We start from the raw sequence: 57,671 nt of genomic DNA on the forward strand, positions 1-57,671 counted from the left end.
AGAGTATTACTTTACATTATATGGAGCATATGATATTTTCTAAAAGAGATATAATTTTTCTATGGGTAGAAGTTTTTAATTTGAGTATAACAGTTTGTGAATCTAAGGATATCAGCAATTATTCAAGTACTTAAGGGAGGAAAAATTTTGAGTAATATAACAATTCGGGAAATGGTAAATGATGAAAGAACACTTGTTTGGAAAATTGGTAAATCTAGTTTTGGATTGGTTGAAGGGATGGCATTTAAAAAGCCTCAAAATGCTTTTCTTGCTATAATAGATGGTCATATTGTTGGTATGGCTTCCTATAAAATTTTTCCAGCAAAAAATGGCAAAAAAATTGGATATGTAGAAACAGCATATGTAAAGATGGGACATGAAGGTAAGGGAATAGGAGGTGAGCTTTACAAAAAAGTAACCATATTTTTAAAAGAACAAGGTTGTGAAACTACGACTGCTACTGTGAAGGACGATAATGTTGCATCATGGAAGTTGTTTGAAAATAATGGATATCATATTATAAGCTTTACACAAATGTTACAAAACTATGGGCTAATTAGTACAATACGATTGTGGTTTAATAGTACACTTGCTATTGCTTCTGGATTTCATTTATGGAGCACATTATCACGAAAAAATAGCTCATCAATTCAACAATTAGGAATCTATATTGTCTTAAACTTACTAATATCATTTCCTATTTTATTTTTTAGCAATAATTTTAATGATTTTGCTGTCAGAGTAGGTGCGTTTTTTTCATTACTGATTGTATCTTTACTTAGTGGATTAATTGCAACCCTGATTTCATCTGAAAAATGGAAGTTTATTGCTACAAGAGGTGGTTTGTTGATATCATTATTAATTACAATTTTGGGTGGTATATGGCCAGTGGTAGGTCGATTTTATCCAACAGAGTATAAGAGGAGTACTACATTTAGACGTAGTATGGGGATTGAAGGATTGTTTGAGTGGTTAGGAGTACTACTTTTTATTTTAGTAGTAGCAGTATTTGACAAACAATCAGAATTTTATGAATATATTATTTCCTTTGGGATAAGTTTTTTACTTTTTCATAGTATACCTTTTTATCCATTTGGATGTTTTGGTGGAAAGCGTATTTGGGATTACAGTAAAGTACTTTCATTGTTGACAATTATAATTTCTGTAGGAATACTATATAATTTTTAAAAGGAACAAGCCTTTGGTTAAACATGAATTTAAAGTTTGAAATAGTAAAATGAAGTTTTATAAGTTTTATTTTTTAATATTCTATATTTTTTTATTTAAAATATAGAATATTTTATTTTTATAAAAAAGAGAGTTTCTATTATGATTTTCAAAAATCAATTAGAAAAACTCTCTTTTTTATAAAATCTAAATAGCTATTATAATATAATAGAAATTTCTATTATTCTAATTTCTTTATTACAATACAATAGTTAAGATTGTAGATAAATAAACATTTTAAACATTAAATCTAAATAATATTACATCTCCATCTTTAACTATGTATTCTTTACCTTCTAATTTAACTAATCCTTTTTCTTTAGCAGCTGCCATAGTACCATGTTCAACTAAATCATTAAAAGCAATTGTTTCAGCTCTGATAAATCCTCTTTCTATGTCAGAATGTATTTTTCCTCCTGCTTGAGGTGCTTTACTTCCAAGCTTTATAGTCCATGCTCTAACCTCTTTTGGACCAGCTGTTAAGAATGAAATTAGACCAAGTAAGGCATAAGATGATTTTATAAGTTTATCAAGCCCTGATTGTTCAAGCCCTAGTGTTTCTAAAAATTCTTTCTTTTCTTCAGCAGAATCAAGTTCAGAAATTTCTGCTTCTATTTGTGCACATACAACAACAACTTCAGCATCTTCTGTTTCTGCAAATACCTTAACTTGTTGAACATACTTATTACTCTCTCCGTCATCTGCTAAATCATCTTCTGATACATTTGCAGCGTATATTACAGGTTTAGATGTAAGTAAATCTAATGAATTTACAAAGATTTGTTCATCTTCTGTAAATTGCATAGTTCTTACACACTTACTATTTTCTAGAGTAGCCATGATTGAATTTAATAAATCAAGTTCAGAACCTAAAGTTTTATCAGCTTTAGCGGCTTTTTGAGTTTTATGAATTCTTCTTTCAAGAATCTCTATGTCAGAGAAAATTAATTCTAAATTTATAGTTTCTATATCGCGAAGTGGTTCAACAGAACCATCTACATGTATAACATTTTCATCTTCAAAACATCTGACAACATGTACGATTGCATCAACTTCTCTTATATGTGATAAAAATTTATTTCCTAAGCCTTCTCCTTTAGAAGCCCCTCTAACTAAACCAGCTATGTCACAAAATTCTATGGCAGTAGGAACTATTTTTTCAGAGTTGTACAATTCTTTTAGTTTATCTAATCTTTCATCTGGAACAGATACAACTCCAACATTTGGGTCTATTGTACAAAAAGGGTAATTTGCAGATTCTGCACCTGCTTGAGTTATTGCGTTAAATAGTGTGCTTTTACCTACATTTGGTAAACCAACTATACCTAATTTCATATTAATCGTCCTCTCTCTTATTCTTTTTATATTCTTTATATAACTTTAAACAATCAATCTATAGGATTGTAAAATTGTTTTAATTATAGACATACATATTGATTATACATCATATATATGAAGCTTGTAAACTAGACTTTAAAGCAGAATGGTCTAAATAATTTTTAAATAAAAATATTACTTTTAGAAAATAATAAAAAGGATATAATTAAATAGAAGGTTTTTATATATAAGTATATACAATCAAAAATGAATAAATTTCAATTTTAAAATTGATGTTTAAATAAAAAATAGGAGGTACATATGGTTAATACTAAGAAAATAATAAATTTGGGTAATAATATTAATCTAACTTTGATAAAAACAGAAAAGTTTAAATCAAATCTTATAAGTTTGTATGTTCAGAGATTGTTGGATAAAAAAGAAACTACAAAAAATGCTTTGATACCATCAATAATAGCAAGCGGAAGTGAAAAATATCCTAGTGCTAGAGCAATATCCAATAAACTAGATGATTTATATGGTTCATCTATGGGAGCTGATGCTGTAAAGCGTGGAGAGCGTCAAGTACTAAGTTTTAAAATAATTAATATAAGTGAAAAGTATTTAGATGAAAACATATTTGAAGAAGTAGTAGAATTTTTTAATGAAGTAATAAATAATACACTTGTTGTGGATGGTGGATTTAAAGAAGAATATTTAAATATTGAAAAAGAAAATTTAAGAGATAAGATACAATCAATAATAAATGATAAAAAAGAATATGCACAAGATAAATGTATAGAAGCTATGTGTGAAAATGAAAAATACAGTATAAGTGAGTTTGGTTATGAAGATGAAATAGATAATATAACATCAAAAGACCTATATGAACATTATAGAAATATACTTAAAACATCTCCAATAGACATAGTTGTAGAAGGTGATTTTGATGAAGATAAGGTTGTAGACATAATAAGCAAGAATTTAAAATTCGAAAGAGAAGATATTATAGATATACCAAAAGAAGATTTCATAAAACATGTAGATGAAGTAAAAGTAGTAGACGAAAAAATGGAAATAACTCAAGGTAAGTTAGTTATGGGGTATAGAGCAAATGTAGATTATGTAGATAATGATAAATACTATGCTCTTGTGGTCGGAAGTAATGTATTAGGTGGTGGGCCACACTCTAAACTATTTGTGAATGTAAGAGAAAAGGAAAGCTTATGCTATTATATTTTCTCTTCAATAGAGAAGTATAAAAGCATTATGCTTATATCATCTGGAATAGAAACTAAAGATTATGATAAAGCTGTAAAATTAATAAAAGAACAATTAGAAAGTCTAAAAGCAGGAGATATATCTGATGAAGAGTTAGAAAATAGTAAGCTTGCTTTAGTTAACTCTATGAAGTCTATAACAGATAATATAGGTGGAATGTCTGATTTTGCTTTTTCTCAGTCTATGGCAAAGACAAATTCTGAAGTAGAAGACATAATATATAGTATAGAAAAAGTTACTAAAAAAGATATAGTCGAAGCTGTAAAAGATATAGAACTTGATACTGTATACTTTTTAAGAAATTAATGGAGGAGATGTCTATGGAAAAAATAGTTAATGATATATTAAGAGAAGAAGTTTATTATGAAAAATTACAAAATGGCTTAGATGTATACTTTATGCCAAAGAGAGGCTTCACAAAAAAATATGCTATTTTAGCTACTAATTATGGTTCAAATGACTTAGAATTTGTTCCAATAGGAGAAGATAAAAAGATTAGAGTAAATGAAGGAATTGCACATTTTCTAGAGCATAAGATGTTTGAACAACCTGATGGAGGAGATGCATTTGAAAAGTTTTCTAAATTGGGTGTAAGTGCAAATGCATTTACTAATTTTACAATGACAGCATACTTATTTTCAGCTACTGAAAATTTTTATGAGAGTTTAGAACACTTAATTGATTATGTTCAAACACCTTATTTTACAGATGAAAATGTTGAAAAGGAAAAAGGTATAATAGCACAAGAGATAAAAATGTACAATGATGACCCAGACTGGAATGTATATTTTAATTGTCTAAAGGCTATGTATGTAAATTATCCTGCTAGAATTGATATAGCTGGTACAGTAGATAGTATATATAAGATAACTAAGGAAGAACTGTATAAATGCTATAATACTTTCTACAATCCAGGAAATATGGCTTTGTTTGTTGTTGGTGATTTAGATGTAGAAAAAGTCATAGATGTAACTAAAAAAGCAAATAATTATGATGTAGATAAGCTTTCTAAGAATATAGAAAGATTTTATCCTGAAGAACCAGCAAATGTAAAGGAAAAAGAAGTTATAGAAAAGTTTCCTATATCTATACCTATGTTTAACATAGGTTTTAAAGATAATAATGTAGGTATAAAAGGAAAAGAACTTTTACGTAAAGAAATTGTAACTGACATACTTGTAGGTATGTTATTTAAAAAGGGTAGCAAACTTTATGAAGATTTGTATATGCAAGGTCTGATAAATGAAAATTTTGGAGCTGGATTTTCATCTCAAGTAGACTATGCTTTTAGTGTAATTGCTGGAGATTCTAAGGAACCTAAAAAAGTAAAAGAGATAATTCTTGAATATATAGAAAAAGCTAAAAAAGAAGGATTATCTAAAGAGGAATTTGAAAGAACTAAAAAGAAAAAAATTGGTTCATTTATTAAGTGTTTTGATTCTATAAACTTTATAGGAAATAGTTTTATATCTTATACATTTAAAGAGATAAATATTTTGGATTATTTAGATATTATTAAAGATGTTACTTTTGAGGAAATTGAAGAAAGATTAAAAGAACACTTTAAAGAAGAGTATTGTGTTATTTCTATTGTAGAACCTAAGTAGAAAATTTGAACATTACAATGAGTAGCTAAATGCCAAATAGTTAATTTTGATACTTATTTTATTTAGATAGCAAGTGAGCTTGTTGAATATACTTATATAAATTAAGTTAGTAAAAATTAAATATTATTAATAAAAACTTATAGAGAGATTGGTGTATATTATACACCAATTTCTTTGATTACAAATAATTTATGAATGATTTTATTGTGATGATGTGTATAATATATTTTGAGTATTTGTAGAATCAACATCAATATGTTTTGTAGAATTAACATTAATATGTTATCATAATTTAGTATAATTACAATTAATTATAAATATGGTGTATTGCTTTGGAAATATTTTAATTAAGATAAAGAGGTGGAGTTATGGATAGAGTTGCATTTACACTGTTTGGGATAGACATAATGTGGTATGGAATACTCATGGCTAGTGGTATGATTTTGGGAACTTTAATAGCAATAAAAGAGTCAAAAAGAGTAGGACTTAAAGAAGATGATGTATTAAATATAGCTATCATAGCAATTCCTGTTGGATTAATATGTGCAAGAATATATTATGTTATATTTAATTGGAGTTATTATGCTCAAAATCTATCTCAAATCCTTAATTTTAGAGGTGGTGGACTTGCTATACATGGAGGATTAATAGGTGGAATCTTAGCTGGTTACATATACACTAAGGTTAAAAATATTAATTTCTTAAAAATGGCTGATACTGTCATACTTGGAATGCCTTTAGCACAAGCTATAGGAAGATGGGGAAACTTTATTAATGGAGAAGCTCATGGAGGTACAACTAATTTACCATGGGGAATAATGGTTGATGGAGTAAAGGTTCATCCAACTTTTCTATATGAGTCTATATGGGATTTTGGAATATTTATAGTTTTATTATTGTTTAGAAAGAATAAAAAATACGAAGGACAGGTTATAGTAACTTATATAACCCTGTATTCAATAGGAAGATTTTTTATAGAAGGATTAAGAACAGATAGTTTAATGTTAGGGCCACTTAGAATGGCTCAAGTGATAAGTTTAGTTGGAGTTGTTGGTGCTATAATAGCACATATTTATTTATCAAAGAGAAATAAAAACAACAGTATTGAAAAATAATTTAAATAGTGAGTTTAAAGGAGGTAGTTATGGAATTTCATCATGTATCAGTTCTTTTAAATGAATGTATAGAAAATTTAAAGATAAAACCAGATGGAGTATATGTTGACTGTACTATGGGGGGTGCAGGACATTCCAAAGAGATAGTAAAAAAATTATCAGATAAAGGATTGTTTATAGGGTTTGACCAAGATAAAAATGCTATAAATACAGCAAGAGAAAGACTAAGTGAATATGAAAACAGAGTAAAATTTGTTCATAGCAATTTTGAAAATATAAAAGAAGAATTGGAAAAAATAGGAGTTTATAAGATAGATGGTGTATTAGCAGATTTAGGAGTTTCCTCTCATCAACTTGATGAAGCTGAGAGAGGATTTTCTTATATGCAAGATGCACCACTTGATATGAGGATGGATGTTAGGTGTGAATTTTCAGCATATGATGTTGTAAACACTTATTCAGAAGATGAACTAGCTAAGATAATTAAAGATTATGGTGAAGATAACTGGGCTAAACGTATAGCTAAATTTATAGTTGAGGAAAGAGTGAATAAACCAATAGAAACCACAGGTGAATTGGTTGATACAATTAAAAAAGCTATTCCTAAAAAAGCTAGAATAGATGGGCCTCATCCAGCTAAAAGGACTTTTCAGGCTATACGAATAGAAGTAAATAATGAACTTGGAGTAATTACAAAGATGATAAATGATGCTTCTTCTATAATGAATGAAGGAGGTAGAATTTGTATAATAACATTTCATTCGTTAGAAGATAGAATAGTAAAGAATGCATTTAAATATCTTGCATCAGATTGTATATGTCCACAACATTTACCAATATGTCAATGTGACAAAGAATCTGAAGTAAAAATAATAACTAGAAAACCAATATTACCTAGTGCTGAAGAAATAGAAGTAAATCCACGTTCAAGAAGTGCTAAATTGAGAGTAGCTGAAAAAATATAATTTATATAGTTTGAGAGTAAGGGCTAGCTATGTAATAAAATAATAAACTTCTTAATGATAGTTAAAACCTATTATAGTTTTTATTAGAATAGAAAACAACTATGATATAATCGACAATATAGAAAAATATTTTCTGTTATAATATAACTAAAATAGATATTAGGAGTGAAGAAAAATAGAGAATAAGCATAAAAAATTATTAATAAAAATTTGTATTATATTGGGGGTACTTGCTATTTACTTTTTTATACCTCCTGTTAAAAAAATGGTAAATCAGATGATATTTTATCTGAGTATGTTAAATTTAGATGCAATTAAGGAGTACATACTATCATTTGGAGTTTGGGCACCAATAATATCATTTGCACTTATGATATTACAATCAATAGCTGCACCTCTTCCTGCATTTTTAATTACTTTTGCAAATGCAGCCTTATTTGGATGGGTAAATGGTGCTATACTGTCATGGGTTAGTGCAATGGCAGGTGCTGCAATCTGTTTTGTAATTGGGAGATTTTTAGGTAGAGATGTAGTTGCAAAACTTACAAGTAAATTTGCACTAGAAAGTATAGATGGTTTTTTTGATAAATATGGAAAACATACAATTTTAATTGCAAGATTGCTTCCTTTTATATCTTTTGACCTTGTGAGTTATGCAGCAGGTCTAACATCTATGAGTTTTATATCTTTCTTTATAGCTACTGGGGTAGGACAATTACCAGCAACCATTGTATATTCTTATGTTGGTGGGATGTTGACTGGTGGAGCTAAAGTCATGATGACAGGACTTTTAATATTATTTGCTTTAAGTGTATTGATTTATATGTTAAAGAAAATATATAGTGATAAAAATAAATAAAAATTAGTGTATAATCTATAGGTTCGATATTCAAGAATTAGTGAATCTATAGATTTTTTGTTGTGTATAGAAAAAATTACAAATAGATTGTGTAATAGTGTATTAATTTAGCGATGAAATTTTAAAGGAAGAGATATGATTAATAACAAATATAGTATAGAGGAAAATCTAAAAATCTATATTATCGGGGTGATAATTTGAAAAAAAATTATAAAATACATAATCTAAATGAATATAAAAATAAAAAAAAGAATAATTATAAAAAGAGAATTAATAAAAAAATAGGGGCTAAATGTATTTTATTGATTACAACTTTCGTAGTAATAATATTGAATCTATGTGGTTATTCAAAAATTTCAGAAATGAAATATGATATTTATTATTTACAAAAAGATTTAAGAAAAAAAGAGATAGTATTAGAGGAACTAAAGGCAAAAGAAACTGAAAAAACATCAATAAAAGAAATTGAGTTAAAAGCAAAGGAATTGCTCAATATGGACTATCCAAAAGATGGACAAATAAAGTATATAAATGTGGATAACTAGGGGGAATAGGTTTGAGAAAAGTAAAAAGGATAAGCAAAAAAAGACTGGTACTTGTTCTTGTTTTAGCATGTGCACTGTTTTTTTGCCTTGTTATTAGGACTGGATACTTACAACTTATGAAAGGTAATTGGTTGAGTACAAAAGCATTAGAACAACAAACAAGAGATATACCTATAGAGCCTAAAAGAGGAACTATATATGATAGAAATATGAAAGAATTGGCAGTAAGTGTAACTAAATATACAGTTTGGTGCAAACCTGTAGAAGTTGAAGATAAAAAAGAAGCGGCTGAAAAAGTTGCTGAAATTTTGGATGAAGACTATAAAGATATTTATTCTCTAATAAGTAAAAAAAATATGGCTCTTGTAAAGGTCAAAAGATGGATAGATGATGATAAGGCAAGTAAAATAAGGGATGCTAAATTAGGTGGAATATGGGTAGCAGAAGACAATCAAAGATATTATCCTTATGGAAATTTTGCACCATATGTAATAGGTCATACTTCTTCAGATGCAACAGGGATATCTGGTATAGAGATGCAATATGATAAAAAATTAAAAGGGAAAGCTGGAAAACTAATAGTAAGTACTGATGCTTCAGGTAGAGAAATTCCACAAGGTATGGAAAAATATTATGAACCTGTTCAAGGGAATGGTCTTGTATTGTCTATAGATGAAGTAATCCAACATTATACTGAAAAAGCAGTACAAAAAGCTTATGAAATAAACAATGCAAAGAAAGTCACTGCAATAGCAATGAATCCTAAAACTGGTGATATACTTGCTCTAGCATCAAAACCAGATTATGACCCTAACGACTCAAGAACACCAATATATCCATATTATCAAGAAGAACTTGAAAAATATAGCGATAAAGACAAAATAAAGGGCTATTATCAAATGTGGAGAAATCCAGCAGTAAGTGATACATATGAACCAGGTTCTACATTTAAACTTATTACATCTTCTAGTGCTCTTGAAGAAGGAGTAATAAAAGATGGTGAGAAATTCACATGTACAGGTAGTGTAACTGTAGGAGGAAGAAAGATTAAATGTTGGAGACACTATAGACCTCATGGAACACAAGAGTTTAAACAAGCAGTACAAAATTCTTGTAACCCTGTGTTTGTTGAATTAGGAAGTAGATTAGGTGTTGGTAAAATGTATGATTATATAGAATCTTTTGGTCTTATGAATAAGACAGGTATAGATTTACCAGGAGAAGCTAAGGGGATATTATATAATGAAAAAAATGTAGGTCCAGTCGAGTTAGCTACAATATCATTTGGTCAATCCATATCAGTAACTCCAATACAACTTATAACAGCTATATCATCAATAGCAAATGGTGGAGATTTAATGCAACCAAGAGTAGTAAAATCTTATACTGACAATAAAGGTAATATAACTGAAACAGTAAAACCAAAAAAAGTAAGAAATGTTATATCTAAAGAAACATCCAAAAAAATGTTAGAAATTGCAGAGTCAGTTGTAACTGATGGTGGAGGAAAAATTGCATATATACCAGGATATAGACTAGGTGGTAAAACAGGTACAGCTCAAAAGGTTATAGATGGGAAATATGCTCAAGGAAAATATATATGTTCATTCGTGGGAATAGCACCTTGTGATGACCCACAAATTGTAGTTCTTGCTATTGTTGATGAGCCAACAGGAGTAAGTGCATTTGGTAGTACTACAGCAGGACCTATAGTAAAAGAAATAATGAATGATTCTCTAAAATATTTAGGGGTTAAACCAGTATATAAAGAAGAAGAAAAAGCTGAATATGAAAAGAAACAAGTCAAAGTACCAGATGTAAGAAATTTAAAAATTGGAGATGCAGTGAAAGCACTAGAAGATGCGAAGTTAAAACCAAATTTAGATACAGATATAGAAATTCCCAAGGATACAAAAGTAAAGGATGTTTTTCCAAAACCTGGAATAAAAGTTAATGAAGATTCAAGTATAACACTATATTTTGAAAACTAAAAAGTAACAGATAATTAACATATATCCATAAACATCTTCAAAAAAACAGAAATATAGTATATAATTATAAAGTTAAGAGTTATCGTAGGCAATGTATATGTAACGGTATACATTGCCTTTTGTTGCTAAGATAATATAGCTAATGTTTTATAAGGAGGAGTTTGAGAATGGAGTGCTTAACAATAAAGGAGTTAGTACTTGCAACTAATGGAAAGTTAATATATGGAGATTATAATGACTGTGTAAGTGATATAGTTATAGATAGCAGGGAAGCAAAGGCACAAAATGCATTTGTAGCCATAGTTGGAGAAAATTTAGATGGGCATACATTTATAAAGTCTGCCTATGATAGTGGATGTAAAACTTTTATAAAAAATGAAAGTAATGGAATAAAATTAGAAAGTTCGGATATAAATTTAATAGAGGTAAAAGATACAACTTTGGCTCTAGGAAATATTTCCAGATATTATAAAGAAAAATTTGACATTCCATTTATAGGTGTTACAGGTAGTGTAGGGAAAACAACTACTAGAGATATGATATATGCAGCTATTTCTGCAAAATTAAACATCTTGAAAAATGAAAAGAACCTAAATAATCATTTTGGGGTTCCTTTGACTTTGTTTAATTTAAATAAAGAACATGAGTGTGCTGTAATAGAAATGGGAATGTCTGGATTTAATGAAATAAAGTATTTGGTGGACATAGTAAACCCTAAAATTGCAGTCATATCAAATATAGGATTATCGCACATAGAAAACCTAGGTTCACAAGAAGGAATTTTAAAAGCAAAGCTGGAGATTGCTTCAAACTTTGATGATACAAATACTTTGATTGTGAATGGTGATGATAAATTTTTATCTACATTAAAAGAAAAAGAGCACATATATAAGTTAAAAACATTTGGATTTAATAAAGATAATGACATTTATTGTGAAGATTATACTATGGAAGAAGATAGTTTGACATTTACATGTGTCATAAATGGAAAAAAAGAGGAAATATTTATACCAACAATAGGAGAGCATAATATATATAATGCTATGTCGGCTATATTAGTTGGCATGAGTTTAAATATTTCTTTGGATTATATAAAAACAGGTTTAAAAAACTTCAAAGGGACAAAAATGAGATTAGACATAATAAAAAATGAAAGATTAACAATAATTAATGACTCATATAATGCCAGTCCAGATTCTATGGAAGCAGCCTTAAAAATACTTGGAAGATATAAAGGTAGAAAAGTAGCAATACTTGGAGATATGCTTGAGATGGGTGAAATTTCAGAGTATGGTCATAGATTAGTTGGAAAATCATCTATGAATAATACTGATATTATAATAACTATAGGTGAAAATTCAGTGTTTATTGGAGACGAAGCAAAACGATTAGGATTCGATTCATCCAATATATATCACTTTAAACATAGAGATGATGTATTTAATCAATTAGATGAATTAATAAAAACAGAAGACACTATTTTAGTGAAAGGCTCAAGAGGCATGAAATTAGAAAAAATAGTTGAATATCTAAATAAATAAGCTTAAACTAATGAGTTGATTGACAAGGGAGAGGAGTTTTATGATGTTAGGAATAACAGAGCTTACGTACACCGCATTGATTGCGTTTTTGATAGTAATTATAATAGGACCAATATTTATACCAATGCTTAGGAAATTTAAATTTGGTCAGACAGTTAGAGATGATGGACCTCAAACACATCTAGCTAAGAATGGAACACCTACTATGGGTGGAATTATAATGATTGTTGCAATTCTAATAACTGGACTTACAAGAGTAAAAGTTAGTCATGACATGGCAGTAGGTCTTATATGTATTGCTGGTTTTGGTTTTATTGGTTTTTTAGATGACTTTATAAAAATAAAGCTAAAAAGGTCACTTGGACTAAAAGCATATCAAAAAATAATCCTTCAAGTTGCATTATCTTTTTATGTTGCTTTTTATCAGTATACGTCATCATCAAGTGCTTCGCAACTTATGATACCATTTACAGATTTTGTAATAAATGTTGGAATACTATATATACCAATAATGATGTTTATAATAGTAGCAATAGTAAATGCTGTAAATTTAACTGATGGTCTAGATGGTCTAGCATCAGGAGTGACTTTAGTTGTTTCTGTATTTTTTATGTTGTTTGCAAGTTCAGTTGCAGGCAATACAGAAGTTGCAGTTTTGGCAGCAGCAACTGTTGGAGCATGTCTAGGCTTTTTAGGATTTAATTCATATCCAGCTAGAGTGTTTATGGGAGATACAGGTTCAATGGCATTAGGAGGTGCGGTTGTAGCATTTTCAGTTTTAACTAATTCTGTGCTTATAATACCTATAATTGGAGGTATTTATTTTGCAGAAGCTCTATCAGTTTTAATTCAAGTTGGATATTTTAAAGCAACTAGAAAGAGATTCTTTAAGATGGCTCCAATACACCATCATTTTGAACAATGTGGCTGGCCAGAAACAAGAGTTGTATTTGTTTTTTGGATTATTACAGTTGTTTTAGCTTGGATAAGTATAATAGCAGTATTTTAGGCCTAGGGGGAATAAAAAATGGACTTAAGTGGAAAAAAAGTTTTATTAGTAGGGCTTGCAAAAACTGGTATATCTACAATTAAACATTTAGATAAATTAGGAGCAAGTATAATTGTAAATGATATTAAAGATGAAAATAAATTAAAAAAAATACTTGATGAATTAAAATCTATAAATGACATAGAATACATATTAGGATGCCATCCAGAGGATGTAGACGATGTAGATATGGTTGTAGTATCTCCAGGGGTACCATTAGACCTGCCATTTATTTTGAAGCTAAAAAATTCAGGCAAGTATATAATTGGTGAGGTAGAATTAGCTTTTAAATTGTCAAATAATCCAACTTTTATAGGGATTACAGGTACAAATGGTAAGACAACTACAACTAGCTTAGTAGGAGAAATTTTTTCAAGTGCCAAAAAAGATACATATGTAGTTGGTAATATAGGGAATCCTGTAATAGATACTATAGAAACTTCAAATGAAGAATCTATACTTGTAACTGAACTGAGTAGTTTCCAACTTGAAAGTGTGGATGAATTTAGACCTAAAGTAAGTGCAATATTAAACATTACAGAAGATCATTTAAATAGACATCATACTATGGAAAAGTACATAGAAGCTAAATCAAAAATATTTATGAATCAAAATGCTGAAGATTTTTGTGTATTAAATTATGATGATGAAATAGTGAGAGGTCTAGCTGATAAATGTAATGCCAAAATAATTTATTTTTCAAGAGCTCATAGAGTAAATGGAGGAGTATATTTAGAAAATAATGACATAATAATAGATATAGAGGATAAGATTAAGTTTCTAAATAAAGATGATGTAAGTTTGCCTGGAGGCCATAACTTAGAAAATTGTATGGCAGCAATAGCAATCGCATATGTTTGTAAAGTAGATTTAGAAGTAATAAAAGATGTATTGATGACATTTAAAGGGGTTGAACACAGACAAGAGTTTGTAAGAAACTTAGATAATGTAATGTATGTAAATGATTCAAAGGGAACTAATCCAGATTCTACTATAAAAGCTGTACAGTCTTATAATAGACCTATAGTGCTTATAGCAGGAGGAATGGATAAGGGAAGCAACTTTGATGAACTTCTTGAAATTGCAAAGTCATATGTTAAATCATTAATTTTATTAGGAGAAACTGCACCAAAGATAGAAAGTTGTGCTAAAAATAAAGGATTTAATGACATACATATAGTAAAAGATATGGAGGAAGCAGTTAAGACTTCTCATGAGATTTCAAAAAATGGAGATATAGTGCTTCTTTCACCAGCTTGTGCAAGTTGGGATATGTATGAAAGTTTTGAAGTAAGAGGAAAAGACTTCAAAGATAATGTAAACAATTTAAAATAATCTCTTACCTCTAAACTTACTTAGATGGAAGAATGGAGGTAGATTAGTTGGATGCCTAAAGAAAATTTGAAAAAACAAATTGACATAAGGATGAAGACTGAATTTGATGGAGTAGTATTTTATACTACTATGCTTTTAGTATTTGTAGGAATAGTTATGGTGTTTAGTGCAAGTTTTATACAATCTTCATTTAAACATAATGATGCATACTATTTTCTAAAGAAAAATGTAATATATGCTATACTGGGATTTATAGTTATGATTATTACATCTAGAATAGACTATAATTTTTGGAAGAAAAATGCTACAGCAATTGGAGCTATAGCAGTAGTACTATTATTGTTGGTTTTAACTCCTTTGGGAATAGAAGCAAATGGAGCAAAAAGATGGTTAGGGATAGGTGCTTTAACATTTCAGCCTGCAGAAATTGCAAAGTTTGCTACAATAATATTAACTGCAAAATTGATTGAGAAAAATTATGATAAAATAAAATCTTTGACAAAAGGTGTTGTACCACTTCTCGTAGTTCCAGGAATATTTTTTGCGTTGATAATACTTCAACCAAATTTGTCAACAGCAGGTACTGTAATTCTAGTTACATTTGTAATGATATTTGTTGCTGGGATGGATATGAAAATTGTATTTGCTATGATAGGAAGTGGGGCTGCTTTATTTGCTGCATTAGTAATTGCTGAACCGTATAGACTTAGTCGTGTTACATCTTTTTTAGACCCATTTCAAGACCCACTTGGTAAGGGGTATCAGGTAATACAAGGTTTATATGCATTAGGCTCAGGAGGACTGTTTGGTTTAGGCTTAGGAAAGAGTAAGCAAAAGTATTTTTATATACCAGAGCCACAAAATGACTTTATATTTGCTATAATAGGAGAAGAGTTAGGATTAATTGGTTGTATAATAGTTATAATGCTATTTGTAGCCTTAGTCTACAGATGTGTAAGAATAGCGCTGAAGACTTCTAATGTATTTGCTTGTATGGTTGTCATAGGTATAGGGGCACAAATTGGAATACAAGCAGCTTTAAATATAGCAGTTGCAACATCATCAATGCCAGCTACAGGTGTAGCACTACCATTTATAAGTTATGGGGGTACCTCACTCACCATCTTTATGGGGGCTGTAGGTATAGTGTTGAACATCTCAAAGCATGTCAAAATTAATTAACAGGAGATGATGATTTGATGAAAGTTTTATTATCGGGCGGTGGAACTGGAGGACACGTATATCCAGCTATAGCTATTGCTAACAAAATAAGAGATGAACATCCAGACGCCGAGATAATGTTTGTTGGGACGGAAAAGGGAATAGAATCAGAAATAGTTCCTAAGTATGGTTTTGAATTGAAAACTGTAACAGTACAAGGATTTAAGAGAAAAATAGACTTAGATAATGTAAAAAGAGTTTTTAAGCTTTTTAAAGGATTGGAACAATCAAGAAAAATTGTTAAAAAATTTAAGCCAGATGTAGTCATAGGAACTGGTGGATATGTCAGTGGACCTGTTTTATTTAATGCGTCTATGGGAAAAATACCAGCTATAATACATGAGCAAAATTCTTTTCCTGGAGTAACTAATAAGATTTTATCCAAAACAGTTACAAAGGTACTTACAAGTTTTGAAGATTCACATAAAAGATTTCCTGAGGCAGCTGAAGAAAAATTAGTTTTTACAGGAAATCCAGTTAGAAAAGAAATTTTGTTATCAAGAAAAAATATCGCAAGAAAAAATTTAGGGATAAGTGAAGAGAAAAAAATGGTACTTTGCTATGGTGGTAGTGGAGGTTCAAGAAAAATAAATGATGCAATGAGACTTGTCATAAAGAATATGGTCAATGAAGATATAGCTTTTATATTTGCAACAGGAAAAAGCTATTATGAAGAATTTATGGAAAGTATCAGTAATATAAATCTTAAACCATACCAAAAAGTAGTACCTTATTTAGAAGATATGGCAAATGCACTTGCAGCAAGTGATTTAGTTATAGGTAGTGCAGGAGCAATTTCACTAGCTGAAATAACAGCTCTTGGCAAACCTTCTATAATAATACCTAAAGCATATACTGCTGAAAATCATCAAGAGTACAATGCTAAGAGTATAGAGAAGCAAGGTGCAGGGGTTGCAATTCTAGAAAAAAACTTAACTCCAGAAAGCCTAAATACAGCCGTATTTAAACTTTTAGGCGATAGAGAGCTTCTAGTTGACATGGCAAATGCAAGTAAAACTATAGGTAGACCTGAGGCGATAGACCTTATATATGATGAGATAATAAAGGTATACAACTCAACACAAAAATCAATAGCTAAAAAACCAAAAAAAGAAAAAGTTGTTGAGGAAGTAAAAAAAGAAGCAGCTCCAAGTATAGAAGGTCAGGCTAAAGTAATAGGAATAAAGAAAAGATAAATAGATATTTACCCCTAATTTATAATATATTAGATTTTCTAAATTATTCTAAATTAGGGGTTTATTTGTGTGTATACAAGTTTTAAGTTATAAAAAATATATAGTATTTTATATTTATTTTGATGAAATATCAATTTAATCCTCTTTTTTAATGTTTTATTAGATTGTTTTGTAAAAAAATGAGAAAATTTGATTTTAAATATTATATTTTTTTTGTAGGAAATATAAACTCGAAAGGTGTATTTATTAACCAAAGGGGTTGATTGTATTTGAAGAGGAGAAAGAAGCTAAATACGAATAATGTTATGATAGTTTTGGTTTTTATACTTATGCTATCTTTTGGGATATGTATTATTGTAGGGAGTGATTTATTTGATGTAAAGAGGATAGATGTGATTGGAAATAAAAGAGTCACCAAGTCAAATATAATGAAAGAGTTAAATGTAAGTTCACATGAAAATATATTTGAATACAATTTTAAAGACATGAAAAGTAAGCTTATGAAAAATCCATATATAGAAGATGTAGAAATAAAAAGGAAACTTCCAAATAAGATAATTATAAGCTTAAAGGAAAAAGAAATTTTTGCAGCATTAAAGGATGAAGATAACTATTGTTATATAGATAAAAAAGGGAACTTATTAGAGGAACTAAAAGGCACTAATGAAAGCAAAAATGATTTGATAGTGGAAGTAGATTATAATATTGATGATACGAAATCAATAAAATTTAAAAATTATAAAACTAAAGAGAATGTATTTAAGACTTTAAATTATTTAAAAGAAGAAGGTATTTATAGAAAAATAAATTATGTAAACTTTAAAAAAGAAGGGAATGTAGATATGCTTACGAGAAGCAATATAAAAATCTTACTTTCTAATGATGATAACTTAGATTATAATATATCTAGGGTAAATAAAATTTTGATTGACCTGCAAAATAAAAATACCAATGGTGGGACTATAAATCTAAATTATGGAAAGCTAGCTGTATATACTCCAGAAGGATAGACAATTGTAAGGAAGTGATATTTTGAAAAAAAGATTTATAAATAAGAGTATAATCATAGGAAGTATTGTATTGGGAGTTCTCGTTAGTTTACAATTAAAAATTATTAATATAGAAAATAGAGGAATGACGACTTTTAAGAGAGGAGAGCAACTTACAGAAGAACTTAAATCTCTAAAAAAAGAAAAAGAAAATCTTCAATCAGAAATTAATAGTGTAAAAAAAGATATAGATACTTATAGAGGTAAAAGTGAAAAAGGAGAGCAAGATATACTTAAATCAGAAATAGAAAAATATGAAACCTTAGCTGGATATACAGATGTAGAAGGAAAAGGTATTGAAGTTGAAATAAATTCTACAAAAACCTTAGGAAGCTTTGATAAAAATGACAGTATACTATATAATTATGATTTATTACTGTCAATGATAAATAAATTAAATTCAGCACAAGCAAGTGCCATATCTATAAATAATCAAAGGTTAGTTTCAAATACATATATGTATTTGAAAGAAGATAAACTTTATATGAATGACACTGTTATAAAGGAGCCAATTACAATAAAGGCAATTGGTGATTCTGATACATTAGCTTCTGCGCTCAATATAAAGTACGGTATTGTCTGGGAAATAGAAACGTATTATAATGCAAAGGTAAAAGTGACTAAAGAAGATAATGTAAAAATAAATGGACACGGTGATACAGAAAAAGTAGAGAGGAAATAATAGTATGAAAAGGAAAATGATTATATTAGGAGCATTCATATTAGGCATTTTCATATCAACTTATATAAAATCACTGAACCCAAATAAAGTGTATATAACATTGAGTCAGACTAAAAATATTGAAAGTGAAATAGAAAATACAAATAAGGAAATAAAAAATCTAAAAGAAGCTCTTAAAAGTAATAAAAATACTTTAGATGAATATAAGCAAGCAGAAAATAATGGAAATGAATCGATTCAAACATTAATGAAAAAAGAACTTGAAGAAGTTAAAGAGTTAAGTGGCTACTCAACTGTCACAGGTCCAGGAATAACTATTACTATGAAGGATAGTGAAAGAGAATTAAAAGATGGACAAAATCCAAACGACCTGATTATACATGATATTGACATTCTAAGAGTTTTAAATGATTTGAAAAAAGCAGGTGCAAAAGCAATATCTATAAATGGAGAAAGAGTATTGTCAACAAGTAAGATAAAATGTTCAGGAGCAACTATTACAGTGAACGATACTACATATGGACAACCATTTATAATAAAAGCTATAGGAGATATAGATTTATTGAGTGCAGCTATAAATTCTCCAGAATCATATGCTAAATCTCTAAAGGATATATATGGAATTAATATAAAAATACAGGAAAATAATGGAAATAAAGTGGATTTATTTGCAAAATAAAACGAAAAATACAAAAAAATAAAGAAAAAATAAAAAAAATTAATAAAAAGGATTGTAATATAGTTGTGTTTCAAAGTAAAATAAAGAGGTGAGGATTTATGATATGGGTGTTAGGAGGATTGGCATTTGGTGTGGTAGTAGGTTACTACATTCCATTTACATATTCTATGGATTATTCGATATATATGTCAGTAGCTATTCTTGCAATAATGGATTCTATATTTGGAGCGATAAAATCCAGTTTTGAAGATAACTATGATAATGTAATTTTTGTTACTGGTTTCATAGGGAATGCTATCTTGGCTATATTATTGACTTATATAGGAGAAAAGTTAGGAATTTCACTTTATTATGTAGCAGTATTAGTTTTTGGTATGAGACTATTTAATAATTTATCCATAATTAGACGTTATATCATTGCCAATATTATGAATAAAAAACATAAAAATTAAAGAGCTTTTGATATATACATAAAATATTTTATACTTAAAGAGTAATATTTGACAATATAAGTAAGAAAATTAAAAAGGAAAATTTACGTTTTTGTGGAATATGTTAGTTAAAGGTTAACAAAATAAAAGAAGAAAATGATATAATTAATACATACGATAACTTTGAATCATGAGATAAGGGGGTTTATGATGCTAAACTTTGACGTAGAATTAGAAGAATGTGCACAAATTAAAGTAATAGGTGTAGGTGGCGGTGGAAACAATGCTGTCAATAGAATGGTAGAAGCTCAACTTAAAGGTGTTGAATTTATATCAGTAAATACAGATAAACAAGCTTTATATACATCAAAGGCTGAATATAAAGTTCAAATAGGAGAAAAATTAACTAGAGGACTTGGTGCAGGAGCTAATCCAGAAGTAGGAAAAAGAGCTGCTGAAGAAAGTAAAGATGAAATAGTAAAACTACTTCAAGGAGCTGATATGGTATTTGTTACAGCTGGAATGGGTGGTGGTACTGGTACAGGAGCTGCCCCAGTAGTTGCAGGCTTAGCTAAAGAAATGGGTATCCTTACAGTAGGTGTAGTTACAAAACCTTTTGCATTTGAAGGTAAAATAAGAATGAAAAATGCTGAAGGTGGAATAGCTGAGCTTAAGTCAAAGGTAGATACTCTTATAACAATACCAAATGATAGACTTTTACAAATAGTACAAAAGAATACTTCTATGTTGGATGCTTTTGCAGTTGCAGATGATGTGTTAAAACAAGGTATACAATCAATTTCTGACCTTATAGCAGTTGAAGGATTAATAAACTTAGACTTTGCAGATGTTACTACTATAATGAAAGATAAAGGTCTTGCTCATATGGGTATAGGTAGTGCTAGTGGAGAAACTAGAGCTATAGATGCTGCTAGACAAGCTATCCAATCTCCACTTTTAGAAACATCAATACAAGGAGCAAAAGGAGTACTTCTTAATGTTACAGGTGGTCCTAACTTAGGATTATTTGAAGTTAATGAAGCATCTACTTTAGTTATGGAATCCTGTGACCCAGAAGCAAATGTTATATTTGGTGCTTCTATAAAAGAAGATTTAGGTGATGAAATAATGATTACAGTAATCGCAACAGGATTTGAAGGCTTACAAGGTGGGATTTTAGATTTGGATACTAAGCCTAAATCAAGTATAAGATCTTCTTTGAATACAACCGTAAAACAAGTTGTAAAAGAAATAGAAGAAGAAGAAATTGTCGTTGAAGAAAAGATAGAAGCTCCTAAAAAGGCGAGTATAATAGAAGAAGACGATGATGAGAGCATGGAAATACCTACATTCTTAAGAAGAAGAAGATAATATGTAAATTTATAAAGAAGTCAATAGACTTCTTTTTATTTTTTGTATTTTAATCTATTATTTCTTAAAATATATTCTAGTATCAAAAAAATATAAAAAAGTAAAGTTTTTTTATCAAGTATAGAAAAAAATGATAATTATATAAATGATTATAGTTTTTTATAATTAGACAATGATATTTTTATTTGGTAATATTAAATCTGAATTGAATTGTAAAAATTTGAGGAAAAAGAGAAATTAAAGTCTGAAAGGGGATTAAGTATGATTAAGCTAAAAAAAATTCTTTCTTTAGCCATGGTTGCTGTTTTGTCAACATCACTTCTTGCTGGATGTACAAAAAAAGAAGAATCTAAAGGAAAAGATGGCAAAGAAAAATTAGTTGTATGGTCTGCACCATTAACAGATCATGATGCAGATGCATGGAAACCGATACTTGAGAAATTTGAAAAGGAAAATAACTGTGAAATTGAATTTCAAATAGTACCATGGGATAATTATGCAGAAAAATATGCTACTGCAATCAGTGCAGGTGAGGGGCCAGATATAGGATATATGTATGCAGAAATGTTTCCTCAATTTATAGAAATGGGAGCAGTTGAAGATTTAACTCCTTATTTAGAAAAATCAGGAACTTCAGACAATTATTTATACTTAGATAATGCAAAAATGATGGGTGGAATTTATGGTTTACCTATAGAAGCTGCTAATCCAGGTGTATTATACTATAATAAAGATATACTAGAAAAATTGGGAGAAAAACCTCCTAAAACATGGGAAGATTTTAAAAGAATATGTGAAAAAGCAACAAAAGATACTGATGGAGATGGAAAAATCGACCAATGGGGTCTTGCACAAGGTTGGGGTTCTAAAGTGTTTGGTAGTTTAAACTGGAACTGGTATCCATATCTATGGCAAGCTGGTGGAGATATATATAATGATGATTTAAAATCAGTTAAATTTAATAATGAAGAAGGATTAAAAGCTGCTAACTTTATAAATGATATGAAAAAATATATACCAGATAATGCTTTATCAAAAGACAGTAATGAAATGGTTGAAAGTGTATTTGGACCAGGAAAAGCTGCATTTACTATAATGCTGTCTTCTGCTGCTACAAGTACTTTTGATAAATCATTCCCAGACTTAAACTGGGGATATGTAACTTCATTAGAAGATAAAACAGTTGGTAGTTTTGCTTCAGTAGATGATTTAACTTTAATGTCAGCGTGTAAAAACAAAGAACTTGGCTTTAAACTTCTTGAATATATGTTAAGTAAAGATTCAATGGAAGCTTTCCATAAAGAGATACCAAGAGCACCAGTTGCTAAAGGTGAAAAATATCAAGGAGACCCAAGATTTGAAGAAATGGTAACAAAAGATAAAAATATGTACAGACCATTAACAGTTGGACCTCATGGAGTAGAAATATATGAACACTTATGGAAACAACTTCAAATGATGATAGCTGGAGATAAAACTCCAGAACAAGCACTAAATGAATCTGCAAAATATGCAAATGAATTATTAGCACAATAGTTTAAGTTTATATTTGAATTTATAGACTATGCAACTTAATTTTATACAAGTAAAAGATTTACTTGCTATATTATTAAGTCGCATAGTCTTTTTTTATGGAAATATTCCAAAAGTGGGGTTGAATAACTTCTACCTAGATATATTGGATTCTACAAAAAAGCCTATTTGTTTGATACTAAAAAAATATCTTTTGACGACATAAAGTATAAGACATATATCATTGTTATTTTTAAATAGAATTTGTTTTGGATTCGACTGTCAAAAGTGACATAAAATTTTGTACATACTATCTTATAATATGTTTAAAGGTTTTAAGGGGGGATACATGGTGTATATTGAGTACTATGTTATAGAAAACCTAGTAATAAATTATATTATTATAAGTTGTACTTCTATTCTTACTAAAAAATATAATCCTAGAAAGAATAAGTTGCTGGGGGCTAGTTTAGGAGGAGCCTACTCTGTTGCTTATTTATACCCGTCAATGAATATACTATTTACAGTGCCATTTAAAATAATAATCATGAGTATTATAACTTTAATTTCATTTAGGACTAAGAGTAAAAAAGATTATGCTCATGTAGCATTAGTTTTTTATTTAGTAAATATTTTTATTTCTGGAAGTACTTATTTTGTAATTTACTTTACAGGAATAAGCCATTTAAAAATATCTTTTTTAATTGCATGTACTTATGTAAGTTGTGAACTATTAAAGTACATTTACAAAGACTTGAAGATGTTTAAATACATCAAAGAGCTTACAAAGACTATAAATATAAAATTATTAGAAAAAAGCTTTTGCTGTAAGGCTTTAGTGGATAGTGGAAATTTATTAAAAGACCCAATAAGTCAAAGTGATGTAATAATAGTCAAATCAAGTGTGTTAGAAGGATTGATTCCAGAAAATCTATTAAATATTGACTATGAAGATATAGATATGAAAAAAGCTCAGGAAATCATATGTAGTTTAGATGACAGAACTTCAGGGAGAGTTAGAATAATACCTTATAAACATGCTGGAAGTAATAAGACAAGCATAATAATTGGTCTAAAAGCTGATTATGTAGAGGTAGATGAGCAAAAAATAGGAAATATAATACTTGGTATTTCAAATTTTAATGATAGAGAATATGGGGCAATAATGAATCCAAATATATTGCCTGGATTCTAGCTAAAAATTTAAGGGGGACAAAGGATGTTACGATTAAAAGAAAGAATCATAAGCTTTATTACGATGTTAGGTATTAAATTAAAAATAATAAAGCCAAAAGGAATATACTATATGGGAGGGGCCAATATTCTTCCTCCTCCACTAAAACCAGAAGAAGAAATAGAACTTTTGCAAAAACTAGAAACTGATGAAACTGTAAAATCAATTTTAATAGAAAGAAATTTGAGATTAGTAGTCTACATATCAAGAAAATTTGAAAATACAGGTATAGATGTAGAGGATTTAATTTCTATAGGAACTATAGGTTTGATAAAGGCAGTCAATACTTTTAAATTAAATAAAAACATAAAATTAGCAACTTATGCTTCAAGATGTATAGAAAATGAAATACTAATGTATCTAAGAAAAAATAATAAAAAGAAAACAGAGGTGTCTTTTGATGAACCTTTAAATATAGACTTAGATGGAAACGAACTTTTATTATCAGATGTTTTAGGTACAGAAAATGATGAAATATATAAAATAATAGAAGAAGAGATAGATAGAGATTTATTAGTTATGGCACTTGACAGATTAAGTGACAGAGAAAAGCAAATTATGGAATTAAGGTTTGGACTTATAGATAAAGGTATTGAAAAAACACAAAAAGAAGTTGCTGGAATGCTTGGAATATCTCAATCCTACATATCTAGACTTGAAAAGAAAATAATTTCAAGGTTACAAAAAGAAATGAAAAAATTTGTATAATTCTAAATTAATTCTTCTTAAAAAGTATAAAAAAATTGGAAATGTAAATAATTTCAATAGATGAATACTTTTTGAGAGAGGACTGAAATGTATGCAAGTTAATAAGGTTGAAATATGTGGTGTTAATACATCTGAACTTCCAGTTCTTAAAAATAAGCAAATGAAGGAACTTTTATTACAAATAAAAAGTGGTGATGAAGAAGCCAGACAACAATTTGTAAGAGGAAATTTAAGGTTAGTCTTGAGTGTAATAAAAAAATTTAACAACAGAGGAGAAAATATAGACGATTTATTTCAAATAGGTTGTATTGGTCTTATAAAAGCTATAGATAATTTTGATTTAAGTCAAAATGTCAGATTTTCAACTTATGCTGTTCCTATGATTATAGGAGAAATTAGAAGATACTTAAGAGATAATAATCCAATCAGAGTAAGTAGATCATTAAAAGATATAGCATATAAGGCACTACAAGTCAGAGAAAGATTAATTAGAACAAATTCAAAAGAACCAACAGTATCAGAAATAGCAAAAGAATTAGAATTAGAAGTAGAGTCAGTTGTAATGGCACTTGATGCTATACAAGACCCAATATCTTTATTTGACCCAGTATATCAAGATAATGGAGATGCGATATTTGTAATGGATCAGGTTCAAGACAAAAAAGATACTGATGAAAACTGGTTGCAAGAAATATCACTTAAGGAAGCTATTAAAAAATTAAATAGTAGAGAAAAGTTGGTATTAGATTTAAGATTTTACAAAGGAAGAACTCAGATAGAAGTTGCTGATGAAATCGGTATATCTCAAGCACAAGTATCAAGAATTGAAAAAAATGCTTTAAAAAATATGAGAAAGTATGTATAAGTAATCCATGGAATGTAAACATAATTTTAAATTTAAATGACCTATATAGGTCATTTTTTTTTATCCAAATACATATTTATTTTTAAAGAAAGGGTGAGTATAATATGATTAGAGTTTCTGATATAATGGAAAAAGAAATTATAAATGTAAAAAATGGAAAAAGGATGGGTTTCATAATCGACATAGATATGGATATCCATGAGGGAAAGGTAGTCTCATTTACCATTTTTGGAGATGGAAGTAGAAGTTTTTTTTCAAGAGGAGGGGATGAAGAAGTTATATTTTGGAATGATATACTTAAAATAGGTTGTGATACAATAATAGTAAATATAGGTTCAGAATTAAGCTTAGATGAATTTGATATATAGCTAAACGAAGGAGGAATACAGATGCAATGTCCTTATTGTAATTATAAAGAATCAAAGGTAATAGATTCTAGACATACAGATTTAAAATCTATTAGAAGAAGACGTGAATGTGAATTATGTAAAAAGAGATTTACTACTTATGAAAAAATAGAAACTACTCCTTTAATGGTTATTAAAAAAGATAATAGTAGAGAATATTTTGATAGAGAAAAAATAAAATACGGACTATTAAAGGCATGTGAAAAAAGACCTGTATCTGTTGAAGATATTGAGAATATAGTTGTACATATTGAAAATGAAATAAATAAATGTTTTATAGAAGAAATCGAAACCAAAAAAATTGGCGAAATGGTAATGGATAAATTGAAAGATTTAGATGAAGTCGCCTATGTAAGATTTGCTTCTGTGTATAGACAATTTAAAGATATAAATACTTTTGTAAACGAACTTAAAAGTATACTAATAGAAAAAGGAGACAAATGATGAAAGATTATATAAATCTAAAAAGTGTAGAAGATATTAAAGAGTATGTTAACTTAAGCAGCAACTGTAAAGAAATTGATGAAAAATTAAATTCTATAAATCTAGTTATAACTTGCAAAAATATAGATGCAAAAAGTAAAGAAGACATGTTAAGGGTTTGTAAGGAGTGCGATTTAATGTTTGAAAATTTAACTAGTAATTCTCAAATACATTCAGACATAGTTAACATAGTTAACAGAGAGAATATAGGACAAAAAATAGAAGGCGATGCACTTATAACAAACTTAGAGAAAGTACCACTTTTATTGTTTACAGCAGATTGCGTACCTATATCAATTATAGATGCTAAAAATAAAGCCATAGGACTAGCACATGCGGGCTGGAAAGGTACTTTTAGTAATATAGGTCACAAAACAATAAAATTGATGTCTGAGACCTATAAAACAGTTCCTGAAGATTTGATATGTATAATTGGACCATCAATTGGACCTTGTTGTTATGAAGTGTCTGAGGATTTGGTAGAAAAATTTAACACAATTCTTACAAATAATGATGAAAAGTTCTATATAATAAAAGAGGGAAGTTACTATTTAGATTTATGGAAAATTAATGAGTATATGCTGAGATGTAGTGGAGTCAAAAAAGAAAATATAATAAATTTAAATCTATGCACTAGTTGTAGAGCAGATGAATTCCACTCTTATAGAAAACATAATAAGGCATCAGAACGAATAGGAACGGTACTACAGATAAAATAGAGAGGAGCTTTTTAATGAATACTAAAGTGCTTGTTATAGACGATGAAATGCATATAGTTGAGCTATTAAAATTCAATTTGGAGGTGTCAAACTACGAAGTTAGTTATTCATATGATGGATTTGATGGATTTATAAAAGCTAAAGAAGTTAAACCAGATTTAATACTTTTAGATTGGATGCTACCAAATATAAGTGGAATAGATGTACTTAGAAAAATAAGAAGTGATAAAGACTTGAAAAATATTCCTGTTATAATGCTTACTGCTAAAAATATGGAAAATGACAAGGTTGAAGGGCTTGAAGTAGGTGCTGATGATTATATAACCAAGCCATTTAGTATAAAAGAATTGTTAGCTAGAGTTAGCTCTGTTTTGAGAAGATATAACTTAACTAGTACAGGTGAAGAAAATAATATACTTACCACAGGTAATTTAAAACTAGATTTATCAAAACATGAAGTTACTAAAGGTTCTGAAAAGATAGAGTTAACACTTAAAGAGTTTGAACTGTTAAAATTATTAATTCAGAATAAAGGTAAGGTACTTTCAAGAAACTATCTTTTAGATAAAATATGGGGCTATGAATACTATGGAGAAACTAGAACAGTAGATGTCCATATAAGATATTTAAGAAAAAAAATAGAAGATGAAGATGAAGATAAATCAGAAAAATATATAGAAACTATAAGAGGTGTAGGATACAAAATAGATTAGAAAAAGTTATATTTTAGGAGTGTTATCTTGTGGAAGAATTAAAGAACATATATTTTTTTATTGTTATGTTGTCTATAGCCATTGTGATATTGTCTGTAAGATACACAATAACACTAAGAAAATATTTAAAAGAGTTTATATACGTTTCAAAAAAAGTAAGTAACAAAGAGTTTCACGCTAGGCTGAATATATCAGCTAAAGGAGAACTAGGAGAATTAGCCAGAAATTTTAATCATATGATAAAAAATATGGATGATACATTAGAAGAAGTACAATATAAACATTTACAATTAAGGTCTATATTAAAAAGTATATCTCATGGAATTTTAGCTATAGATGTAAATGGAAACATATTATTGATAAATGATGAAGCTAAAGAAATGATAAAGAGCGAACCCAACAAACTAGTTGAAGGTCATAATATCAATGCTGTAATAAAAGAAGAAGAAATATTAAAGCAGATACTTCAATTTATAGGTTCTAAAGAAAATGAAACTGCAAAGATTACTATTAAAGATGATATAGTATACAAAATAAAAGTGGACCCAGTTTATCTTCAAAATACTAATAATGTAATAATTGGCTCAATAGTAAACATAGAAGATATTACTAAAAAGGTGAAGCTTGAAAATATGAGAAGTGATTTTGTTGCTAATGTAAGTCATGAACTTAAAACACCACTTACATCTATAAGTGGATTTGTTGAAACGTTAAAATCCAATGAAAATATAGATGTAAATACTAGAAATAGGTTTTTGGAAATAATAGAAAGTGAATCAGACAGATTAAAAAGATTGATTGATGACATATTATTATTATCATTTGTAGAAAATAAAGACACTCTTCTAATGGAAGATGTTGTAATATATGATGTATTTAGAGAAGTATATGAAATAACTCAACGTTCAGCTAGTGAAAAAAATATAGAAGTTTTATATAAATGTGATGATAAATCAATAAACATACTTTCTAATAGAGATTATATCAAACAAGTGTTTTTAAATTTAGTTGATAATGCTATAAAATACACTCAAGATAATGGTATTGTACAAGTTGTAGTTTTAAAAGATGAAGAAAAAATAATAATCAAAGTTATAGATAATGGCGTTGGAATACCAAAAGAAGATGTAGAACGTATCTTTGAACGCTTCTATAGAGTGGATAAAGCAAGAAGTAGAGATGTAGGAGGAACGGGCTTAGGATTGGCTATAACGAAGCATATAGTCAAATCATTAAATGGATGTATAAAAGTAAAAAGTGAACTTGGTATTGGTAGCGAATTTATTGTTACAATACTACAAAAAAATTTCCTTAAATAGAAGGAAATTTTTTTTGTTTTTTGCACAAACTATATAATAGAAGGAGCTGAGAAAATGGAAGAAAGCTTATTAGGTGCAAATTTATTTAGACACTCTTTTATAGTAGCAGTAATTATAGGAATATTGTGTAGAGGATTAGTTTTAAGAGTTACAGACAAGCAATACCCATCGAGACCACAAGATTATTTAGAACAAATAATAATATCAGGACTTTCAGCTTCATTGGGTGCTATAGCATTACCTGCACTTATAGATAAGGAGTTTGCAGCATTAACATTTTTTGCAGTAGCAATACAACAATTTCAAGGTCTTGCAGAGCAAGAAAGAATAACATTAAAAAATATCGACAATGAAGAATTAGTACCAAAAGGAGATGCTTATGTAGAAGAAATAGCATCTACGTATGAATCTAGAAGTTATATCAGTCTTTTTTCTGCACTAGTATCTTCTATAGTTTATATTACTGTTTCAAAACGATATGACCTTAGTTTTGCTTATTGTACAATACTAGCTGTTATAGCAGGAGCTTTAGTTGGTTTAATTTTTAGAAGATTTCTAAGACGAAATAGTATAGCAGATATAGCAGATATAGTTCCTGCTGAAGTAAGCTTTGAAGGGCCTATTTTAAAAGTAAATGGTGTAATAATAACTAATATAGGTTTAGAGAATACAAGAGAAAAATATAAAAATGAATGTCTAGCTATAGAGATTATACCAAGAGATTTGGGTGCATTTGGGATAGTAAATGATATAGGGCAAAGACAAGCTATAATACATAATCTATTTATTCATATGGGTATAGATAAGGATGTAGATGAGGTTGATATTGTAGCTATATCTAAAACTAACTTAGAAAAAAGCACTGTGGTTGTACCATATGTACCAATAATCAAGGATATAGATGTAATGATAGATGTAGTAAAGAGCACTCCTATCATAGAGACATCAAAAGGAAAACAGAGTGATTTTTCTAGAAAGACTTTGTAGATTTATATGTGAACATTTTATATTAGATATTTTAGGAGTGATTTAATGGATAGAGTATTTTTTGTTGCAGTTATTATTGGTATGACATCAAGAGTCATAATGTTAAATTTAGACCAAAAACAGTACCCTACACAACCAAATGTTTTACTATCTCAGCTTATATTAGCCTTTGTTGCTTCGGCATTAGGAGCATTACTAGTTCCAGCTCTTATAAATCGTTCTTATACATCGATAACATTTTTATCTTTGGCAGCAGAACAGTTTAGACAAGTAAGAGCAAATAGAAGGAATACATTACAAAACTTAGAAGAAGTTCAACTTGTAAAAAGAGGAGCTGCATTTATAGAAGAGATAGCTAGAACTTATGAAGTAAGAAATTATATGTGCATAGTTACATCTTTTTTAACAATAGGATTATATTATGTAATTATTGAAGAAACTAAAATAAGTGAAGGCATGAGTTTGATAATAAGTTCAATTTGTGGTTTATTATTAGCTTTCATACTTAAGAAACTTCTTACTAGAAAAAGTATTGGAGATATAGCTGATGTAATGCCTGCTGATATTAGCTTCGTAAATGAATCTATACTAAAGGTGGGAGATTTAAAAGGGATAACAAATATAGGTCTAAAAAGTGATAGAGAAGTATATATTAATAGAGGTGTAGGGATACAAATAATTCCTAAAGATAGAGATTATGCTAATGCAGGAATATTATTTGATTCGGGTCAAAGACAAGCGATAGTATACAATATATATTCGAGATTAGGTTTATATGGAGATTATGGAGAACCTGCATTTGTACCATTACCTAGACGAAATAAAGATGATGAAAGTATAATGATTGCTTATTTACCAATAGATAGGAATGTTGAAAAGGTAATGGAAGCTGTAAAATCATGTCCAATACTTTCAAGTTCTAAAGGTAAAAACTTATCACTGAAAAACTATAAAACAGGAAAGAAAGGAAGTGCATAAAATGGGAATGGATATAGGTCTAAATGAATATACCCTAGCAATAGTTACACTAGATAAAAATATGAGAAATGGTGGAGGTTGTCCGATATTTTATGCAAATGATGAAAAAGATTTGCAAAATAAGGCAATGCTCATGTCAAAGTGTGTAGGCGGAATGGTTCACGATATGACTAATGGAACATTAATAATAGTAAAGCATTAAAACTATAAGGTACTTTTAAGGGCAAATAATGTTCAAATTTATAAAATATTTAAATTTGAATATTATTTGTTTTAATCTTTTTATAGCTATTTACTTATATTGACTATTAGAATTAAAATGTGTTATTATGACATGAAATGTTTAAAAATGCTATTGTAAAATATAATAAAGTAATAAACTGTATATGAAAATATATTATAATAAATATTGATGAATATAAAAGAGTGGTGAAAAAAATGGAAGTAAATGTAAAAAAAATAAATAATATTATAAGTAAAGTTTACAAAGATAGTATTGCAGAAGAAATAGGTATAGAAGTAGGAGATTTACTTATATCTGTAAATGAACAGCCAATACATGATATAATAGAGTATAGATTCTTACTAAGTGATGAGTATTTAGAGGTAGAAATACAAAAAAAAGATGGTGAAGTCTACATATATGAGATAGAAAAAGACTATGATGAAGATTTGGGCGTTGAATTTACAAATCCAATAATTGACCAAGCTAAAAGTTGTAGAAATAAATGTATGTTTTGTTTTATAGACCAGTTGCCAGAAGGAATGAGAGAAACTCTTTATTTTAAAGATGATGACTCAAGATTGTCTTTTTTACAAGGAAATTTTGTTACACTTACAAATATGAGCGAAGAAGATATAAATAATATAATTAAATACAGAATAAGTCCTATAAATATATCTGTGCATACAACTAATCCAGAATTAAGACAAAAAATGATAAGCAATAAATTTGCAGGAAAATTATATGGTATAATGAAGAGATTGGCAGATGCTCATATAGAAATGAACTGTCAAATTGTTTTATGTCCAGGTATAAATGATGGAAAGGAATTGGATAGAACAATAAAAGAATTAGCTCAACTTTATCCATATGTAAATAGTGTTGCTATAGTTCCAGTTGGAATTACAAAGCATAGAGAAAATTTAGCAGAATTAAATATATTTAATAATAATGGTGCAAGTAAAACTATAGAGCAAATTCATGAAATACAACAGAAATATCTTGAGAAAATAGGGACTCGATTTGCATTTTTATCGGATGAATTTTATATATTATCTAGTAGAGAATTGCCTGCATATGAAGAATATGAAGGATTTTTACAGTTTGAAGATGGTGTAGGTATGATACGTAAGTTAAAAACAGAGATTGAAGAGTATCTAAAAACATTATCTGAGAATAGTCTTAAAAGAGACAAAAAGGTATCAATAGCTACTGGACATTCTGCATATGAATTTATACAAAGTATGGCAGATGCTATGATGGACAAGTTTAAAAATCTTCAAATAGATGTTTATGAAATAAAAAATAAGTTTTTTGGAGAAACAATAACAGTATCAGGCCTTTTAACAGCGAAAGATTTAAAAGAGCAACTTGAGCATAAGGAATTGGGAGAAGCTCTTTATATAACAAGAAGTATGTTAAAAGCAGATGAAGAAATTTTCTTAGATAATATTGAACTAAATCAGTTAGAAGAACTTATGAAAATAAAAATTATCCCATGCTTAAATGAAGGAAAAGATTTTGTGGATAAAATTTTAAAATAGAAAACAAAAGATGGAAGGAGAAACAACATGAGTATAAGTAGGCCAGTTGTAGCTGTAGTTGGGAGACCAAATGTTGGTAAGTCTACAATATTTAATAAATTTGCAGGAAAAAGGATATCAATAGTTGAAGATACACCAGGAGTTACAAGAGATAGAATATTTGCAGAAGTAGAATGGTTAGATAAATATTTTACATTAGTAGATACAGGAGGTATTGAACCTGATAGCGAAGATATAATATTATCTCAAATGAGAAGTCAAGCTATGCTTGCAATGGACATGTCACATGTAATACTTTTTATAGTTGATGGTAAGGCTGGAATAACAGCTGCTGATAAAGAAATTGCTCAGATACTTAGAAAAACAAAAAAACCAGTAATTCTAGTGGTTAATAAAATTGATAGTCAAAGTCAGTTTGACAATATATACGATTTTTATGAATTAGGTTTTGGAACTCCTTTTGGAGTGTCAGGAGCCAATAGTATGGGATTTGGAGATTTATTAGATGAGATAGTTCAAAATTTTCCAGCAGGATTAGATACAGAGTATGAAGAAGATATAATAAGAGTAGCTATAACAGGTAAGCCAAATGCAGGAAAGAGTTCTATACTTAATAAGATATTAGGAGAAGAAAGAGTAATTGTAAGTCCAATTGCAGGAACTACTAGAGATGCAATAGATACTTATTTTGAAAAAAATGGGCAGAAATTTCTTCTTATAGATACAGCAGGGCTTAGAAGAAAAAGCAAAATATATGAGACAATAGAAAAATACAGTGTAATAAGAGCTATGAGTGCTGTAGATAGAGCAGATGTAGTGTTGATAGTTATAGACGCTTTGGAAGGCGTGACAGAGCAGGATACAAAAGTTGCAGGTATAGCACATGATGAAGGTAAGGGATGTATATTTGTAGTCAATAAATGGGACTTAATAGAAAAAGATAATAAGACAATGAGTAATTACACAAAAGATATAAAAGAAAAATTCCCATTTATGATGTATGCTCCAATAGTATTTGTTTCTGCAAAGACTAATCAAAGAATGAATAAAATATTAGACACAGTTGAATATGTATCAAATGAACATTCTAAGAGAATATCAACTTCAGCATTAAATGAAGTAATTGGAGAAGCTGTAATGTTAAATCAGCCACCATCTGATAAAGGTAGAAGATTAAAAATTTACTATGGAACTCAAACAGACATTAGACCTCCTAAAATTACTTTATTTATAAATGACAAGAACTTAACTCATTTCTCATATCAAAGATACCTTGAAAATAAGATAAGAGAAAACTTTGGATTTGAAGGAACTTCCATAAAGTTTGAGTATAGACAAAAAAATAAAAAGTAAATATTTAAAATATAACTAAAGGAGGTAAGTTCAGTGGAGATATTTAGTTATATAATTATTGCTGTAATTGCATATTTATTAGGCAATATATCAACCTCGTATATAGTTGCAAAGCGAATTGCTGGGGTTGATATAAGGACTCAAGGTTCGGGTAATGCAGGCTCGACAAATGTACTTAGAACACTTGGGAAAAGAGCAGGAGCAATGACTTTTTTAGGTGATGTTTTTAAAGGTGTAATTGCTGTTTTGATATCGGAAATTGCAGCAAAGTTGGTTGGTATAGATACTCTTTTAGCTGGATATCTAGCAGTTATATGTGTTGTAGCAGGTCATAATTGGCCAGCAGTTTTAGGATTTAGAGGGGGTAAAGGTGTTGCAACTTCATTAGGTGCAATGCTTGCTGTAAATCCAGTAATAACATTAATGTGTTTGGCCGTATTTATATTGGTGGTAATTATAACAAAATATGTTTCATTAGGTTCTGTTGTTGGGATAGGTTGTTCACCAATATTTATGATTATAGCAAAAAATAAAGCTGGGCTAGTTGTAGCTTTGTTTTTAAGCATATCAGTAATATATAATCACAGAGCAAATATAAAGCGATTATTAAATGGGACAGAAAGAAAAATTGGTCAAAAGAAAGAATAGTAAATATATTATACTCAGGTGGTGTTAAACATGGAGAAAGTATGTGTATTAGGTACTGGAAGTTGGGGAAGTGCATTAGCTTTAGGTCTTGCAAATAAAGGTAATGATGTGAGCATGTGGACCCGAAAAGAAGAACAAGCTAAAAAAATAAACAGGACTAAAGAAAATACAGACTATTTGCCAGGAGTATTATTTCCACATAATATAACGATAAGTACTGATATAGAAAAAACTATAGAAAATTGCAAAGTAATAGTTTTAGCAGTTCCATCTCAAGCCGTAAGAAGTACTTGTGAAAAAATAAAACCCTTTGTAAAAGCTGGACAAATTATTGTTAATGTAGCAAAAGGTCTTGAAAAAGGCACTGGACTTAGATTGTCTCAGGTATGTGAAGAAGAATTGCCACAAAATCCATATGTAATACTATCTGGCCCATCTCATGCTGAAGAAGTAGCAAGAAATATACCTACTACAGTAGTAGTAGCCTCTAAAGAATTAAAAATAGCACAGAGTATACAAGATTTATTTATGAGCCCTAAACTTAGAGTTTATACAAATCCGGATATAGTTGGAGTTGAACTTGGAGGAGCATTAAAAAATATTATAGCTTTTGGTGCTGGTATATGTGATGGATTAGGGTATGGTGACAATGCAAAAGCAGCTCTTATGACAAGAGGAATTAGTGAAATGAGTAGACTTGGTACTGCTATGGGAGCTAATATGTCTACATTTGCAGGCCTTTCAGGCATTGGAGATTTAATAGTTACTTGTACAAGCATGCATAGTAGAAATAGAAGAGCAGGTATACTTATAGGTCAAGGGATGAGCTTAGAAGATACCTTAAAAGAAGTAAAGATGGTTGTAGAAGGAATAACTGCTACTGAAGTAGCACATGATGTTGCTGAAAAGCTGAATATAGATATGCCAATAACTAATGCTATATATTCTGTAATAACTAAAGGTGCAAATCCTAAAGAAGTTGGAATAGAGTTAATGATGAGAAGTAAAAAGCACGAAATGGAAGAAGTAGTTTTAGGTGATGATATATAAACTTATTGTACAATAAAATAAAAAAATAATAGCTGTGTTTTAGCCCTCTTTTTATAAAGAGGGCTATTTTAATATTACTTAGCATGTTTTATTATGTATTCAATAGAAGAAATCATTTTCATAGTTAATTCATCATCATTAGAATTTTTTCCTGTGTTCTTTTTTAAGAATAATAGATTTTGATAAAAAGAAATAATTATATCATTGATTATGTCTAAATCTTTAGATGGTATATATCCAGTATCTACAAGATTGTTCAACAGTATTTTATTTCTTTCTTTTATACTTTTTCCGGTAATCATTAAAGATATATCACTGTCATGAATACCTAAGTCTTCTGGAAACATATCATAATATTGTTTTGTTATATAACTAAGTTCATCACTGGACAAGTTAAAAAATACCTGATAAAAAGCTTGGGCATTGTCAAAAGAATGCTTACAAAATAATTTCCACATAATTATATATTTCTTATATTCATCATTTACATTCTCTATACACCTTGAAATATTTAAGTTATAATCTTTAAAATATTTTATAGATGCAAATGATATTAGATGGTCTAAATTTTTAAAGTAGTTGTATAGGGTTGAACTGTTATAGCCAGCCATATCTGCAACCTTACGAAGTGTAATATTTTCTATTCCTTCATTTTCCATAATGTTTTGAGCTGCTTCTATGAAATACATCAATATCCTTTTCTTTTGTAATTCTTTATTTGTCATTTTATTCACCTACAAATAATCAATATAGTTTATATAATCGTGATTTTATCATTAAATTTATCATAAATCAAGAATAATATTCCAAAATATAATATATATTTGTTATATTTCAGATAATTTAATATCAGCAAAATATAAAAAATATTTAAAGATGAAATCATGATTGACAAAATAATCATGATTATGATAAAATAATCACAAATAAATTTAATTTACATACGAATACAACAAGTACTAAAAATATTAAGAATTTTGAAATGATACACTCATCCTTGTTGTATTGAATAAATTATTTGAATATTGAGAAAGAGGTGTACTATGTCAAATAACATGAGACTAGAAAAATTAAGAAAGTATATGAATGAAAAAAACATTGAAATTTCCCTAATATTTGAACCAGACAACCAATTTTATATTAGTGGATTTAAAGCAATAACTTATTCTAGACCAATTGTAACAGTAGTAACTCAAGATAAAATAGAATTAATAGTGCCTGGATTAGAGGAGCTACATGCTAAAGAAGTTGCAAAAGTTGATAATGTATATGTATATTATGAAATACCAGAAATGAAAGAACATGGAATATCACATAAACATTACTTAGATATAATTTTAAATAGATATCCTAAAGGAATAACTGTTGGGATAGAAAAAGATATAGTATCTGCAAGCTTTTCAGAATATATAACTGAGAAATCATTTGCTATTAAAGATGTTGGAAGTAAAATATTTGAAATGAGATATGTAAAAGACGCAAGAGAGATAGAATTTTTAAAGATAGCTGGTTACTTATCTGATATAGGAATAAAAGGTTCTTTGGAAAATGTTAGAGTTGGGATGAGTGAATTGGAATTTGACGTTGCAGGGGATAATGCTTTACTAAAATATGTATCTGAAAATTATCCTGATACATATATAGGATTTGCAAACTGGACTTGTTCAGGCATCGATAGAACAGCACAACCACATTTAGACTCAAATACTAGAATACTTCAAAGAGGAGATATAGTAATACATAGTAGACAGGTTTGGTATGAAAACTATAGAGCAGAAAATGAAAGAACTTTTATTATAGGTAAGCCAACAGAAAGACAAAAGGAAGTATTTAAGATTGCAGTAGAAGCTCAACAAGCTGGATTAGATACAATAAAAGCTGGAATACCAGCAAGAATGGTGGATGAAGCAGCAAGAGCTGTTGTTGCAAAGCATGGTCTAGAGTTATATTCAAATCACAGAATTGGTCATGGTTTAGGTTTATCAGAACATGAAGAGCCATATTTAAGATTTGACAATGAATTAATACTAGAAGAAGGAATGGTATTTTCTATGGAACCAGGAATATATATACCTGGAGTTGGAGGATTTAGACACTCAGATACAGCAATAGTAGGTAAAAATAGTGCTACAATTATAACTAATTATCCAAGAAGTGTTGAAGAGCTTATACTTGATATTTAAATTAGTACATATGTATGAATTTAAGTAAATTTAAAATTGGAGGAATTACAGTGAAAAAGAAGATTGGATTTTGGGATTTAGTATTTATGAATATATCAGCACTATTTGGGATTAGATGGATAGCTAAATCTACTGCCTCTAGTTTTGGGTTGGGTCTTGGTTCGATACCAGTTTGGTTGTTGTTTGCTTTTATATTCTTTGTTCCAGCATCACTTATATGTGCAGAGTTGGCTGCAACATATCCAAAAGATGGTGGACTTGGAGAATGGGTTAAACAGGCTTATGGAGAGAAGTGGGGATTTATGGTGTCATGGTTAAATTGGACATCAAAGATATTTTGGTATTCTTCCTTCTTGACATTTTTAGCTATAAATATTGCTTATATGCTTGGAAATCCTGCTCTATCAAACAATAAGATGTTTATTTTAGTGCTTTCACTTATAATATTCTGGATGTTATCCCTAGTAAGTACTCGTGGAATGGCATTTGGAAAATTCTTTACAAATACAGGAGCATTAGGTTCTACAATTCCGGCTATATTACTTATAGTGATGGCATTTATGTCTGTAGTTATTCTCAAAAAAGCTCCATCAGCATCTGTATATACAATCCAAAATATAATACCAAAGATAGATGCTAATTCACTAGTTTCTATATCTGCTATAATATTTGCACTATCAGGAGCTGAAACAACTGCTAATTTTATAACTGAAATGGATAATGCTAAGAAAAACTTTCCTAAAGCTATATTGACAGTAGCTGTTTTAATAGGAGGAATCTATATCCTAGGTTCAGTAGCAATAACAATGATACTTCCTCCAGATGAAATTGCAGCATCAACAGGAATACTAGATGCACTAGCTAAAGTTGCACAAGATTTAGGAATAGGAAGCTGGTTTATAAGAGTAGTAGCATTTGGGATAACTTTATCGGTACTTGGAGCACTAATACTTTATATAGCAGGTCCAGTAAAGATGCTTTTTGGAAATGTAAAAGAAGGTGTATTTCCTAAGCAATTAACTGTTACAAATAAACACAATATACCATCAAATGCTGTAGTGATTCAAGCTATAATAGTGAGTCTACTTCTTATAGGAACAAATTTACTGCCATCAGTAGATAATATATATAATGTTCTTGTTACTATGACAGCATTAACGGCATTGTTTCCATATGTATTACTTTTTACGTCTTATATAAGACTTAGAAAGACAAGACCAAACGAAGAAAGACCATACTCAATTGCAAAAAGTGATTCAGTTTGTATCAATATAGCTAGAATGGTACTTGTAGTGACTGTAGTGGGGATACTTTTTTCAACAGCACCAGTTATGGAGACTTTAAAAGATAATATAGTTTATGAGATTGAGATGATAGGTGGAGGTCTTTTTGTTATATTAACAGGTTTAATGATATGGAAGAACTATGAAAGGAAGGTATCTAATAATTCTGGGGATTCCTATAAATAAAAATATAATTATTTTAGTGAGCTAAAAGCATTTGTCTTTAGTTCACTAAAAATTATGGATAAATTAACATAATATATTAATAAATCTATAATATGTTGGGATGTTGAAAAATCAATAATTAGCTATCGTAAAAATTTATGAGTATTTACATAAGGAGGAAATATGTCAGTTGAAGTAAATAAACCAAGCATTTGGAAAAATTTCAAAGTCTTAATAATACTCTTTGTAGCAGGAGCCTTTATATATGCTTTACCATATTTAAAAAATTATTATTATGATACTTTTGCACAAGCATTTAATCTTACAAATACACAAATGGGTAGTTTAGGAAGTATTTATGGTTTACTTGCAATGGTATCATACCTTTTTGGTGGTTTCTTAGCAGATCGTATTTCAGCCAGAAAGCTACTTTCAGGTTCTTTAATTATTACAGGAGTATTGGGTCTTGTATTAACACTTTATCCTCCATATACTATTGTATTTTTAATCCATGCTTTATGGGGAATAACAACAATACTTACTTTTTGGCCAGCGCTTGTAAAAGCTGTTAGGATGTTAGCCTCTGAAAATGAACAAGGAAAGGCTTTTGGATTTATGGAAAGTGGTCGTGGAATTACCAATGCAATTCATTTATCTCTAGTCTTAATATTATTTGGATACATTTCATCAAAAGTAAGTGATAAATCTGGTCTTACAGCTATTATAGTGTTGTATTCAGCTATAAATGTAATAGTTGGATTATTAGTATTTTTTAAGTTAAAAGATAATGAAAAAGAGGTATCAGCCAAATTTGATAAAGAAGCTTTCTTTACAGTAATAAAAATGCCTCATACATGGATAATAACAATAATAATGTTTTGTTCATATTCAGCTAATATGTCATTTTACTATTTTACGCCATATTCAACTGAAGCATTTGGAGCAACTGTAGTATTTGCATCTGCAATATCAATATTAGCTCAGTATTGTAGACCAGTAGCATCAGCAGCCTCTGGATTACTTGGAGATAAAGTTGGTTCATCAAAGATTATATCTTATGGATTTATACTTATGATTGCAGGACTTTTAGGTGTAATATTTACACCAACAAAATCTTCTATGATTTATGTACTATTGATTGGATGTGTTGCAATATATGTATCTATGTATGCCATTCAAGGTTTACACTATTCGTTACTTGAAGAAGGTAATTATTCACTATCGATATCAGGAACTGCTATAGGTATAGTTGCTACATTAGGATATCTTCCAGAAGTACTTTGTCCTCTAGCAGCAGGAAAGATATTAGATGCATTTCCAGGTGTAACTGGATATAAGTACTACTTCATAGTTCTTACTATAGTAGCCATAATTGGATTGGTGTTTACATTTATATGGATGAATATGACTAAAGAAAGACGTAAAGAGCTTATTGAAATGAATAGTAAGTCAAATGAAAATACTACTAAAGTTAGTTAATATAATACACTACTATTTGGGCTAGCATTATAATTTAATTTACATTGAAATTTGCAAATTTCTATATGTAAACTAAATTAATATTGCTGGTCTTTATTTTTCTATTTTAAGAATATTAACCTCGAAATCTAAATATAATTTAATAAGATTAGATGTATAGGAGGAATAATATGAATAATAATATATACGAAGATATATCCAAAAGGACTCAGGGGGATATATATATTGGAGTAGTGGGACCTGTAAGAACAGGAAAATCAACTTTTATAAGAAAGTTTATGGAAAAGTTGGTTATCCCAAATATAGACAATGAGTTCAAAAAAGATAGAACAAGAGATGAGATACCTCAAAGTGGTTCAGGCAAAACTATAATGACAGTAGAACCAAAATTTGTACCAGCAGATGGTGTAGAAATTAAAATAAAAGACACAGTATCTTTAAAAGTGAGAATGGTAGATTGTGTTGGATACATAGTTGAAGGAGCTTTAGGTCATGAGGAAGGTGGAAAGCAAAGATTAGTATCCACTCCTTGGTCACAAGAAGCTATGACATTTGAGAAAGCAGCAGAGATAGGGACTAAAAAAGTTATAAAAGACCATTCTACAATAGGAATAGTTGTCTTGACAGATGGTTCAGTTACTGGTATTGACAGAAAAAGCTATGTAGAGCCAGAAGAGAGAGTTATACAAGAATTAAAAAATCTTAAAAAACCATTTGCTGTGGTTTTAAATACATTAAGTCCTAGAAGTGAAGAAACAAGTCTGCTTAGAAATGAATTAGAGGAAAAATATGAAGTTCCAGTTCTTCCAATGAATATAGTTGAAATGGAAGATGAGGATATAGAAGAAGTTATGGAAACTGTACTATATGATTTCCCACTTACAGAAATAAGAATAAACTTACCTAAATGGGTGGAAGGTCTTGAGCGAAATCACTGGATAAAAAGCAGTATAATAACAACATTAAAACAGAGCATTATAGACATAGGTAAAATAAGAGATATAGAAGGAATTATGCAAGGTTTCTCTGAATTAGAGTTTTTAGATGATACAGGTGTTGACCATGTGGAGTTAGGAGAAGGTGTCATAAATATTGACTTACAAACAAAGCAAGATTTATTCTATAATGTCCTTGAAGAAAAAAGTGGATTTAAAATTGAAGGAGATTATCAATTGCTTAGCCTGATAACTAGATTATCTAAAGTTAAAAATGAGTATGATAAGATAGAAAGTGCTTTAATGGATGCTAAGATAAAAGGATATGGAGTAGTAGCACCTTCTTTAGAGGAACTTAGCTTGGAAGAGCCAGAAATAATGAAACAAGGAAAACAGTATGGTATTAAGTTAAAAGCTAATGCACCATCACTTCACATTATAAAAGCAGATATATCTACAGAAGTTTCTCCTATAGTTGGAAATCAAAATCAAGGTGAAGAGATGATAAAATATCTCATGGAGGTATTTGAAGAACAACCAGCAGATTTGTGGGAGTCAAATATGTTTGGTAAGTCACTTCATGATTTAGTAAAAGAGCAGCTTCAAAGTAAATTATATACTATGCCAGAGGAAATAAGAGTCAAGATGCAAAAGACTCTACAAAAAATTGTAAATGAAGGAAGCTCTAATATTATAACTATTTTATTATAAAAATATAGCTACTTGTTAAAGTAAAAGATTTGTTTACTTTAACAAGTAGCTTTTTATTTATAAAAGTTGGTAAAAATATTTATATAAATTGACAATAAACACTATTTATGGAAAAATTATATTGAGAAAGTACATTTTTCAACATTACTATACTAAAACTAAAAAAATTCTAGAGGTGTAAGGTGAAAAAATCGGAGATATTTATTTTTATAAATTTAGTAGTGATATGTTTTATGATTTTTCCAAATAAAGTTTTTGGACAAGAAGAAAATTGTCTAGAAGATTTTAAAAAATGGGTTCAAGAAAATAAAAACAGTACTGAAGATATTGTTTATACTCTACCCTGCGATATGGTAATAGATAAAGAGTTTAGATTTTATATTCCATATGGAACTAATTTTACAATAGACACTAATACGCATAAAGTACTAATAAAAGACCAAGGTAATTTTATAGTTGAAGATAATGAATTGAATATAATAGGAGAGGGCGGAAAAGATGGAGTAATACATGTGGAAGAGGGAGGAAAGTTAGGTATAGGTATAGACAATATAATTGCTACTAATGGAACTGCTTTGTATGTTGAAGAAGGAGGTATTTTAAATTTTAGTTGTTACTATCAAAATGTTGGAAAGATAAAAGCAAACGGAAATGATGCTATAGGAATTTATTCTGGAAATAATATTAGGGTTCCATATAGAGATATAGAAGTAAGAGGAGAAAATGCTATAGGAATCTATTGTAAGGGTGATGTTGAGTTGGAAAGTACATCAGTAAGAGCTTATGGCAATGATAACGAAAATAGATTATTAAAAAATTTATATAAAACTGCGCAATCCATTGTATCAGAAAGTAAAAATATTTATATAATTAATGATGATAATGAGTTAATACCTGCTATCTCAAACGATTCTGGTTACAATATTATAGAATGTTCTGCCAGAGGTATTTATGTGTTTGATAAGAAAATACAAGTATGCAAAGAAGATAAAATAGAAGATATAAATTTTCCGAAGGATGTTTTGATACAAACTTCTAGTGGCACTAATGTTAAGATAGATATGGAATGGGATATTTCTGATTATTATGAAAATTTAGTAAAGGGGTATGACTTCAGTATAAAAGGTAAGTTCAAAGATGAAGATTTAAATCTAAAAAAAATAATATTAAATGATGATGTTGTTCCTACTTTGGATGTACATATTGTGGAAAAAAAGCCAATAGATAATTTAAGTTTTGATTTTCAAAATACACGTTAGGGATATTTAGCCATATTGGACTATGATATGCCATATAATGCAAATAAAGTTTTTGTTGAATACTCAGAAGATGGAGTCAATTGGATAAGTGAGGAACAAGAAGATATCAGTGAGCAGGTAATTCTCTTCTTTGAGGATTTTAAATTACGTTGTTTTAGGATAAAAGTAGAAGGAGGATTTAGAGATGGATATTCAAATATAGTACTAAAGCCTGGATTTGTAATGGATGGAGGAGAAGGACAAATAACACCAGATGATGAACAAGAAAACGAAGATATCGATGGTGACCGTGGAGGAGGAGGTAGAGATGACCCAGATAGAGATGACAGTGGGCTTATTATGGATAAAAATAATGATAATAAAAATGATGATGCTGATGAGCAAAGACCTGAGGATTCTGACAAAATCATTGAATCTAATGATAAGGAAAAAGATAATAAGCCACATCAAGACGAAAAAAATATTAAGATTGATAAAGAAAAAAACAATATAAATAATAAAGACAATAATATTAAAAATAATACTTTAATTATAGAAAACAAATTTGAAAATAGCTTAAAAGAAAAATTAATATATGCGTATAGTGAAAATGAGAAATCTTCTAAAAGTGAATCTAATTATGAGAATCTACCAAATAGAGAATATATTTCTAATGGTGACAAGACTAATAAGAAGATAAATCTTACTTCTAAACCCTATAATAAAATTCAAAACTCTCATAGTGGAGTTATTATTGGTATTGGAATTGTTACTTTAATTATGATAGGCTCAATGATAGCAGTAAATCCAAGTATTATAAAATATATTCGTAAATTTATAAAATTTAAATAATAAAATGAGTGAAACTATTTTAAAGAAATTGATGTTATTTGAGAAAGGAATTAGTAGGATAAAGATATGAATAAAAAAAATAAAGCTTTTATTTTTATAAATTTGTTAATTGTGATTTTTGTACTTTTCCCAAATAAGAGTTTTTCACAAGAAAGTAATTGTCTGAATGATTTTAAAAGTTGGATTTTGAAAAATGAAGATAACAGTGAAAAAATAGTTTACACTCTTCCTTGTGATATGGTAATAGATGATTATTTTGAACTTAATATTCCATATGGAACTAAGATTACAATAGATACTAATAAGTATAAGATACTCATAAAAGATAAAGGGAATTTTTTTATCAATGGGAATGAACTAAATATAGTTGGAGAAGGTGAAACTGAAGGTGTAATTCATGTAGAACGAGGAGGAAAGCTAAGGATAGGAATAGACAATATAACTGCTTTAAATGGGACTGCTTTATATGCAGAAAAAGAAGCTGATTTATTTATAGATACATATTATGGTGAGGTTGGAAACATAAAATCAAGTGGAGAAAACGCTATAGGAATTTATTCGGAAAATGATGTTAGAGTAGACTGTAAAACAATTGAAGTTGATGGAGAAAATGCTATAGGAATTTATTCTAAGGGAGAAGTCGAAATAGAGGATACTTCAGTAATTGTTAATGATGATAATAAACAACAAAGTATAGGAGTAGGAAGTAACTCTAAAAAAGGAAAATCAATTGTATCAGAGACTAAGAATGTCTATATTATAGGAGACCAAAATATGATAATGCCAGGTATACCTCGAGATGATGATTATAATATTATAAGGTGTAATCGTAGAGGTATTGGAGTCTTTGAAGAGGAAATAATGATAACAAAAGAAGATAAAATAGAAGATTTAAAATTCCCTCAAACTGTAACTTTAAAAACTTCTAGTGGAAAGTTTGTAACATTAGATGTAGATTGGGATTTATCAAATTACTATACTGATTTAAATAAAGATACAGAATTCATAATAAAAGGAAAATTTAAAGAAGAACATCTAAATGAAAAGAATATAGTGCTAAATGATAATGTTGCTCCTATTTTATATGTTCATATTACAAATAAAGGACCTATAAATGATTTAGAAGTATTTTTTATAAACTCAAGAAAGGGTTATTCAGCTCTTTTCGATTATAGTATGCCATATAATGCCAAGAAGGTATTTGTAGAATATTCTGATGATGGTATAAATTGGGTAAGCAAAGAATTAGATTATATTAGCAAGCAAGCTACACTTAATTTTGAAGATTTTAAGTTGAGATGCTTCAGAGTAAATGTAGAGGGTGGATTGAGAGATGGATATTCAAATATATTTTTAAAACCAGGATTTGTGATAGGTGGAGGTAGTGACCAGATGACACCAGAAGATGACCGAGACGTTATTATCGATGGAGGCGACCGTGGAGGTGGTGGTAGAGATGACCCAGATAGAGATGACAGTAGCAGTAAAAATGAGGGTAATAACAATGAAAATAAAGAAGATAATAATGACGAAAATAAAGAAAATAATGACAGTGCTAGTAATGAAAATAATGATTCTAATGGAGGAAAACCAAATGCTCCAGAAGATAACATAGGACCAAGTGCTGGTGGTGTTGATGATAAAAATCATCAAAATAATAAAGAAGATGCCAATATAAATAGTGATAAAGAAAATGATTATGAGGATAAAAATAAATTTAATAGTAAAAATTTAATGCCAGAAGATGATAGAAATTATAATTTAAAGCAAAAATCAGTATTTAGCAATAATAATCAATATTTCTCCTATAGGAATGTTTTTGTAAACAAAAATCAAGAAATAGATAATGTAAAGTTAGGAGTAAATAATTATGATGAAATAGCAAATTACAATGAGAATCTTAAATCTATATCTAAAAAATATAATTTAAATAGAGAGATTTTCTTTTTACTTTGTATATTAACTCCAACTATGATTGTTTCTATATTAGTTGTAAATCCAAGTGTAAGAAAAAATGTAATAGAATTCATACAAATAAAAAAATAATTTTTAAAAAGGGATTATTTAGTAAATTATAAAGTTGATAAATAATACCTTTCAGTATTATGAAAACTATATATTACTATCAATAAAAGGATATATAATATACAGTTTCGTTAAATAGTATAAAAATAATAGAATATTGAAAAAAAATTGACAAATGAATGTATAGGTATTAAAATATATTAAATATATACATAAAAAGTGATTTACCAACAAATAAATGAAATATATGTTAACAACTAGTTCAATTTGTAAAAATGTAAGATTTATAAAAAAATTAAGGGAGGATATTATTATGAGAGCAATTTTAACAGTAATTGGGAAGGATAAACCAGGTATAGTAGCAGGCATTAGTGATGAGTTATACAAACAAAATATTAACATAGTAGATATTTCACAAAAAATACTTCAAGAATATTTTACAATGATTATGGTAGTTGATTTAGAAAAAGCATTAAATTCTTTTGAGCAAACAGTTGAAGATTTAATTGAAAGAGGAAAGAAATTATCAGTAGATGTAAAAATTCAAAGAGAAGAAATATTTAATTCAATGCATAATCTGTAGCAAACAGTAAGGAGAGGTGATAACAGTGAATGTAGGAAATATACTTGAAACAATCAAGATGATAGATGAAGAACAGTTAGATATAAGAACTATAACTATGGGGATTTCATTACTAGATTGTATAGACCCTGATGGAGATAAAGCGAGAGAAAAAATATATAATAAAATTATGAATTCTGCTAAAAACTTAGTAAAAGTTGGTAAGGATATAGAACGTGAATTTGGTATTCCAATTGTAAATAAAAGAGTATCAGTAACTCCAATCTCTATTATTGCAGGTGCAACAGATGAAGAAGATTATGTGAAATTTGCACAGACATTAGATAGAGCAGCAGAGGATTTAGGGATAGACTTTATTGGTGGGTTTTCAGCATTGGTTCAAAAAGGATATACAAAAGGTGATAAGATATTAATTAAATCAATCCCAAAAGCTTTAGCAAGTACTAATAAGGTATGTGCTTCAGTAAATGTAGGTTCTACAAGATGTGGTATAAACATGGATGCAGTAAAAGAAATGGGAGAAATTATAAAAGAAACTGCAGAAATGACAAAAGATGCAAAAGGTTTTGGTTGTGCAAAACTAGTAGTATTTTGTAATGCAGTAGAAGATAATCCATTTATGGCAGGCGCATTCCATGGTGTTGGTGAAGCAGATAGAATTATCAATGTTGGTGTAAGTGGTCCTGGAGTTGTTAAGAGAGCTTTAGAAAAGGTAAAAGGAGAGCCATTTGATGTTGTCGCAGAAACTGTTAAAAAGACAGCATTTAAAATTACAAGAGTTGGACAACTTGTAGCAAAAGAAGCTTCTAATAGACTAGATGTTCCATTTGGAATAATAGACTTATCATTAGCTCCTACACCTGCAATTGGAGATTCTGTAGCAAATATATTAGAGGAAATGGGTCTTGAAGTTGTTGGTACTCATGGTACTACAGCAGCATTAGCCCTTTTAAATGATGCTGTTAAAAAAGGTGGAGTTATGGCATGTTCACATGTTGGAGGACTTAGTGGAGCATTTATACCAGTATCTGAAGATGCAGGTATGATTGATGCTGTTATTAAGGGTGCTTTAAGTATAGATAAACTTGAAGCTATGACTGCAATTTGTTCTGTAGGTCTTGATATGATAGCTGTGCCAGGAGACACTACAGCAGGTACACTTGGAGCTATGATAGCTGATGAAGCAGCAATAGGTATGATTAATAATAAGACTACAGCAGTTAGAATTATACCAGCACCAGGATGCGATGTAGGTGATATGGTCGAGTTTGGAGGTCTTTTAGGACGAGCACCAGTAATGCCTATAAATAAAAATTCATCTGAACTATTTACCCAAAGAGGAGGAAGAATTCCAGCTCCTATACATTCATTTAAAAACTAAGTACATTTACATATCTAGTGTAATTTAAGAAAAAATAGTTTTCTATTTAGAACAAAGTCTAGATTAAAAAATTATAACTAAGAATATAAATTTAAAATTAATTATTTGAATTAAAGCAATAATAAAGGGGATGTCTCAAAATAAAAATTTGAATCATCTCTTTTTTTGTAAAAAAACAGAGAAAAGCAATTTAAAAATATTGTATGTGATGCTGGATATGAAAGTTAAGAAAACTATAAGTATTTAGAAGATCAAAACCTTAATTCATATATTAAACCTGCAAATTACAAACAAATTAAAAAGCATAGCTTTAAATCCTATAGTAGGAAGAAAAGAGAAGATGAAATATGATTCTGAATCAGATGTATATACTTGTGCTAATAAGAGACTTCTTAGACCTATATATCTGAAAAAGAGAACGAATAAAAGTGGATATACATCTGAAGTACAGGTGTATGAATGTGAAAGCTGCAATGATTGCTTTTTATGTAGCAAATGCTTTAAAGGTAAGAATAATAAAAAGATTGAATATTCTTGAATTTAACTAAACTTAGGAAGCGTAGTCAAGATAATATTAAAAATAAAGTAGGAATTTTGCTTAGAATGAATTACTCTATTCAAGTAGAAGAAACTTTCGGTGTTACAAAACAAGACTATAAATGTAAGAAATTAATATTATCTATTGGCGTTAGCCTTTGATATTTATAAATTGCATAATCGAATACAAAAATATAGATTCAGAAAACACTTATTTAAAATAGCTATGTAGTTAATTTTTTATACATATGCTTTATTTCTTGTTCTCAAATTTACTCAGTATTAAAATTTAAGATACTAATCAAAAAAGGAGTTAAACTTAAAATTTGATTAGAAAAAAATCAATTTTGAGATAACTCCTGTTTTCCACTTAGTTAATATAAAACACTAATTCAAATCTAGTATTTTCAAAACTTTCAATCACACAAAGCACTGAATTATAAGTAGTGTTTTTGATATTTAAAAAAACACCTTGTAAAACAGTATTTCCAATTCTTACAGTGTTTATTTTCAAAATATTGCACACTGCATATTATATATTCATTATATCGTATTTTATCTAGCAAAAATCTAGATTTATTAAATAAACTAAATATAAAGAACTAAAATTATTTAAATTTATATATACATTTTTTATTTAGTTTTAGATAAAGAAACAGAGAAATTTGAAACTATTTTGTTTTGTACGTATTCACTATAAGACTAGAGTAGAAAGAAGAAAAAGTAATGGAGGGAAGAAACTACTCACATACTACTTAGTTAATATAAAAAGAATACTCTTTAAATAAAACAATAGAAAGACCTTCATTTACATACTACTTAGTTAACATAAAACCTTCCAGGTAAATTTAATGAATTTATCTTACCTGGTGAATTTACATACCACTTAGTTAATATAAAACTTGGATAGGCTTTACAACAAGCATATGCTAATAATTTATTTACATATCACTTAGTTAATATAAAACCCTAATTTAAAATCATTATTTTCTTAAATATCATACACTAAATATTTATTATAACATATCTTATATTGAAAAAATTTTCCATTTATTGAATAAATAAAATAACTTATATAATAAATTATATATACACTTTTTATTTTAGATAAAAAAGTAGAGCAGTTTGAAACTACTCTATTTTCCATCTATTTTGAAAAATATAGAAAATAAATATGAAATATGATTCTGAATCAGATGTATATACTTGTGCTAATAAGAGACTTATTAAAGTTACATATCTAAAAAGAAAACAAATAAAAATGGATACATATGAAGTACAAGTGTATAAATGTGAAAGCTATAATAATTGCTTTTTACGTGGAAAATGCTTTAAAGGTAAGAATAATAAAAAGATTGAATGTTCTAAAGTTTTAACTAAACTTAGGAAGCGTAGTCAAGATAATATTAAAAATAAAGTAGGAATTTTGCTTAGAATGAATCACTCTATTCAAGTAGAAGGACATTTCGGCGTTACAAAATAATACTACAAATGTAAGAACTTAATATTATCTATTGACGTTAGCATATGATATTGATAAATTGCATAATCGAATACAGAAAAGAAAATTTGGAAAATACTTATTTGAAATAGCTATGTAATTAAATTTTTTTAAGATACATATGCTTTATTTCTTTTGCCCAAATTTCCTCAATATTAAAGTTTAAGATATTAATTAAAAAGAAGTAATAAAAAATAACATATAAAAATTCAAAAAAGGAGTTAAACTTAAAATTTGATTAGAAAAAATCAATTTTGAGAAAACCCCTTTTATTTTGAATTTTAAATTTAATAATATTTTCAAGTAATTAAGTAAAATATTTTAAAAAATTTAAAAGTTATTATATTTAAATATTAATAAGTTATATCAACCAAATAAAAAACTAAATTTAAAAAAATAAAAATCTATCTAAATATTTAACACACATAATAATCATAAACAAATATAAAAATAAAACGCTTGCAATTAATAAAATTGCCTACAATATAAAACTCTATCATTTAAAATATCAACTTAAAATATTAATTTATAAATCTTATTGTTTTTAAGCAATTTCTTCTTCTATATCAGTACCACGTATTTCATCAGCAGTAAGAACTTTAAAAGTACTGAATATTTTTGAACCTAAAAATCCTGCGACTACATTAAATAAGGCACACAATCCAGCTGTTATAAGTACTTGATTAACTGGATTATAGGCAAACATTATAGCAAATCCAGCTACAGGAGTAGCTGTACCTGGTGTCATATTTACAAGCCCCATCAAAGCTACAACGATACCAGAAAAAGCGCCTCCAAAGAAATTAGTACAATATATAGGTATTGGATTTGCCGAAATTATATCTGATTGAGTCAGTGGTTCAATAGCGACAGATATAATATCTTTTTTAGATCCTAACTTCAATCTTGCAAATAGTGTTGAGTTCATAAAAGCTGAACCAAAAGCACCTAATGCTCCTATTGCCATAGGAAGACCAGTAAGACCAATTATAGATGTAAGCGCCATTGAACTAAGTGGAGATGTACCAACTACTGTTATTAAGCCTCCTAATATAATTCCCATCACTATAGGACTAATATTAGTAGCCTCTATTAAAACTTGTCCAATTTGTAGTAGTGTACTATTAACTAATGGGTCTACATTTGATGCTATAAGACGAGATAGTGGTGCACATAGAAGGATTACTACTACTAAATCCACTCCAGGTGGTACCTTTTTCTCTATAAACTTAATCAAGAAAGAAACAAAGTACCCAGCAACGAATCCAGATAATATAGAAAAATCTAAACACGATAATCCTATTAGAACTGCATAAACTGGAGATACACCAAGAGCTAAAGGTACAAGTATAGCAGCAGCAACTCCACCAAGGCTACCATTAGCGGCCCCAACACTTCTAAAAAATTCCATACCTAAAACGTCGCCAAGTAAAGAAAGGTTGAATGCCTCGACTAAGAAAGTAGCACAAGCAGCACTTGCAAGAGCTCCCATAGCTTTCATACCATATGGAGCTTTGTAACTAAAAATTGTGAAACAACATAGAACCAATAAAAGTAAACCTGTTCCTAATAAAATTTCTGACATAAGAAAATCCTCCTTGTATTTTTTTTAGGACATAAACTTTTGTTTATGATAACGTTATCCTAATGTGTAAATAATTAACTAATTAATGACAACAGAACAAAAGTAATTTTAAATTTTAATTGGTTTTATATTGTATCTAAAAATAAAAATAACTATAAAAGTATATAAAGCAAGTTTAAAATGTAAGTTAAACTTATACTTTATAAGATAATTATATATAAATAATACAATCTTGTATAGGAAGATTGATAAAAAATAAATTTAATATGAAAAAAAACAATTATTATCATATAAAAAAGGAATAAACCTTTTTTAGAAGAAGTATTTATAATGAAAGTAATTTTATAGGGGGAGAGTATTTGAAAAAGGTTAAATATACCAGATTAGTGATACTTGGTATTCTTATATATTTAGTGTTTAATATCTTAGTAATGATTATTAGTAAGAATGTAGATACAGTAGTATTAAAATCTGAAGTAGTCGATGCAAAAATTAGTACAGAAGGTACTTTAGAAAAAGACTTTAATGACCAGAGTAGTTTTTTATCAATATATGTTGATAAAGAAGATTCTAAAAGCTTTAAAAAAAATCAAGATGTCATAATTGAATATAACAAACAAAAAATAGATGCAAAAGTTTACAAAATATATAAAAATAATAATAAAATAATGGTAAAATTAAAAATAAGTAACCAAATTATTGGAAATCAGGATACAAGTGTCGAAGAATTTGATATAATATATAATCAGATGGAATGTTTAAAAATACCTAAAACTTCTATAAAAACAAAAGACAATAAACGTGGTGTATATGTAATTGATGAACAATCACAAAGTGTAAAATTTGTCATACTAGAAGGGATAACTTATGAAAATGAATCTTCTGTATTTGTGGATTATTATAAAAATGACATAAATGGAGTTAAAAGTGTTAATCTATATGACAAAATAATTTTAAGACCCAACAGAATAAACACAAATATAAGGATAAAGTAGGTGATAATAATGGGTTCTGTTAAAGAGAATTTATCTAAAGTAAGAAGTAAAATTGATGAAGTCGCAAAAAAAGTAAATAGAGATAGTAAAGAGATTACTCTTCTAGCAGTTACAAAAACTGTTGATGTAGATTTAGTTAGTGAAGCAATGGAAGAAGGAATTACTTCTGTTGGTGAAAATAAACCTCAAGAATTAGCTAGAAAGTATGATATTATAGGTGACAAACTAAATTGGCATTTAATAGGAACTTTGCAAACAAATAAAGTTAAGTACATAATAGATAAAGTCTGTATGATACATTCTTTAGATAGAATCGCGTTATGCGAGGAAATTCAAAAACGGGCTGAGCAAATAAATAGAGAAATAGATTGCTTAGTACAAGTGAATATATCTAAAGAAGAATCTAAACATGGACTTGACAAAGGAGAAGTTATAGATTTTGTCAAAGAAGTGTCAGAAAAATATAAAAATATAAAAATAAAAGGTCTAATGACAATGGCACCTTTTGTAGCAGATGAAGATGAAATAAGAGGTGTATTTAAAGGTCTTAAAGATTTATCAATACAAATAAAAGAATTAAACATATCTAATGTAGGTATGGATGTTTTATCAATGGGAATGAGTCACGATTATGAAATTGCTATAGAGGAAGGGGCTACCATTGTTAGAGTTGGAACATCAATCTTTGGAGAAAGAAATTACAATAAAAAATAATTACTCAAATCTGAATAAATTCTAAGGAGGAAGTTAATAATGTCAAATGGAATAATATCTAAATTTAAGAACTGGATAGTTGATGAAGATGAAGATTATATTGAAGATGAATATGAAAGTGGTATGGACGATATAGTTCAAGAGGAAGAAATAAATGGAGGATTTAGTGCTGCAAAAGCAAATAAAATTGTAAATTTACATACAACTTCTCAAATGAAAGTTGTAATAGTTGAACCTAAAGTTTATGATGAAGCTGCAACTATAGCAGACCATCTAAAACAAAGAAGGGCAGTTATAGTGAATTTGGAAGGATTGACTAATTCTGAAGTTCGTAAATCTATATTTAATTTTATGAATGGAGCGGTTTATGTTTTAGATGGAAGTATACAAAAGGTTTCTAAGTCAATATTTATACTAGCTCCTAATAATGTAGATATAGATGCAAATATGAAAAAAGAATTAGAAAGCAAAGCATTCTTCCCTTGGCAAAATAAATAGTAAAAAGGCGGTTAATGTATGGGAACAATAAGAATTGCACTGTATTATCTTTTAGACATAATAGCATGGATGATAGTTATAAAAAGCTTGATGACTTGGTTTCCAAATGGAAGACAAAGCAAAATTTTTGAGATTTTAGAAAATCTTACAGAGCCAATAGAAGGTCCAATAAGGTCTATAATGTACAAATACACAAATGGGCCGATAGATTTTTCTCCTTTAATTGCAATAGTATTATTGATGTTCCTAAGACAATTAGTATTGGTTATATTCTAAGGTGATAACATGGACAAATTGAAATTGACAAATCACATAAAGGATATAGACTTGAAAAATAAAATGTTTAAAGTAATAGACAAGGCTAATAGTTGTATAAAAAACTATGATGTTAAGTCTACTGAGTTTCTTAATCCATATGAAGTGAGAAATGCTGTAGATATATTAAATTCTACTAATGAAATAAAATACAGTGTGGATGGAGGTTACGAACAAGCTGAAAGAAGCACTGTATTTATTTATCCATTTTACATGGAATATGAGGATATAGAAGATACTCTTAGATTTTTACAGATAGAAGGAAATTTTAAATTTAAAAGTATATCTCATAAAGATTATTTAGGAGCAATTTTGAATCTAGGTATAAAAAGAGAAAAAATTGGAGATATAATTATACATGATAGTTTTTGTCAAGTAGTTGTAAGTAGTGATATTTGTGATTTTATAATCATAAATTTAGAGAAAGTTTCAAGAAATAGTGTAATTGTAAAGGAAATTTCCAGAGAAAATATTGTTAATAGTTCTTCAAAATATAAGGAAGTATCATTTACAGTATCTTCAGATAGGTTAGATTGTATCATAAGTAGTCTTTACAATATATCTAGGCAAGATAGTGCAAAATACATAAATGGAGAAAAAGTCCATGTCAATTATGAAAAGATAACTTCAACTTCTAAAATAATTAAAAATGATGATTTAATTTCTATTAGAGGTAAAGGAAGAGCTAAAGTAACACAAATAGGAGATATTACTAAAAAAGGAAGAATAAAAGTTCAAGCAAAATTAATTGTATAAGGACTAATTAAAATTATAGCTGGGAGGAAATGTAATGCTAACTCCAATTGAGATAGAAAATAAAGAGTTTAAAAAAGGTTTAAGAGGTTATAGAGATGAAGAAGTTGATGAGTTTTTAGATATCATCAAAGAAGATTATGAATCTCTGTGTAGAGAAAATACAGCTCTTAAAGAAAAATTAGGATTATATCAAGACCAAGTAAACAAATATGAAAATATTGAAGAAACACTAAAAGCTACTTTAATAACTGCTCAAAGTGCAGCAGAAGACACTTGTAGTGCAGCAAATAAAAAAGCTAAGATAATCGTTGAAGAAGCAGATTTAAAAGCTAGACAAATTATAGAACAGGCTAATAATCGTGTTATAGAGATAAGAAAAGAGTACGATGCTTTAGTTAAAGAATTTAAGATATTTAGAAATAAATTTAAATCATTGTTAGAAGATGAAATAAGAAGTGTCGATGAGATTTTTTATGATGTAGATGAAAAATGTGTAAATGCATTTGAAGGTACATCAGTGTATAATTATAGTAATGATGAAGCTGCTACAACTTTAGAATAAACAATAATCTTACTGGATTTTAGGTAGAATTATTGTTTAAGTTTGAGAATACTATAACAAAAACTAAAAATAGGATAAAAATACAAGAAAAATATAAATTATTATATTTTTCAAAAATATATTGACTATTCAAATTATTTGTTATAGAATTTCATATAAACACAGATAAATTTTTAAAAGCGTTGATAGAGACAATTATCTTTAGATAATTTTACAGAGAATTGGGTATGCTGAGAACCAAGGAATTTATAAAGATGAGAATCACTCTTGAGCTGCAGGCTGAACGATTAAACTTTATTAAGCTGTGCCGGTTAGTGCCGTTATACTATTAGAGTGTTATATGTGAGTATTGTTAAGTTCACATATAGAATTAGGGTGGTAACGCGATTGATAACTCGTCCCTTTGTTTAAAGGGGACGGGTTTTTTATTATTCAAATTTATGTAAAAGAATAAAAACTTTGGAATTATAATAACTGTAAGAAAGGGTGATTTATATGGCAAAATTTAAGCCATTGGTGGACAGTTCTGTAAAACAAGCAGAAGCACAAGTTTTTGACTATTGGAAAGACATAGATATACTTGAAAAAACTCTAGAAAAAGGTAAAGACGACCCAAGTTTTGTATTTTATGAAGGACCTCCAACAGCTAATGGAAATCCTGGAGTACATCATGTTTTATCTAGAACACTTAAAGATTCTGTTTGTAGATATAAGACAATGTCTGGTTATCAAGTAAAGAGAAAAGCTGGTTGGGATACACACGGATTACCAGTTGAAATACAAGTAGAAAAAGAATTAGGTCTTACTAGCAAGCAACAAATAGAAGAATATGGAATAGCTGAATTTAACCAAAAATGTAGAGAGTCAGTTTTCTCATTTGAAAAACAATGGAGAATAATGACTGAGAGAATGGCTTATGAAGTTGACTTAGATAATCCATATATAACTTTAGATAATAACTATATAGAATCTGTATGGTGGATACTTAATAAATTCAATAAAGAAGGATATATCTATGAAGGGCATAAAATACTTCCTTATTGCCCAAGATGTGGAACTGGTCTTGCTAGTCATGAGGTTGCACAAGGATATAAAGAGGTAAAGACAAATACAGTTGTAGCTAAATTTAAGAAAAAAGATGCTAATGAATACTTCTTAGCATGGACGACT

The 57,671-nt window shown here is 28.6% G+C and carries 55 protein-coding genes and 1 other annotated feature (1 of these 56 only partly in view); of the genes, 52 read left to right on the forward strand and 3 right to left on the reverse strand.

What is annotated here, in order from left to right:
* The first annotated feature begins 147 nt into the window (after positions 1-147).
* Positions 148-1,188: a GNAT family N-acetyltransferase gene (locus KGF46_RS03070; RefSeq protein ID WP_227829187.1), complete on the forward strand. Its 1,041-nt coding sequence runs from the start codon at positions 148-150 to the stop codon at positions 1,186-1,188.
* A gap of 276 nt (positions 1,189-1,464) precedes the next feature.
* Here KGF46_RS03070 and ychF read toward each other — a convergent pair whose 3' ends face one another.
* Positions 1,465-2,562 (reverse strand): redox-regulated ATPase YchF, encoded by a 1,098-nt coding sequence (gene ychF, locus KGF46_RS03075; protein ID WP_227829186.1) that lies wholly within the window; start codon positions 2,560-2,562, stop codon positions 1,465-1,467.
* A 303-nt stretch (positions 2,563-2,865) separates the two neighbouring features.
* Here ychF and yfmF point away from each other — a divergent pair, with 303 nt between their 5' ends.
* The 33 genes from yfmF (at position 2,866) to KGF46_RS03240 (ending at position 36,203) form a co-directional block, all read left to right on the forward strand.
* Positions 2,866-4,131, forward strand: coding sequence for an EF-P 5-aminopentanol modification-associated protein YfmF (gene yfmF / locus KGF46_RS03080; protein ID WP_227829185.1), 1,266 nt, complete (start codon positions 2,866-2,868; stop codon positions 4,129-4,131).
* A 14-nt stretch (positions 4,132-4,145) separates the two neighbouring features.
* Complete coding sequence (gene yfmH / locus KGF46_RS03085; protein WP_227829184.1) at positions 4,146-5,432, forward strand: EF-P 5-aminopentanol modification-associated protein YfmH; 1,287 nt, start codon at positions 4,146-4,148, stop codon at positions 5,430-5,432.
* Between the two features lie 368 nt (positions 5,433-5,800).
* A complete protein-coding gene (gene lgt / locus KGF46_RS03090; RefSeq protein ID WP_227829183.1) occupies positions 5,801-6,547 on the forward strand; it encodes a prolipoprotein diacylglyceryl transferase in 747 nt (248 codons plus the stop codon).
* A gap of 29 nt (positions 6,548-6,576) precedes the next feature.
* On the forward strand, positions 6,577-7,512 hold the full coding sequence (gene rsmH, locus KGF46_RS03095; RefSeq protein WP_227829182.1) for a 16S rRNA (cytosine(1402)-N(4))-methyltransferase RsmH: 936 nt from the start codon (positions 6,577-6,579) through the stop codon (positions 7,510-7,512).
* Positions 7,513-7,789: 277 nt separating this feature from the next.
* Positions 7,790-8,371, forward strand: a complete 582-nt coding sequence (locus KGF46_RS03100; protein ID WP_255640441.1) for a TVP38/TMEM64 family protein — start codon at positions 7,790-7,792, stop codon at positions 8,369-8,371.
* A 197-nt stretch (positions 8,372-8,568) separates the two neighbouring features.
* Positions 8,569-8,916 carry a hypothetical protein gene (locus KGF46_RS03105; protein WP_227829181.1) on the forward strand — a complete coding sequence of 116 codons (348 nt, stop codon included), beginning with the start codon at positions 8,569-8,571 and terminating at the stop codon, positions 8,914-8,916.
* Between the two features lie 11 nt (positions 8,917-8,927).
* Positions 8,928-10,907, forward strand: coding sequence for a stage V sporulation protein D (locus KGF46_RS03110; RefSeq protein WP_227829180.1), 1,980 nt, complete (start codon positions 8,928-8,930; stop codon positions 10,905-10,907).
* A gap of 167 nt (positions 10,908-11,074) precedes the next feature.
* The gene (locus tag KGF46_RS03115) at positions 11,075-12,448 is read left to right on the forward strand and encodes a UDP-N-acetylmuramoyl-tripeptide--D-alanyl-D-alanine ligase (RefSeq protein WP_227856306.1); all 1,374 of its coding nucleotides are present in this window, start codon (positions 11,075-11,077) and stop codon (positions 12,446-12,448) included.
* 40 nt (positions 12,449-12,488) lie between these two features.
* Positions 12,489-13,457 (forward strand): phospho-N-acetylmuramoyl-pentapeptide-transferase, encoded by a 969-nt coding sequence (gene mraY, locus KGF46_RS03120; RefSeq protein ID WP_227829178.1) that lies wholly within the window; start codon positions 12,489-12,491, stop codon positions 13,455-13,457.
* Between the two features lie 18 nt (positions 13,458-13,475).
* Positions 13,476-14,831, forward strand: coding sequence for a UDP-N-acetylmuramoyl-L-alanine--D-glutamate ligase (gene murD / locus KGF46_RS03125; protein WP_227856305.1), 1,356 nt, complete (start codon positions 13,476-13,478; stop codon positions 14,829-14,831).
* 51 nt (positions 14,832-14,882) lie between these two features.
* Positions 14,883-16,013 carry a stage V sporulation protein E gene (gene spoVE, locus KGF46_RS03130; protein ID WP_227432412.1) on the forward strand — a complete coding sequence of 377 codons (1,131 nt, stop codon included), beginning with the start codon at positions 14,883-14,885 and terminating at the stop codon, positions 16,011-16,013.
* A gap of 17 nt (positions 16,014-16,030) precedes the next feature.
* Entirely contained in the window at positions 16,031-17,248 is a 1,218-nt protein-coding gene (murG, locus tag KGF46_RS03135; RefSeq protein ID WP_227861794.1) for an undecaprenyldiphospho-muramoylpentapeptide beta-N-acetylglucosaminyltransferase, read from the forward strand.
* 269 nt (positions 17,249-17,517) lie between these two features.
* Positions 17,518-18,258 carry an FtsQ-type POTRA domain-containing protein gene (locus KGF46_RS03140; RefSeq protein WP_227856303.1) on the forward strand — a complete coding sequence of 247 codons (741 nt, stop codon included), beginning with the start codon at positions 17,518-17,520 and terminating at the stop codon, positions 18,256-18,258.
* 22 nt (positions 18,259-18,280) lie between these two features.
* Positions 18,281-18,979 carry a DUF881 domain-containing protein gene (locus tag KGF46_RS03145; RefSeq protein WP_227856302.1) on the forward strand — a complete coding sequence of 233 codons (699 nt, stop codon included), beginning with the start codon at positions 18,281-18,283 and terminating at the stop codon, positions 18,977-18,979.
* Positions 18,980-18,983: 4 nt separating this feature from the next.
* Positions 18,984-19,658 (forward strand): DUF881 domain-containing protein, encoded by a 675-nt coding sequence (locus KGF46_RS03150; RefSeq protein WP_227856301.1) that lies wholly within the window; start codon positions 18,984-18,986, stop codon positions 19,656-19,658.
* 98 nt (positions 19,659-19,756) lie between these two features.
* A complete protein-coding gene (locus KGF46_RS03155) occupies positions 19,757-20,110 on the forward strand; it encodes a small basic family protein (RefSeq protein ID WP_227829172.1) in 354 nt (117 codons plus the stop codon).
* Positions 20,111-20,299: 189 nt separating this feature from the next.
* On the forward strand, positions 20,300-21,460 hold the full coding sequence (gene ftsZ, locus KGF46_RS03160; RefSeq protein WP_227432418.1) for a cell division protein FtsZ: 1,161 nt from the start codon (positions 20,300-20,302) through the stop codon (positions 21,458-21,460).
* A gap of 261 nt (positions 21,461-21,721) precedes the next feature.
* The gene (locus KGF46_RS03165; protein ID WP_227829171.1) at positions 21,722-22,996 is read left to right on the forward strand and encodes an ABC transporter substrate-binding protein; all 1,275 of its coding nucleotides are present in this window, start codon (positions 21,722-21,724) and stop codon (positions 22,994-22,996) included.
* Between the two features lie 325 nt (positions 22,997-23,321).
* Positions 23,322-24,167: a sigma-E processing peptidase SpoIIGA gene (locus tag KGF46_RS03170; RefSeq protein ID WP_227861795.1), complete on the forward strand. Its 846-nt coding sequence runs from the start codon at positions 23,322-23,324 to the stop codon at positions 24,165-24,167.
* A 24-nt stretch (positions 24,168-24,191) separates the two neighbouring features.
* Positions 24,192-24,914, forward strand: coding sequence for an RNA polymerase sporulation sigma factor SigE (gene sigE / locus KGF46_RS03175; RefSeq protein ID WP_227856299.1), 723 nt, complete (start codon positions 24,192-24,194; stop codon positions 24,912-24,914).
* Between the two features lie 91 nt (positions 24,915-25,005).
* Entirely contained in the window at positions 25,006-25,779 is a 774-nt protein-coding gene (gene sigG, locus KGF46_RS03180; protein WP_169468424.1) for an RNA polymerase sporulation sigma factor SigG, read from the forward strand.
* A gap of 104 nt (positions 25,780-25,883) precedes the next feature.
* Positions 25,884-26,147: a YlmC/YmxH family sporulation protein gene (locus KGF46_RS03185; protein ID WP_227432422.1), complete on the forward strand. Its 264-nt coding sequence runs from the start codon at positions 25,884-25,886 to the stop codon at positions 26,145-26,147.
* 21 nt (positions 26,148-26,168) lie between these two features.
* Positions 26,169-26,630 carry a transcriptional regulator NrdR gene (gene nrdR / locus KGF46_RS03190; RefSeq protein WP_227824212.1) on the forward strand — a complete coding sequence of 154 codons (462 nt, stop codon included), beginning with the start codon at positions 26,169-26,171 and terminating at the stop codon, positions 26,628-26,630.
* A complete protein-coding gene (gene pgeF, locus KGF46_RS03195) occupies positions 26,627-27,388 on the forward strand; it encodes a peptidoglycan editing factor PgeF (RefSeq protein ID WP_413840107.1) in 762 nt (253 codons plus the stop codon). Before nrdR ends, pgeF begins: the two co-directional genes overlap by 4 nt.
* A 14-nt stretch (positions 27,389-27,402) precedes the next feature.
* Positions 27,403-28,101: a winged helix-turn-helix domain-containing protein gene (locus tag KGF46_RS03200; protein WP_227829167.1), complete on the forward strand. Its 699-nt coding sequence runs from the start codon at positions 27,403-27,405 to the stop codon at positions 28,099-28,101.
* Positions 28,102-28,166: 65 nt separating this feature from the next.
* Positions 28,167-29,420: a HAMP domain-containing sensor histidine kinase gene (locus KGF46_RS03205; protein WP_255287755.1), complete on the forward strand. Its 1,254-nt coding sequence runs from the start codon at positions 28,167-28,169 to the stop codon at positions 29,418-29,420.
* A gap of 54 nt (positions 29,421-29,474) precedes the next feature.
* Complete coding sequence (locus KGF46_RS03210) at positions 29,475-30,407, forward strand: YIEGIA family protein (RefSeq protein ID WP_227829165.1); 933 nt, start codon at positions 29,475-29,477, stop codon at positions 30,405-30,407.
* Between the two features lie 45 nt (positions 30,408-30,452).
* Entirely contained in the window at positions 30,453-31,385 is a 933-nt protein-coding gene (locus tag KGF46_RS03215; RefSeq protein ID WP_227842057.1) for a YIEGIA family protein, read from the forward strand.
* Position 31,386: 1 nt separating this feature from the next.
* Positions 31,387-31,587, forward strand: coding sequence for a capping complex subunit for YIEGIA (locus KGF46_RS03220; protein WP_227432429.1), 201 nt, complete (start codon positions 31,387-31,389; stop codon positions 31,585-31,587).
* Between the two features lie 236 nt (positions 31,588-31,823).
* On the forward strand, positions 31,824-33,152 hold the full coding sequence (locus KGF46_RS03225) for a DUF512 domain-containing protein (protein WP_227842059.1): 1,329 nt from the start codon (positions 31,824-31,826) through the stop codon (positions 33,150-33,152).
* 27 nt (positions 33,153-33,179) lie between these two features.
* Complete coding sequence (der, locus tag KGF46_RS03230) at positions 33,180-34,505, forward strand: ribosome biogenesis GTPase Der (RefSeq protein ID WP_255287738.1); 1,326 nt, start codon at positions 33,180-33,182, stop codon at positions 34,503-34,505.
* Positions 34,506-34,538: 33 nt separating this feature from the next.
* On the forward strand, positions 34,539-35,153 hold the full coding sequence (plsY, locus tag KGF46_RS03235) for a glycerol-3-phosphate 1-O-acyltransferase PlsY (protein WP_227854500.1): 615 nt from the start codon (positions 34,539-34,541) through the stop codon (positions 35,151-35,153).
* 30 nt (positions 35,154-35,183) lie between these two features.
* Positions 35,184-36,203, forward strand: coding sequence for an NAD(P)H-dependent glycerol-3-phosphate dehydrogenase (locus KGF46_RS03240; protein WP_227432432.1), 1,020 nt, complete (start codon positions 35,184-35,186; stop codon positions 36,201-36,203).
* 74 nt (positions 36,204-36,277) lie between these two features.
* Here the strand turns inward: KGF46_RS03240 and KGF46_RS03245 are convergent, their stop codons facing one another.
* On the reverse strand, positions 36,278-36,928 hold the full coding sequence (locus KGF46_RS03245; RefSeq protein ID WP_227829161.1) for a TetR/AcrR family transcriptional regulator: 651 nt from the start codon (positions 36,926-36,928) through the stop codon (positions 36,278-36,280).
* A gap of 318 nt (positions 36,929-37,246) precedes the next feature.
* Here KGF46_RS03245 and KGF46_RS03250 point away from each other — a divergent pair, with 318 nt between their 5' ends.
* The 11 genes from KGF46_RS03250 to KGF46_RS03295 all read left to right on the forward strand — a co-directional run bounded on the left by KGF46_RS03250 (position 37,247) and on the right by KGF46_RS03295 (position 51,058).
* On the forward strand, positions 37,247-38,386 hold the full coding sequence (locus KGF46_RS03250; RefSeq protein ID WP_227854501.1) for a M24 family metallopeptidase: 1,140 nt from the start codon (positions 37,247-37,249) through the stop codon (positions 38,384-38,386).
* A gap of 14 nt (positions 38,387-38,400) precedes the next feature.
* On the forward strand, positions 38,401-39,855 hold the full coding sequence (locus tag KGF46_RS03255) for an amino acid permease (RefSeq protein WP_255626172.1): 1,455 nt from the start codon (positions 38,401-38,403) through the stop codon (positions 39,853-39,855).
* Between the two features lie 162 nt (positions 39,856-40,017).
* The gene (locus tag KGF46_RS03260; protein WP_227839456.1) at positions 40,018-41,313 is read left to right on the forward strand and encodes an MFS transporter; all 1,296 of its coding nucleotides are present in this window, start codon (positions 40,018-40,020) and stop codon (positions 41,311-41,313) included.
* A gap of 170 nt (positions 41,314-41,483) precedes the next feature.
* Positions 41,484-42,959 carry a stage IV sporulation protein A gene (spoIVA, locus tag KGF46_RS03265; protein ID WP_227829157.1) on the forward strand — a complete coding sequence of 492 codons (1,476 nt, stop codon included), beginning with the start codon at positions 41,484-41,486 and terminating at the stop codon, positions 42,957-42,959.
* A 182-nt stretch (positions 42,960-43,141) separates the two neighbouring features.
* Complete coding sequence (locus KGF46_RS20265; RefSeq protein WP_413927272.1) at positions 43,142-44,218, forward strand: hypothetical protein; 1,077 nt, start codon at positions 43,142-43,144, stop codon at positions 44,216-44,218.
* 15 nt (positions 44,219-44,233) lie between these two features.
* Positions 44,234-45,049 carry a hypothetical protein gene (locus tag KGF46_RS20270; RefSeq protein ID WP_413927273.1) on the forward strand — a complete coding sequence of 272 codons (816 nt, stop codon included), beginning with the start codon at positions 44,234-44,236 and terminating at the stop codon, positions 45,047-45,049.
* Positions 45,050-45,115: 66 nt separating this feature from the next.
* Positions 45,116-47,095 carry a hypothetical protein gene (locus tag KGF46_RS03275; RefSeq protein WP_227829155.1) on the forward strand — a complete coding sequence of 660 codons (1,980 nt, stop codon included), beginning with the start codon at positions 45,116-45,118 and terminating at the stop codon, positions 47,093-47,095.
* A 292-nt stretch (positions 47,096-47,387) separates the two neighbouring features.
* Complete coding sequence (locus tag KGF46_RS03280) at positions 47,388-47,657, forward strand: ACT domain-containing protein (protein WP_227432440.1); 270 nt, start codon at positions 47,388-47,390, stop codon at positions 47,655-47,657.
* Positions 47,658-47,682: 25 nt separating this feature from the next.
* Positions 47,683-49,038: a PFL family protein gene (locus KGF46_RS03285; protein ID WP_227829154.1), complete on the forward strand. Its 1,356-nt coding sequence runs from the start codon at positions 47,683-47,685 to the stop codon at positions 49,036-49,038.
* A gap of 340 nt (positions 49,039-49,378) precedes the next feature.
* Positions 49,379-49,576: a transposase gene (locus KGF46_RS03290; protein ID WP_227829153.1), complete on the forward strand. Its 198-nt coding sequence runs from the start codon at positions 49,379-49,381 to the stop codon at positions 49,574-49,576.
* Positions 49,577-50,749: 1,173 nt separating this feature from the next.
* Positions 50,750-51,058, forward strand: coding sequence for a transposase (locus KGF46_RS03295; RefSeq protein WP_227829152.1), 309 nt, complete (start codon positions 50,750-50,752; stop codon positions 51,056-51,058).
* 562 nt (positions 51,059-51,620) lie between these two features.
* Here KGF46_RS03295 and KGF46_RS03300 read toward each other — a convergent pair.
* The gene (locus tag KGF46_RS03300) at positions 51,621-52,661 is read right to left on the reverse strand and encodes a PTS sugar transporter subunit IIC (RefSeq protein ID WP_227829151.1); all 1,041 of its coding nucleotides are present in this window, start codon (positions 52,659-52,661) and stop codon (positions 51,621-51,623) included.
* A gap of 359 nt (positions 52,662-53,020) precedes the next feature.
* Here KGF46_RS03300 and KGF46_RS03305 point away from each other — a divergent pair, with 359 nt between their 5' ends.
* The 7 genes from KGF46_RS03305 to ileS form a co-directional block, all read left to right on the forward strand.
* On the forward strand, positions 53,021-53,656 hold the full coding sequence (locus KGF46_RS03305; protein WP_227829150.1) for an HlyD family efflux transporter periplasmic adaptor subunit: 636 nt from the start codon (positions 53,021-53,023) through the stop codon (positions 53,654-53,656).
* A gap of 9 nt (positions 53,657-53,665) precedes the next feature.
* Complete coding sequence (locus KGF46_RS03310) at positions 53,666-54,370, forward strand: YggS family pyridoxal phosphate-dependent enzyme (protein WP_227829149.1); 705 nt, start codon at positions 53,666-53,668, stop codon at positions 54,368-54,370.
* A 39-nt stretch (positions 54,371-54,409) separates the two neighbouring features.
* On the forward strand, positions 54,410-54,868 hold the full coding sequence (locus KGF46_RS03315; protein ID WP_227829148.1) for a cell division protein SepF: 459 nt from the start codon (positions 54,410-54,412) through the stop codon (positions 54,866-54,868).
* An 18-nt stretch (positions 54,869-54,886) separates the two neighbouring features.
* On the forward strand, positions 54,887-55,144 hold the full coding sequence (locus KGF46_RS03320) for a YggT family protein (protein WP_054274603.1): 258 nt from the start codon (positions 54,887-54,889) through the stop codon (positions 55,142-55,144).
* A 9-nt stretch (positions 55,145-55,153) separates the two neighbouring features.
* Positions 55,154-55,939: an RNA-binding protein gene (locus KGF46_RS03325; protein ID WP_227829147.1), complete on the forward strand. Its 786-nt coding sequence runs from the start codon at positions 55,154-55,156 to the stop codon at positions 55,937-55,939.
* A 34-nt stretch (positions 55,940-55,973) separates the two neighbouring features.
* Positions 55,974-56,501, forward strand: a complete 528-nt coding sequence (locus KGF46_RS03330; protein WP_227432447.1) for a DivIVA domain-containing protein — start codon at positions 55,974-55,976, stop codon at positions 56,499-56,501.
* 173 nt (positions 56,502-56,674) lie between these two features.
* Positions 56,675-56,907, forward strand: a binding site (T-box leader).
* A gap of 89 nt (positions 56,908-56,996) precedes the next feature.
* Positions 56,997-57,671, forward strand: the 5' portion of a protein-coding gene (ileS, locus tag KGF46_RS03335) for an isoleucine--tRNA ligase (protein ID WP_227829146.1). 2,433 nt of this gene lie beyond the right edge of the window; 675 of the gene's 3,108 nt are visible here — the first part of the coding sequence; it begins with the start codon at positions 56,997-56,999; its stop codon lies off the right edge, out of view.

Origin of the sequence: Clostridioides sp. ZZV14-6153, from assembly GCF_020657855.1 — a bacterium.
GTDB lineage: Bacteria > Bacillota > Clostridia > Peptostreptococcales > Peptostreptococcaceae > Clostridioides.

Excerpts from the sequence above, each read along its gene's own strand:
- der (WP_255287738.1), top strand. The coding sequence starts at position 33,180 with ATGAGTATAAGTAGGCCAGTTGTAGCTGTAGTTGGGAGACCAAATGTT.
- KGF46_RS03330 (WP_227432447.1), top strand. The coding sequence starts at position 55,974 with ATGCTAACTCCAATTGAGATAGAAAATAAAGAGTTTAAAAAAGGTTTA.
- KGF46_RS03115 (WP_227856306.1), top strand. The coding sequence starts at position 11,075 with ATGGAGTGCTTAACAATAAAGGAGTTAGTACTTGCAACTAATGGAAAG.
- KGF46_RS03150 (WP_227856301.1), top strand. The coding sequence starts at position 18,984 with ATGAAAAGGAAAATGATTATATTAGGAGCATTCATATTAGGCATTTTC.
- KGF46_RS03315 (WP_227829148.1), top strand. The coding sequence starts at position 54,410 with ATGTCAAATGGAATAATATCTAAATTTAAGAACTGGATAGTTGATGAA.
- sigG (WP_169468424.1), top strand. The coding sequence starts at position 25,006 with ATGCAAGTTAATAAGGTTGAAATATGTGGTGTTAATACATCTGAACTT.
- lgt (WP_227829183.1), top strand. The coding sequence starts at position 5,801 with ATGGATAGAGTTGCATTTACACTGTTTGGGATAGACATAATGTGGTAT.
- yfmF (WP_227829185.1), top strand. The coding sequence starts at position 2,866 with ATGGTTAATACTAAGAAAATAATAAATTTGGGTAATAATATTAATCTA.
- ychF (WP_227829186.1), bottom strand. The coding sequence starts at position 2,562 with ATGAAATTAGGTATAGTTGGTTTACCAAATGTAGGTAAAAGCACACTA.
- rsmH (WP_227829182.1), top strand. The coding sequence starts at position 6,577 with ATGGAATTTCATCATGTATCAGTTCTTTTAAATGAATGTATAGAAAAT.
- KGF46_RS03100 (WP_255640441.1), top strand. The coding sequence starts at position 7,790 with ATGATATTTTATCTGAGTATGTTAAATTTAGATGCAATTAAGGAGTAC.
- KGF46_RS03255 (WP_255626172.1), top strand. The coding sequence starts at position 38,401 with ATGAATTTAAGTAAATTTAAAATTGGAGGAATTACAGTGAAAAAGAAG.
- KGF46_RS03290 (WP_227829153.1), top strand. The coding sequence starts at position 49,379 with ATGAAATATGATTCTGAATCAGATGTATATACTTGTGCTAATAAGAGA.
- spoIVA (WP_227829157.1), top strand. The coding sequence starts at position 41,484 with ATGAATAATAATATATACGAAGATATATCCAAAAGGACTCAGGGGGAT.
- KGF46_RS03225 (WP_227842059.1), top strand. The coding sequence starts at position 31,824 with ATGGAAGTAAATGTAAAAAAAATAAATAATATTATAAGTAAAGTTTAC.
- KGF46_RS03220 (WP_227432429.1), top strand. The coding sequence starts at position 31,387 with ATGGGAATGGATATAGGTCTAAATGAATATACCCTAGCAATAGTTACA.
- KGF46_RS03250 (WP_227854501.1), top strand. The coding sequence starts at position 37,247 with ATGTCAAATAACATGAGACTAGAAAAATTAAGAAAGTATATGAATGAA.
- KGF46_RS03205 (WP_255287755.1), top strand. The coding sequence starts at position 28,167 with ATGTTGTCTATAGCCATTGTGATATTGTCTGTAAGATACACAATAACA.
- KGF46_RS03245 (WP_227829161.1), bottom strand. The coding sequence starts at position 36,928 with ATGACAAATAAAGAATTACAAAAGAAAAGGATATTGATGTATTTCATA.
- murG (WP_227861794.1), top strand. The coding sequence starts at position 16,031 with ATGAAAGTTTTATTATCGGGCGGTGGAACTGGAGGACACGTATATCCA.
- KGF46_RS03310 (WP_227829149.1), top strand. The coding sequence starts at position 53,666 with ATGGGTTCTGTTAAAGAGAATTTATCTAAAGTAAGAAGTAAAATTGAT.
- nrdR (WP_227824212.1), top strand. The coding sequence starts at position 26,169 with ATGCAATGTCCTTATTGTAATTATAAAGAATCAAAGGTAATAGATTCT.
- ftsZ (WP_227432418.1), top strand. The coding sequence starts at position 20,300 with ATGCTAAACTTTGACGTAGAATTAGAAGAATGTGCACAAATTAAAGTA.
- yfmH (WP_227829184.1), top strand. The coding sequence starts at position 4,146 with ATGGAAAAAATAGTTAATGATATATTAAGAGAAGAAGTTTATTATGAA.
- KGF46_RS03325 (WP_227829147.1), top strand. The coding sequence starts at position 55,154 with ATGGACAAATTGAAATTGACAAATCACATAAAGGATATAGACTTGAAA.
- spoVE (WP_227432412.1), top strand. The coding sequence starts at position 14,883 with ATGCCTAAAGAAAATTTGAAAAAACAAATTGACATAAGGATGAAGACT.
- KGF46_RS03300 (WP_227829151.1), bottom strand. The coding sequence starts at position 52,661 with ATGTCAGAAATTTTATTAGGAACAGGTTTACTTTTATTGGTTCTATGT.
- sigE (WP_227856299.1), top strand. The coding sequence starts at position 24,192 with ATGTTACGATTAAAAGAAAGAATCATAAGCTTTATTACGATGTTAGGT.
- KGF46_RS03210 (WP_227829165.1), top strand. The coding sequence starts at position 29,475 with ATGGAAGAAAGCTTATTAGGTGCAAATTTATTTAGACACTCTTTTATA.
- pgeF (WP_413840107.1), top strand. The coding sequence starts at position 26,627 with ATGATGAAAGATTATATAAATCTAAAAAGTGTAGAAGATATTAAAGAG.
- KGF46_RS03240 (WP_227432432.1), top strand. The coding sequence starts at position 35,184 with ATGGAGAAAGTATGTGTATTAGGTACTGGAAGTTGGGGAAGTGCATTA.
- KGF46_RS03260 (WP_227839456.1), top strand. The coding sequence starts at position 40,018 with ATGTCAGTTGAAGTAAATAAACCAAGCATTTGGAAAAATTTCAAAGTC.
- murD (WP_227856305.1), top strand. The coding sequence starts at position 13,476 with ATGGACTTAAGTGGAAAAAAAGTTTTATTAGTAGGGCTTGCAAAAACT.
- KGF46_RS03170 (WP_227861795.1), top strand. The coding sequence starts at position 23,322 with ATGGTGTATATTGAGTACTATGTTATAGAAAACCTAGTAATAAATTAT.
- KGF46_RS03215 (WP_227842057.1), top strand. The coding sequence starts at position 30,453 with ATGGATAGAGTATTTTTTGTTGCAGTTATTATTGGTATGACATCAAGA.
- KGF46_RS03200 (WP_227829167.1), top strand. The coding sequence starts at position 27,403 with ATGAATACTAAAGTGCTTGTTATAGACGATGAAATGCATATAGTTGAG.
- KGF46_RS03185 (WP_227432422.1), top strand. The coding sequence starts at position 25,884 with ATGATTAGAGTTTCTGATATAATGGAAAAAGAAATTATAAATGTAAAA.
- KGF46_RS03155 (WP_227829172.1), top strand. The coding sequence starts at position 19,757 with ATGATATGGGTGTTAGGAGGATTGGCATTTGGTGTGGTAGTAGGTTAC.
- KGF46_RS03295 (WP_227829152.1), top strand. The coding sequence starts at position 50,750 with ATGAAATATGATTCTGAATCAGATGTATATACTTGTGCTAATAAGAGA.
- KGF46_RS03165 (WP_227829171.1), top strand. The coding sequence starts at position 21,722 with ATGATTAAGCTAAAAAAAATTCTTTCTTTAGCCATGGTTGCTGTTTTG.
- KGF46_RS03275 (WP_227829155.1), top strand. The coding sequence starts at position 45,116 with ATGAATAAAAAAAATAAAGCTTTTATTTTTATAAATTTGTTAATTGTG.
- KGF46_RS03320 (WP_054274603.1), top strand. The coding sequence starts at position 54,887 with ATGGGAACAATAAGAATTGCACTGTATTATCTTTTAGACATAATAGCA.
- mraY (WP_227829178.1), top strand. The coding sequence starts at position 12,489 with ATGATGTTAGGAATAACAGAGCTTACGTACACCGCATTGATTGCGTTT.
- KGF46_RS03280 (WP_227432440.1), top strand. The coding sequence starts at position 47,388 with ATGAGAGCAATTTTAACAGTAATTGGGAAGGATAAACCAGGTATAGTA.